At 43.8% G+C, this 57,671-nt stretch carries 45 protein-coding genes and 3 tRNA genes (1 of these 48 running past the window's edge); 22 read left to right on the forward strand and 26 right to left on the reverse strand.

The annotated features are described in order from the left end of the window. Positions 1-48: 48 nt before the first annotated feature. On the forward strand, positions 49-1,023 hold the full coding sequence (locus Q5866_RS01330; RefSeq protein WP_227215263.1) for a DUF362 domain-containing protein: 975 nt from the start codon (positions 49-51) through the stop codon (positions 1,021-1,023). Positions 1,024-1,116: 93 nt separating this feature from the next. On the opposite strand, the gene Q5866_RS01335 is transcribed toward Q5866_RS01330, so the two are convergent. Beyond that, positions 1,117-1,305, reverse strand: a complete 189-nt coding sequence (locus Q5866_RS01335) for a hypothetical protein (protein ID WP_099292082.1) — start codon at positions 1,303-1,305, stop codon at positions 1,117-1,119. A 218-nt stretch (positions 1,306-1,523) separates the two neighbouring features. Here Q5866_RS01335 and Q5866_RS01340 point away from each other — a divergent pair. Beyond that, positions 1,524-1,600: transfer RNA gene (locus tag Q5866_RS01340), tRNA-Arg, on the forward strand. Between the two features lie 250 nt (positions 1,601-1,850). Then, a complete protein-coding gene (gene tpx / locus Q5866_RS01345; protein ID WP_099292081.1) occupies positions 1,851-2,357 on the forward strand; it encodes a thiol peroxidase in 507 nt (168 codons plus the stop codon). 135 nt (positions 2,358-2,492) lie between these two features. Here tpx and Q5866_RS01350 read toward each other — a convergent pair whose 3' ends face one another. After that, the gene (locus Q5866_RS01350; protein WP_099292080.1) at positions 2,493-3,869 is read right to left on the reverse strand and encodes a tryptophanase; all 1,377 of its coding nucleotides are present in this window, start codon (positions 3,867-3,869) and stop codon (positions 2,493-2,495) included. A 257-nt stretch (positions 3,870-4,126) separates the two neighbouring features. Continuing rightward, positions 4,127-5,431, reverse strand: a complete 1,305-nt coding sequence (locus tag Q5866_RS01355; RefSeq protein WP_099292079.1) for a DEAD/DEAH box helicase — start codon at positions 5,429-5,431, stop codon at positions 4,127-4,129. Between the two features lie 236 nt (positions 5,432-5,667). Between Q5866_RS01355 and Q5866_RS01360 the strand changes: the two genes are divergently transcribed. Continuing rightward, positions 5,668-5,916 (forward strand): DNA-binding protein, encoded by a 249-nt coding sequence (locus Q5866_RS01360; RefSeq protein WP_099292078.1) that lies wholly within the window; start codon positions 5,668-5,670, stop codon positions 5,914-5,916. Positions 5,917-6,064: 148 nt separating this feature from the next. Next, positions 6,065-7,243, forward strand: coding sequence for a class I SAM-dependent rRNA methyltransferase (locus Q5866_RS01365; protein WP_292270446.1), 1,179 nt, complete (start codon positions 6,065-6,067; stop codon positions 7,241-7,243). An 81-nt stretch (positions 7,244-7,324) separates the two neighbouring features. Here the strand turns inward: Q5866_RS01365 and Q5866_RS01370 are convergent, their stop codons facing one another. After that, positions 7,325-8,164, reverse strand: a complete 840-nt coding sequence (locus Q5866_RS01370; RefSeq protein ID WP_303178285.1) for a PepSY-like domain-containing protein — start codon at positions 8,162-8,164, stop codon at positions 7,325-7,327. Positions 8,165-8,315: 151 nt separating this feature from the next. On the opposite strand from Q5866_RS01370, the gene Q5866_RS01375 reads away from it, so the two are divergent. Next, positions 8,316-9,518: an MFS transporter gene (locus tag Q5866_RS01375; protein WP_303178287.1), complete on the forward strand. Its 1,203-nt coding sequence runs from the start codon at positions 8,316-8,318 to the stop codon at positions 9,516-9,518. A 149-nt stretch (positions 9,519-9,667) separates the two neighbouring features. Here the strand turns inward: Q5866_RS01375 and Q5866_RS01380 are convergent, their stop codons facing one another. Both Q5866_RS01380 and Q5866_RS01385 read right to left on the reverse strand, forming a co-directional pair. Next, positions 9,668-10,276, reverse strand: coding sequence for a response regulator transcription factor (locus Q5866_RS01380; protein ID WP_303178289.1), 609 nt, complete (start codon positions 10,274-10,276; stop codon positions 9,668-9,670). Continuing rightward, entirely contained in the window at positions 10,263-10,967 is a 705-nt protein-coding gene (locus Q5866_RS01385; RefSeq protein ID WP_227215257.1) for a hemerythrin domain-containing protein, read from the reverse strand. Before Q5866_RS01385 ends, Q5866_RS01380 begins: the two co-directional genes overlap by 14 nt. A 298-nt stretch (positions 10,968-11,265) precedes the next feature. On the opposite strand from Q5866_RS01385, the gene Q5866_RS01390 reads away from it, so the two are divergent. The 6 genes from Q5866_RS01390 (at position 11,266) to Q5866_RS01415 (ending at position 20,468) form a co-directional block, all read left to right on the forward strand. Next, on the forward strand, positions 11,266-11,793 hold the full coding sequence (locus Q5866_RS01390; protein WP_099292073.1) for a sigma-70 family RNA polymerase sigma factor: 528 nt from the start codon (positions 11,266-11,268) through the stop codon (positions 11,791-11,793). Between the two features lie 73 nt (positions 11,794-11,866). After that, a complete protein-coding gene (locus Q5866_RS01395) occupies positions 11,867-12,919 on the forward strand; it encodes a FecR family protein (protein WP_099292072.1) in 1,053 nt (350 codons plus the stop codon). Positions 12,920-13,285: 366 nt separating this feature from the next. Beyond that, positions 13,286-16,642 carry a SusC/RagA family TonB-linked outer membrane protein gene (locus Q5866_RS01400; protein ID WP_303178292.1) on the forward strand — a complete coding sequence of 1,119 codons (3,357 nt, stop codon included), beginning with the start codon at positions 13,286-13,288 and terminating at the stop codon, positions 16,640-16,642. Between the two features lie 11 nt (positions 16,643-16,653). Then, a complete protein-coding gene (locus Q5866_RS01405; protein ID WP_186975089.1) occupies positions 16,654-18,123 on the forward strand; it encodes a RagB/SusD family nutrient uptake outer membrane protein in 1,470 nt (489 codons plus the stop codon). 19 nt (positions 18,124-18,142) lie between these two features. Next, positions 18,143-18,841, forward strand: coding sequence for a DUF4843 domain-containing protein (locus Q5866_RS01410; protein WP_303178295.1), 699 nt, complete (start codon positions 18,143-18,145; stop codon positions 18,839-18,841). A gap of 25 nt (positions 18,842-18,866) precedes the next feature. Further along, positions 18,867-20,468: a PKD-like family lipoprotein gene (locus Q5866_RS01415; RefSeq protein WP_303178297.1), complete on the forward strand. Its 1,602-nt coding sequence runs from the start codon at positions 18,867-18,869 to the stop codon at positions 20,466-20,468. Between the two features lie 80 nt (positions 20,469-20,548). On the opposite strand, the gene Q5866_RS01420 is transcribed toward Q5866_RS01415, so the two are convergent. The 6 genes from Q5866_RS01420 to Q5866_RS01445 all read right to left on the reverse strand — a co-directional run bounded on the left by Q5866_RS01420 (position 20,549) and on the right by Q5866_RS01445 (position 28,185). Continuing rightward, positions 20,549-22,615 (reverse strand): cation:proton antiporter, encoded by a 2,067-nt coding sequence (locus Q5866_RS01420; RefSeq protein ID WP_099294481.1) that lies wholly within the window; start codon positions 22,613-22,615, stop codon positions 20,549-20,551. A 15-nt stretch (positions 22,616-22,630) separates the two neighbouring features. Further along, complete coding sequence (locus Q5866_RS01425; protein WP_303178300.1) at positions 22,631-24,532, reverse strand: dihydrofolate reductase; 1,902 nt, start codon at positions 24,530-24,532, stop codon at positions 22,631-22,633. A 2-nt stretch (positions 24,533-24,534) separates the two neighbouring features. Further along, on the reverse strand, positions 24,535-25,383 hold the full coding sequence (locus Q5866_RS01430) for a hypothetical protein (RefSeq protein ID WP_303178302.1): 849 nt from the start codon (positions 25,381-25,383) through the stop codon (positions 24,535-24,537). A gap of 3 nt (positions 25,384-25,386) precedes the next feature. Continuing rightward, a complete protein-coding gene (locus Q5866_RS01435) occupies positions 25,387-26,061 on the reverse strand; it encodes an RNA methyltransferase (protein ID WP_099292065.1) in 675 nt (224 codons plus the stop codon). A 162-nt stretch (positions 26,062-26,223) separates the two neighbouring features. Further along, positions 26,224-26,493: an HU family DNA-binding protein gene (locus Q5866_RS01440; protein WP_303178304.1), complete on the reverse strand. Its 270-nt coding sequence runs from the start codon at positions 26,491-26,493 to the stop codon at positions 26,224-26,226. A gap of 147 nt (positions 26,494-26,640) precedes the next feature. Next, positions 26,641-28,185, reverse strand: a complete 1,545-nt coding sequence (locus Q5866_RS01445; protein WP_303178306.1) for an NAD(P)/FAD-dependent oxidoreductase — start codon at positions 28,183-28,185, stop codon at positions 26,641-26,643. A 175-nt stretch (positions 28,186-28,360) separates the two neighbouring features. Between Q5866_RS01445 and Q5866_RS01450 the strand changes: the two genes are divergently transcribed. Then, positions 28,361-29,116, forward strand: coding sequence for an SDR family NAD(P)-dependent oxidoreductase (locus tag Q5866_RS01450; protein WP_303178308.1), 756 nt, complete (start codon positions 28,361-28,363; stop codon positions 29,114-29,116). A gap of 150 nt (positions 29,117-29,266) precedes the next feature. Here the strand turns inward: Q5866_RS01450 and pbpC are convergent, their stop codons facing one another. The 11 genes from pbpC to Q5866_RS01505 all read right to left on the reverse strand — a co-directional run bounded on the left by pbpC (position 29,267) and on the right by Q5866_RS01505 (position 41,590). Then, complete coding sequence (gene pbpC / locus Q5866_RS01455; RefSeq protein WP_255302004.1) at positions 29,267-31,636, reverse strand: penicillin-binding protein 1C; 2,370 nt, start codon at positions 31,634-31,636, stop codon at positions 29,267-29,269. Between the two features lie 11 nt (positions 31,637-31,647). Next, positions 31,648-32,604: a methionyl-tRNA formyltransferase gene (fmt, locus tag Q5866_RS01460; protein WP_099292061.1), complete on the reverse strand. Its 957-nt coding sequence runs from the start codon at positions 32,602-32,604 to the stop codon at positions 31,648-31,650. Beyond that, a complete protein-coding gene (locus Q5866_RS01465) occupies positions 32,597-34,060 on the reverse strand; it encodes an LptF/LptG family permease (protein ID WP_099292060.1) in 1,464 nt (487 codons plus the stop codon). The genes fmt and Q5866_RS01465 overlap by 8 nt, the downstream gene beginning before the upstream one ends. A 212-nt stretch (positions 34,061-34,272) precedes the next feature. Then, positions 34,273-34,650 carry an START-like domain-containing protein gene (locus Q5866_RS01470; RefSeq protein WP_099292059.1) on the reverse strand — a complete coding sequence of 126 codons (378 nt, stop codon included), beginning with the start codon at positions 34,648-34,650 and terminating at the stop codon, positions 34,273-34,275. Between the two features lie 132 nt (positions 34,651-34,782). Beyond that, a complete protein-coding gene (locus Q5866_RS01475; protein ID WP_099292058.1) occupies positions 34,783-36,111 on the reverse strand; it encodes a YihY/virulence factor BrkB family protein in 1,329 nt (442 codons plus the stop codon). Between the two features lie 76 nt (positions 36,112-36,187). Further along, complete coding sequence (locus tag Q5866_RS01480; RefSeq protein WP_099294477.1) at positions 36,188-37,468, reverse strand: cysteate synthase; 1,281 nt, start codon at positions 37,466-37,468, stop codon at positions 36,188-36,190. A gap of 94 nt (positions 37,469-37,562) precedes the next feature. Beyond that, positions 37,563-38,657 carry a hypothetical protein gene (locus Q5866_RS01485; RefSeq protein WP_099292057.1) on the reverse strand — a complete coding sequence of 365 codons (1,095 nt, stop codon included), beginning with the start codon at positions 38,655-38,657 and terminating at the stop codon, positions 37,563-37,565. A gap of 137 nt (positions 38,658-38,794) precedes the next feature. Next, the gene (locus Q5866_RS01490; protein ID WP_303178314.1) at positions 38,795-39,796 is read right to left on the reverse strand and encodes a nitroreductase; all 1,002 of its coding nucleotides are present in this window, start codon (positions 39,794-39,796) and stop codon (positions 38,795-38,797) included. Further along, positions 39,750-40,373, reverse strand: a complete 624-nt coding sequence (locus tag Q5866_RS01495) for a TetR/AcrR family transcriptional regulator (protein ID WP_099292056.1) — start codon at positions 40,371-40,373, stop codon at positions 39,750-39,752. Before Q5866_RS01495 ends, Q5866_RS01490 begins: the two co-directional genes overlap by 47 nt. Before the next feature lie 303 nt (positions 40,374-40,676). Next, entirely contained in the window at positions 40,677-40,919 is a 243-nt protein-coding gene (locus tag Q5866_RS01500) for a helix-turn-helix domain-containing protein (RefSeq protein WP_099292055.1), read from the reverse strand. A gap of 598 nt (positions 40,920-41,517) precedes the next feature. Beyond that, a tRNA-Lys gene (locus tag Q5866_RS01505) sits at positions 41,518-41,590 on the reverse strand. A gap of 217 nt (positions 41,591-41,807) precedes the next feature. Here Q5866_RS01505 and Q5866_RS01510 point away from each other — a divergent pair. From Q5866_RS01510 to Q5866_RS01520, 3 genes are all read left to right on the forward strand, one after another. Next, entirely contained in the window at positions 41,808-43,220 is a 1,413-nt protein-coding gene (locus Q5866_RS01510; RefSeq protein ID WP_303178317.1) for a S41 family peptidase, read from the forward strand. A 91-nt stretch (positions 43,221-43,311) separates the two neighbouring features. Then, complete coding sequence (locus Q5866_RS01515) at positions 43,312-43,875, forward strand: helix-hairpin-helix domain-containing protein (protein WP_303178319.1); 564 nt, start codon at positions 43,312-43,314, stop codon at positions 43,873-43,875. Positions 43,876-43,943: 68 nt separating this feature from the next. Further along, a complete protein-coding gene (locus Q5866_RS01520) occupies positions 43,944-46,466 on the forward strand; it encodes an AsmA-like C-terminal region-containing protein (protein WP_303178321.1) in 2,523 nt (840 codons plus the stop codon). Between the two features lie 57 nt (positions 46,467-46,523). Here Q5866_RS01520 and Q5866_RS01525 read toward each other — a convergent pair whose 3' ends face one another. Both Q5866_RS01525 and Q5866_RS01530 read right to left on the reverse strand, forming a co-directional pair. Beyond that, positions 46,524-47,489, reverse strand: a complete 966-nt coding sequence (locus tag Q5866_RS01525) for a hypothetical protein (protein ID WP_303178323.1) — start codon at positions 47,487-47,489, stop codon at positions 46,524-46,526. Between the two features lie 684 nt (positions 47,490-48,173). Further along, positions 48,174-49,154 (reverse strand): alpha/beta hydrolase, encoded by a 981-nt coding sequence (locus Q5866_RS01530; RefSeq protein WP_303178325.1) that lies wholly within the window; start codon positions 49,152-49,154, stop codon positions 48,174-48,176. Between the two features lie 87 nt (positions 49,155-49,241). Here Q5866_RS01530 and Q5866_RS01535 point away from each other — a divergent pair, with 87 nt between their 5' ends. Next, the gene (locus Q5866_RS01535; RefSeq protein ID WP_303178327.1) at positions 49,242-50,132 is read left to right on the forward strand and encodes a DMT family transporter; all 891 of its coding nucleotides are present in this window, start codon (positions 49,242-49,244) and stop codon (positions 50,130-50,132) included. Between the two features lie 23 nt (positions 50,133-50,155). On the opposite strand, the gene Q5866_RS01540 is transcribed toward Q5866_RS01535, so the two are convergent. Beyond that, positions 50,156-50,228, reverse strand: a tRNA-Arg gene (locus tag Q5866_RS01540). A gap of 170 nt (positions 50,229-50,398) precedes the next feature. Here Q5866_RS01540 and Q5866_RS01545 point away from each other — a divergent pair. The 5 genes from Q5866_RS01545 to Q5866_RS01565 form a co-directional block, all read left to right on the forward strand. Beyond that, on the forward strand, positions 50,399-51,190 hold the full coding sequence (locus tag Q5866_RS01545; protein WP_303178329.1) for a M48 family metallopeptidase: 792 nt from the start codon (positions 50,399-50,401) through the stop codon (positions 51,188-51,190). Positions 51,191-51,510: 320 nt separating this feature from the next. Continuing rightward, positions 51,511-54,291: a TonB-dependent receptor gene (locus Q5866_RS01550; protein WP_303178331.1), complete on the forward strand. Its 2,781-nt coding sequence runs from the start codon at positions 51,511-51,513 to the stop codon at positions 54,289-54,291. Positions 54,292-54,311: 20 nt separating this feature from the next. Beyond that, positions 54,312-55,517, forward strand: a complete 1,206-nt coding sequence (locus Q5866_RS01555) for a DUF4876 domain-containing protein (RefSeq protein ID WP_303178333.1) — start codon at positions 54,312-54,314, stop codon at positions 55,515-55,517. A 21-nt stretch (positions 55,518-55,538) separates the two neighbouring features. Then, positions 55,539-57,068 carry a DUF6850 family outer membrane beta-barrel protein gene (locus Q5866_RS01560; RefSeq protein WP_303178335.1) on the forward strand — a complete coding sequence of 510 codons (1,530 nt, stop codon included), beginning with the start codon at positions 55,539-55,541 and terminating at the stop codon, positions 57,066-57,068. 14 nt (positions 57,069-57,082) lie between these two features. Next, positions 57,083-57,671, forward strand: partial view of an ABC transporter ATP-binding protein gene (locus Q5866_RS01565; RefSeq protein ID WP_303178337.1) — the 5' portion only. 296 nt of this gene lie beyond the right edge of the window; only the first 589 of its 885 coding nucleotides appear in the window; the start codon lies at positions 57,083-57,085; its stop codon lies off the right edge, out of view.

Raw genomic sequence — 57,671 nt, forward strand, 5'->3', positions numbered from 1 at the left:
TGAAATCAGCATTTTAATTGTTAAACATACACGTTAAAAAGTTTATATATGAAAACGAATCTGTTACCTATTTTAATTATGACACTCGTGTCACCACTTACAGCATTCAGCTATAATTCACCCTCGAAAGAGGAAAGCAAAAAAAGTCTTCCCAAAGTTTACATGGTCAAAGAAATCAGCCCGGAAAGCCTTCTCCGCATATACGAAGCACTTGGGCGAGAAGCCACGGGAAAAGTAGCCGTTAAGATTTCTACTGGAGAACCGGGTGGCAACAATTACTTGAAACCCGCGCTTATCGGCGATCTCGTGAAAAAAGTAAACGGTACCATTGTCGAGTGTAACACCGCTTACGGCGGCGGACGGGCAAACACGACCGCCCACCTGCAAGCAGCCAAAGACCACGGTTTCACAGCCATCGCCGAAATCGATATCATGGACGCGGAGGGAGAAACAGCACTCCCGGTCAAGGGTGGCAAGCACCTGAAAGAAGACTTCGTGGGTTCGCACTTTCTGAATTACGACTTCACGATTATCCTTTCGCACTTCAAGGGACACGCGATGGGTGGCTTCGGTGGCGCGATCAAAAATATGTCGATCGGCATCGCTTCCTCGGCAGGAAAAGCATGGATTCATAGCGCCGGAAAGACAAAAGACGACCCGTGGAGCAACCTGCCCGAACAAGACGATTTCTTGGAATCCATGGCTGAAGCCGCCAAAGCCATCGCCGACCATTGTGGCGAAAAGATTCTCTATATCAGCGTAGCCAATAACCTATCGGTCGACTGTGACTGCGCCTCTGCCCCCGAAGATCCAAAAATGGGCGACATCGGCATCCTCGCCTCCCTAGACCCCGTGGCTTTGGACAAAGCGTGTGTTGATCAAGTGTACTCTTCACCTGATCACGGACGTATCCACTTGATCGAACGGATGGAATCCCGCCACGGCATACACACGCTCGTCCACGCCGAGAAATTAGGCATGGGCAGCCAAAAGTATGAATTAATCCTACTGGACAAGGAATAACAAAGGAAGTATTAACCCTCCACCCTGTTTATAAAGGAAATTAAAAACCGCTTACCGGACTCTACCAAAATTAAGAGGCTGCCGAACAGCCTCTTATTTCTCCCGAATCTTCTTCAAAAACGTCATAAAACCATAAACCGTATCAAATATACATCTTTTCCTTCCCGCTACTTTTAACTCCGCTTCCAAAACCTTTTCCAACGCAGACAGCACGTTATCACAATCCGAAATACCAAATCCCGACACTTGGGATACTTTTTCCATCAATTCTATTCTGTTCATACTTCCATTATTTAATTATAAAACAAAAATATCCCCTATCTTAATACCATTTCAAATAATAAGACAAAACCACTGATTTACGAGACAAACCACCCCAATTACCAGACAATATCTATATCCTTCTGAAATTTCTGCAAATAATATAATAAAAAGTATCCCTCAAAGTTTGCATTTATAACGGAAAGCACTATATTTGCACCGTCAAAAAAATGACACCCGGTTCGGTAGCTCAGTTGGATAGAGCAACGGCCTTCTAAGCCGTAGGTCTTGGGTTCGAATCCCAACCGGATCACCACATTTAAAACAACTTACTTATTTACAGTAAGTTGTTTTTTTATTAAGAACATATTTAAAAACGTAACTCTTTACTCTATTTTTAGGTCAAGTTCCTATAGAGAAATATATTTTCATTCTTCATCTCTTTTCGCAAACTTTTTTAAGGAATAACCCGTAGAATAAATTGTAAAATTTCTTTTTGCGAAACAAGAATTAAAATTATACATTTGAAGATACATATTAAGTCAAACATTTAAATTTTAAACACTATGGCAAAAGTAACACTTGCTGGTAACAGTATAAACACGAAAGGTAACTTACCTTCAGTAGGTTCCGCAGCTCCGGATTTCTCGTTAGTAAAAACGGATTTGTCCGAATTGACATTAGCCGACCAAAAAGGAACACGTGTTGTCCTGAATATTTTCCCGAGTCTTGATACAAGCGTATGCGCTACATCCGTACGCACTTTCAATAAATTAGCCGCAGAGATGAAAAATACGGTGGTACTTGCTATATCAAAAGACCTCCCTTTCGCTCACGCGCGTTTCTGCACGACGGAAGGAATTGATAAAGTAATCCCTCTATCTGCATTCAGGGATCATAAATTCGGGGAGAAATACGGGGTGGAAATGATTGACGGCCCATTAGCAGGTCTATTGGCTCGCTCGGTTGTCGTTATTGACGAAAACGGGAAAATCGTTTATGAAGAACTCGTACCGGAAATCACACACGAACCTAACTATGACGCCGCATTGGCATGTTTGAAAAGTTTATAAGGTCCATAAAGTTATAAAGTTCATAAAGTACAAGTAAACACCCAAAGCTTCAACAAGCTAACTTTATGAACTTTAAATTCCGAAGGAATAACTTTACAAACCTTATAAACAAAAAGGGGCTTTCGCCCCTTTTTATTATTTAGCACGCTCTAATTGAACGGTAAAGTGACGCATTAACGGTGCTTCCCAAGTAATTTGGAAACCACGAGTAATCTGCTCACGACGATCAAATACATTTTTCAAGGCAACGGCTATCACGTCCATATGATTGTTCGTGTACACTCTTCTCGGGATAGCCAGACGCAAAAGATCCAAACCACCGAAACGGTTTTCACGAGTTACCGGATCTCGGTCAGCCAAGATATAACCGATTTCGCAACCGCGAATACCGGCCTCCAAGTACAATTCTACCGTCAACGTCTGAGCCGGGAATTCTTCTTTCGGTACATGAGTCAATACTTTCGGGGCATCGATAAACAAAGCGTGACCTCCGGCGGGACGTTGGTAAGGAATACCAAATTCATCCAGACGTTTTGCCAAGTATTCCACTTGTTTGATACGGGTTTCAAGATTATCGAACTCTGTATTTTCATCCAAACCGATAGCCAGAGCGTTCATATCGCGACCGTTCATACCACCATAAGTCAAGTACCCCTCGAACTGCACGCAGAAGCCCTTAGCTCCCTCGAACCAGTCTTGGTGGCGGGTAGCGATGAAACCTCCCATGTTCACGATAGCATCTTTCTTCGCGCTCATGGTCATACCGTCAGCGTTATCGAACATCTCTTTCACGATCTCTTTGATCGTCTTATTTTGATAACCCTCTTCACGAGTCTTGATAAAATAAGCGTTCTCAGCGAAACGAGCCGAATCGAACAACACGCGTTTGCCATATTTATCGGCGATAGCACGCACTTCCTTGATATTTTTCATGGAAACAGGCTGTCCTCCTGCCGTGTTGTTCGTAACCGTCACGATAATAAACGGAATCTTGTCAGCATGTTCTGCCAACACTTTCTCCAATTTCACCGGATCCAAGTTTCCTTTAAACGGAATCTCCAATTGGGTATCTTTTGCCTCGTCGATAGTCACGTCCCAAGCGATAGCCTTACGTCCCTCGATGTGCCCCTTCGTGGTATCGAAGTGAGAGTTACCGGGAACGATATCGCCTTCTTTTACTAAATAAGAGAAAAGCACGTTCTCGGCAGCGCGTCCTTGGTGAGTCGGGATAATATAATCGAATCCGGTCAAACGGGTAATCATATCCTTCAACTTGAAGAAAGAAGATGCCCCGGCATAACTTTCATCACCCAACATCATTCCTGCCCATTGGCGGTCACTCATGGAACCGGTTCCGGAGTCCGTAATCAAGTCTATATACACTTGCTCCGAACGTAATTGAAACACGTTGTAGTGAGCCTCTTTAATCCATTGTTCTCTCTCTTCACGAGTACTTTTACGGATGGGTTCAACCATCTTAATCTTCCAAGATTCTGCAAAAGGTAATTCCATAATCTTTAAACTTTAAATAGTTAATGATATAAATAATTATAATATGATTTTCCAATCAAACAACCTTAAAAGGTCATCATGTTAAATAAGGAAATAATAAATGTGAGGACACGAGAGACCCCACCTTCAACAAACAAAGGTGTCGCGCTTCTTAATATTTAAGAAAAGTTTACTTACTAATATGACGCTCTTATCTTTCATCGAAGCAAATTTGGGAAAAATAATAAAAAAGACCAAGGAAATCTTGGTCTTTTTTATTATTTCTTTTTTTTCTTCGCATTTCGCTTCCGCATCACGTTTCGTCGATTATCTTCCGCCGTGTAACTATTTTTGGCTTTCTTCTGGTGGAAAGCACCTCCCCCTTGTTGTCGTCCCTGCTGGTAAACGATATTACTTGTTTGCACCTGTTCCTCTTCCAGCAACAACTGGGATATTTCCAACTTCTCCGGCAAATCCAACACCTCCACGCTTTGATTAATCAACCGCTCGATATCCGTGAAGCGGTCTTCCTCTATCTCGGACACGAAACTGATTGCCACTCCCTCTTTTCCCGCACGAGCCGTACGCCCGATACGATGCACGTATTCCTCCGCCAAAGAAGGAATATCAAAGTTTATTACATGAGTCACATCCTGCACGTCAATACCGCGTGCCGCCACGTCTGAAGCCACGAGGATACGAGTTTCCCCTTCTTTAAAAGCACGTAAAGCGTTCAACCGGGTATTCTGTGCCTTGTTCGAGTGTATCACGCTCAACTCTCCTTTCCAATGATCCGCCAAGCGTTCCACGATCCGGTCGGCATTCTTCTTTGTCTCGGTAAATATCATCACTTTCTTGTATCTCTCCTTATCCGCGAGCAATACTTTCAACAAATTGATTTTCGTCGTGATATTCGGCACGTCATACCGGAATTGCTCCACGTGTTCCACCGGGGTTGCTTGACGTGCAACTTCCACCCGCACCGGTTCTTTCAAGAAATCACGGGATAGACTTTCTACCGCTTCCGAGAATGTAGCCGAAAACAACATCGTTTGATGCTTCTCCGGTAATACTTCGAATATACCCTTTAATTGCGGCAGGAACCCCAAATCCATTAACCGGTCGGCCTCATCCACCACGACCGTTTTAATCATTTTCGTCCGGATGATACCATTATAATATATATCCATAAAACGACCGGGTGTGGCGACCAATAAATCTACCCCCTCGAACACCTTATCTTGTTGAGTCCTTATATTCGTACCACCATACACGCCCACGCAACGGATATCCATATATTCCGTCAACAATTCAACACTCTCGCACACTTGCACGACCAACTCCCGCGTAGGCACAACCACCAACGCTCTCGGCACCAACCCTTGCGCATAATGCAATTTCATCAACATCGGGATCAGATAAGCCAGCGTCTTTCCCGTACCCGTCTGTGCTATACCGATAAGGTCTTTCCCGGAACGACTGACAGAAAAAACCTCTTCCTGAATAGGGGTCGGGTTCTCGAAACCAGCCTCTTCCAACGCCATTAAAATCTGCTTATTTATATTCAAATCCTGAAATCCCATAGGTATCATGTTTTAAGTCTATTTATCCGCGAAGGTACAAAAAAGTAGGCACTCGGCAGAAATAAATTTATTTATAAAATAAATTGCATCTAAATATCAAAAATATCACACTCATATTCAAAACGATACGACAAGACATACCCGTTACAAAAAACGCCATAATCAATCCTATATTTGTTTTTTTCAAAATAATGTTCTAAATTTATTGCAGGTAAAACCTCTAAAATTACTACGCTATGACTTATACTATTACTTTTAACGAGTTAAGGAAGATCAAAGACATGTTACCCCACGGAAGTATGCAAACTATTGCAGACGATTTGGGCATCAGTACTGACACAGTGCGTAACTACTTCGGAGCCGATAATTATGACAACGGAGGTTCTAGTGCCGGAATTCACGTGGAGCAAGGACCGGACGGGGGAATTGTAGTCTTAGATGACACTACCATTCTGGACAAGGCCAAGGAACTCCTGAACGTGTAGAAAAAAATTAGAGCCGGGAACTGTCGAAAAAACGTTCCCGGTATTTTTTTACCGCTTTTTTATCTACTTTTGCAACGGCAAGTTCACGGTATAAACTTGTAACCTGCCAACTTGTAACCTGTAACGTCGCACGGCGACATAATATATTATGAGCAAAATAGTACTAAAAGCCGGTAAAGAGAGATCCTTGTACAGACTTCACCCGTGGGTATTCTCGGGTGCCATCGCCAAAAAAGACAATGACATCCAAGAGGGAGATGTCGTGAAAGTATATGACCACGACAATGAATTTCTTGCCGTCGGGCACTACCAGATCGGGAGTATTGCCGTGCGTGTGCTCAGTTTCAAAGAAGAAACGATTGATTATCCTTTTTGGGTAGAACGCATCCGTCAAGCACACCACACCCGCGTTGCCATCGGTCTGGCAACGGCATCGAATAATAACGTTTTTCGTTTGGTACATGGTGAAGGAGATGATCTTTCCGGGCTTATCGTGGACTATTATGCCGGGGTAGCCGTGGTACAATTCCACACCGTGGGCATGTACAAGGCAAGAGAAGAGATCACGAAAGCCCTTCTCGAAGTCATGGGCGACAAAATCACCGCCATATACGACAAATCGGAAGGAACTCTCCCCTACAAGGCAGGACTGAACCCGGAAAACGGCTACTTGTACGGGCACACCGATAACTTTATCGCCACCGAAAACGGACTGAAATTCAACGTGGACTGGCTCGAAGGCCAAAAAACGGGTTTCTTTATTGACCAACGGGAAAACCGAAGCCTTTTGGAACAATACTCTCAAGGAAAAAACGTACTCAACATGTTCTGTTACACGGGTGGCTTCTCTTTCTATGCCATGCGAGGCGGAGCAAAACTCGTGCATTCGGTTGACGCCTCGGCAAGAGCTATTGAACTGACCAACCAAAACGTGGAACTGAACTTTCCCGGTGATTCCCGCCACGAGGCATTCGTGGAAGACGCTTTCAAATTCTTGAATCAATCCCACGACAAATACGACCTCATTATCCTCGATCCCCCGGCATTCGCCAAACACCAAAACGTACTTGACAATGCCATACAGGGTTACAAAAAACTCAACCGCAAAGGTATCGAAGTCGTGAAACCGGGTGGTATCATCTTCACCTTCTCGTGTTCTCAAGTGATGACGAAAGACTTGTTCCGCCAAACTGTGTTCACTGCGGCGGCAAACACCGGACGCAAAGTCAAAATATTACATCAATTGACACAACCAGCCGATCACCCGATCAGCATTTATCACCCGGAAGGGGAGTATTTGAAAGGATTGGTGTTATACGTGGAATAGCATTTAATGAAAAGAGTATCCGAAAAGTTATTTTTGGATACTCTTTATCAATCTAAAACAGTTCACTAGAAAACAAATATCTTAATCTAATCGAATACTACCATCGGGATAAATCTCCACGGATATATCCATTGAATGTTCTTTCTTTAGCAGGAAATGATACACGTTATCACCGGAAGCATACTGGATAAAATGTATGTTGTCTATCGAAAAAGTATTATACGCTTCACCTTTCAGCACATCCAATACCACTTGCGGCACATTTGCCTCCAGTACAGGCCATGAAGTTTTGATCCAGCTATTATCGCGAGCGAACAGAACTTCTTTTACTTGATTTTCATCAAGGATATCCACTTCCAAGATTCCGTCTTGCCAACGTTCATCATGGACAACCAATGCTTTCGGATAATTTTGCGTGATAAAACTACTGACTGTTGCCGGTAAATCTACCGCGTTTTCCTCCGCTTGTTTTATCAATTCACCCTCTTCATCAAAATAAAGATACATCTCTTGATTAGCATTTTCTATCTCCAGACGATACACGGGAGATGTATTCACCCGCTCCACGTACTCCACATCCTCAACTTTCCAAGAGCCGTATATACTTCCGGTAAATCCGGTTTTTACCTTTTCCGGCAGATTAGCGTACAGCATATCTTTCTCCGTCATCACCCATTCGCCGTCTTTACCGAACCAAGCCTCACATTCCTGCCCCGCCTCACGGAATTCAGCTTTCTCATACACACCGTTTTTCTCCCATGTCACGGCTGTCGCGTTCGGGAACTTCGCCGTAAAAGCTTCCACGACACTCTTTCCCGGCTTGTAATTCTTATCATCATCATCATCATCGTCATCATGACAAGCGGCAAAAACAAATAACGAGGCAATCCATAGGGTTACCATCAAAATCTTTCCTCTCATAATCTTTCCTATTTATCTGTTTAACATTATGTTCCTACTATCCCTTCTAACGAAAAACAGGAGCAGAAGGTTTCTATCGAAAAAAAACAAAATAACAGGACAATCTGTTCGCGGATTGCTTACTTTTGCACCGGAATTTAAGGACTATGAAATGGATAATTGTCAAGAAATAAGCACATCCGGGAAAAGCACGAAAGACAATATCATCTCGATATGTGTCTTCTTGTCGGGATTCTCTTGTTTTGCACAGTTGTATTATTTTCAACCGTTATTGCCCGATCTTGCACACGAGTTCAACCTATCGGCAAGTTATAGCAGTCTGGCTATTTCGTTTTCAACCTTAGGTATGGTCATCGGACTATTTACCGCCATGTTCGTGGCGGACAGTATCCCAAGAAAAAATTTAATCAGTGCGGCACTATTGTCCTCTTCTGTCGCCTCGGTAATCTGTTCGTATTCAAATTCCTTTTTCTTGCTCGTGACGCTCAGTGCCTTAAAAGGCTTTTTGCTATCGGGAGCGACATCCGTATCGCTGGCATACATATCGGAAGAAGTATTACCCAAGAACAAAGGTAAAATTACCGGGTTATACATCGCCGGAAACGCACTCGGGGGAATGGGCGGACGCGTGATTTCCTCATATCTCAGCACGGAATTCTCGTGGCGGACAGCATCCGCTTCTATCGGAGTGTTATGTGCCGTCTTCGCGATCTTATTCTTGATTTTCAGTCCCCGTTCCATTAATTTCAAGCCGAAGAAAGAGAACTTCAAATCACTCATCATTTCCAATTTGCATTTGCTCACTTCAGCCAAATTACTCCCGTTCTATCTGATTGGATCACTTATGCTGGGAATATTCGTGAGCCTGTACAATTATCTAGGTTTCTACCTCGTGAAAGAGCCTTTCAATTTTCCGGATTACTTGATTCACTACATTTACTTCATGTATATTTTCGGGGTATTCGGTTCTATCGCTACCGCAAAACTCACCGCACGATACAACCATTTCAAGATACAGAAAACCATCGTATTATCGTCCGTGGCGGCACTCCTGTTGTTGTACGTGAACAATTTCTGGATCGTCACTCTGGGGCTAGCCATTTTCACGTTCAATTTCTTCGTGGTGCATGTCATCTGTAACCGTGTCGTGAGCGACTACAATCTACAAAAACGCTCTGTCACCATATCCATATACCTTCTCTTCTATTACATGGGTTCCAGCGTATGGGGATCAGCCACCGGCGTCGTCCTCGACAACTTCGGCTGGCAATGGTTTATCGCCACGCTCATAGCCCTAACGTTCATCTTATACGCCATCGCTTACAGGGGTGCACGGTTGATGCAGGAAAATTAAAAAGCTCCCGTCTGTACGACGAGAGCTTTTTGGCAAAATTTTTTCAATGGCTTACGTTGAAAAGAAAAATCATATTATTAACATTACAAAGATCTCGATTTTACTCTTTCCCCACAATCCCCTACATTAGGTATATTTTCGACAAAAAATCATTCCACCTCATTAATATCAATGAGATTATTCAAAATAGCATACACCGTAAGTCCCGATACGGACTTAATCCCGGTTTTCCGGATGATATTTTTCCGGTGCGTGATGACCGTGTGCACGGATATATGATGCTGGTCGGCAATCTCCTTATTGATTTTCCCTTTTGCCAATGACACCAATATTTCTTTCTCCCGCTCGGAAAGTTCATTTTTATCTGCCGCGTCAGACGGAGCATTCAGCGCATCCAGCGATTGCAACAACTTTTGTGCTATCTTCTCCGAATCATCCGAGATGTCGATCACCGTGTGATATTGTTTCAACACTTCCGGTTCTATATATTGATATACCAAAGCTACTAAAGCCGCATTTCTCATTCCCTCGAACAACTCTTCCAAGTGTTGTCGCCTTTTCGGCTCCACGGTCGAAGGATTAATAATAATAATATCCGGTTCGAGATGATTTATCTTCTCCACGCAATGATAGCAATCGGCAAGTAAGGCAACAACCTCAAAATCATGCCTAATCTCTATTAACTTCCGCAAACCGGTCGATATGATCATTGACGGCTCAATAATAACAATCCGATAACATTTATTATTGCTTGCCATACTGTTGTTCTAATTTCTTGACTAACGGGATTAGAATTTTATCCTCGATTAAAGAATGTTTGCTTAAATCCTCTTCTAATGAAAATATACCGAACAGCACCCGGATACGCATTTCCGACAGCGCATCTCCTTGTAAATACTTCATTATAATATTTTTCAAGTCATTCAGTTTATCATCTATATTACTGTGATTCTCCTTGAATTCCTCGATCTCGTAATTTCCCGAACGACTCCCGTGCACGATACCGGAAATATAGGGGAAAACCGTGTCCTCCTCGTAGGCGAAATGTCGGATAACCTCATTCTTATACTCGTTGAAAAAAAGATGAAGTATCTTTTTATGATGTTCCTCGCAATTCTCGGAAATCTCCTTCAACTGTTCCTCTATCACGAACATCCGGCTATTGAGATAATAATCATGAGAATTTTTCAAGTAAGCAATCAACTGGTCTACATCCGGCCCGATACGCTCGATTTCCTTATCCGTGGGCAAATACGCTTCATTGCTGTACACGTTACAGATCATCAGAAACAGAGGGCAAGATACATGATTCGCCTCACAACACTCCTTTACGGTCTTGTCCCCGAATCCCAGATTCAACCCGAAACGATGCAAAAGCAACAAGAGCGAATAATCGGCATGAATAACATCTGCCAGTTTCATATCAGCAGAAAATAAACGTGAATTCATAGTAGTATTTTTATCACAAATATTGGAAATATTCGACTCTCCACCAAGTTTATTCATCAGTTTATAGAATTATTTATAATATTTCACGACATCAAAAGTACAAAAGTATCCGAAGCAATAACATCCTCAAAATCGGGTAAAAGCACGGGCACCCATCCCCATAAATGGGGATTATATCCCTGTAAATCGAATTATCCTTCGTATTTCACACAAGATCGCCAATATATAGTAAATGAAATTTATTGTTCATTAAAGAAGAAATTATAATTTTGTCAGGAATATATCACATAAAAAACAAATGGAAAAGGATCAAGTCATATTACTGGAACAACTTTTCAATCGTTATTTTAGTCATCTGGTTCTTTATTCCAGAAAGCTGATCGGAGCACAAGAACCGGCGGAAGACATTGTTCAAGATGTATTCCTGCACTTGTTCGAAAGTAAACGCCTAAAGTTCGCGACTCCTTCATTTCTATTTACTTGTGTGAAAAACGCTTCTTTAAATTACATAAACTTCTCGAAAAAGAGAATGGTTCCCCTCTCTCCCGCTCAAGAATTTATCCCGGATAAAGATGTACAGGAAGAAATCGCCCACATGCAACAACTGGAACGACTGGATACTGCCATTGAATCTTTACCTGCCAAATGCAAAGAGATATTCAAGCGGGTATATTTACAAGGTCAACGCTATGAAGATGTCGCCACACAGTTGGAAATCTCTTATCACACCGTGAAGGCGCACATGACAACCGCCTTTAAACATTTACGAAAACACCTTTTAGTATTACTTTTCCTTCTTCGAAATGTTAAATTCAAGAGAAAGTGAAAAAAAAGTTGGAAAAATGACTAGGTAGATTCTGCGTCATATTTGTTATTATTATAAACAATATCACAGAACCATGCCAAACGAGCAAGAAAATATAGACGAACAAATCATCCGGGATTGGGTTGAAATGAAAAAACTACAACATCCCGGATATTGGACGCAGATGAAGGATAAACTTCAAATTGCCATCCGCCGAAAGTATAAAATACGAATAGTAAAATATGCTGCCATATTCATGTTACCTGTTTTAGCATGCGGACTTTATCTCTTGCTGGATAATCCTCATCACACTCCCCCGCGGACAGAACAAACTTTGGCAAAAATATTACCGGGTGATAAAAAAGCTATTCTATATACATCAGATGGTAGTTCACTCGTCCTTTCCGAGGATACACTCTCGTTGACAGAGATCAACGGAACCCGGATACTATCCGCGAAAGACGAAGGAATTGTCTATACCCCGCAAACAACGAGTAACACGATAGAAATCTATAACACGCTTGTAGTTCCTCTTAAAGGAGAATATAACATCACTCTCTGCGACGGAACCCAAGTATGGCTAAACTCATCTTCCTCATTGAAGTATCCCGTTATCTTTTCAGATTCCGTTCGGGAAGTACACTTGGAAGGCGAGGCTTTCTTTATCGTGACCGAGAATAAAGAAAAACCGTTTATCGTGACAACAAAAGATTACTCCGTCAAAGTACTGGGAACAGCTTTTAACGTGATGGACTACAATGATGACAATTATTCTCACACGACACTGGCAAAAGGAAAAATCGAAATATTACACGGGGACAAACGCCAAATATTAATCCCGGGCGAGCAGGCAGTTCTGAAAGACGGGAAAATATCCATAAAGAAAGTAGACCCGCACTATTACACCACGTGGATGAACGACCGTTTCTACTTTGACAGCGAATGTCTGGAAAACATCATGAAAAAATTATCCAGATGGTACGATGTACAAGTAACATTCAAGGATGAAGCGGCAAAACAATATCATTTCGAGGGAAGCGTACCTAAATACAGCAGCATCAAAGAAATTTGTAATATTATAGAATTAACGACACACGTGAGGTTTGAACTGGAAAAGAATAATATAATTGTTAAACTAAAGGAATAGAGGATGTAAATGTCATTTCTGTATCTTGATATCAATCTGAAATGACACGATAAACGAATCATTAAAAAACTTAATACTGAACTGAAAAGTATCGGTAAACGGGAGAATTATACAATGAAGTATCACTATCTAAAACGAGAATTTATGTCATTAATCCAACGTTTATTAATCGTAAAAAAGGAGAGAAAAAAACTTTTTTATAGGGATTGCAGTAAAATGCTAATCACCTGATATATAGATGATAGTTTGTTATTTGTGCGGCGTTTTGAAACGTGCACTTAAACAAGTAATAAACGTTCGTTTATTGAGCATGACTTTTATGGTAATTAATACTTAAGATAATTAACATAAACCATAACACAACTTATGAAAAAAAATATCAATAACCTACTAAACCGGTATCTGTTAATTACATTTACCCTATGTTTTGCCTCCCTCTCGTTTGCAGGGAACGGAACTCAAATTCAGGACAAAATCATCAGTGTCGATTTCAAAAATGAAACTTTGGCAAATGTCCTCAAAGAACTAAAAAACAAAACAGGTTACGAATTCCTGTATAACTTGGAAATAGTTAATAAAGCTCCGCTCGTCACCGTGAAAGCAGAAAAGAAACCTTTCACGCAAGTTTTAACCCTCTGCCTTGAAAATACAGATTTCACGTATCAGATTATCGACGATACGGTCGTTATAAAATTAAAGGAAGAAAATGATAATACACCACAGAATAAAGAAATCAGCGGTGTCGTACTTGACGAGAACAACTCCCCTTTACCCGGAACAACGATCATGATAAAGGGAACACAAGTAGGTTCCGCCACGGATAAAGACGGCAAATTCAAACTGACACTTCCGAATATCAAGAACATCACACTGGTGGTTAGTTTTCTTGGTTTTGAAACACAAGAAATCGAGCTATCAAACCAGAAAGAGATCAAGATCATTCTCCGGGAGAAAAAAGAAAGTCTGGAAGATGTCGTGGTTACCGGTTACGCTAACGTAAAAAAATCCAGCTTCACGGGATCAGCCATCCGGGTAGAGAAAAAAGAATTGTTAAAGGTTGCTTCACGAAATGTCATATCGGCATTACAAGTTTTCGATCCCTCTTTGCGCATCATGAAAAATAACGACATGGGGTCCGACCCGAATACTGTTCCCGAATTTTACATCCGCGGACGTTCCGGCGTGGGCGTTATGGAACTCGACAAAAATTCCGTATCCAAAACGGCCTTACAGAACAACCCCAACTCCCCCCTGTTTATCATGGACGGGTATGAGGTAAAAATAGATAAAGTGTACGATTTCGACCCGAACCGGATAGCGAACATCACGATTCTGAAAGATGCTGCCGCAACAGCCTTGTATGGTTCCCGTGCCGCCAACGGTGTGATTGTGATTGAAACCGTGGCTCCACAACCCGGCAAACTCCGTGTTTCTTACGACTTCATGGGAGAATTAACTGTACCGGATATCTCTGACTACAACTTGATGAACGCAAGTGAGAAGTTGGAGGCTGAACGCTTGGCAGGCTTCTTTGACTCTGAAGCTCCCGTAGAATACCAAAGCCTGCAACAAGAATATATCGAGAAAAGAAACAACATCATGGCAGGCGTGAACACCGATTGGATTTCCTTGCCCTTGAGAAATCCCTTTAATCACAAACACAGCCTGTTTGTCGAGGGTGGTTCCAACGATTTTCGATTCGGCATCACCATGCGTTATGACGTACAAAACGGAGTAATGAAAGAGTCTGGGAGAACTCGTATCGGCTCTTCTTTTATGCTGGATTACCGGGTAAAGAACTTACAATTGCGCAACGAAGTCAGTTATGATGTTACCAAAGGTACAAACTCACCTTATGGGGATTTCAGCGAATATACCCGCCGCCTACCTTACGTGTCTTACAAAGATATTGACGGAAACTACGTGAACGACTTGAAATGGCATATTAACGATACCCGTTTAAATCCTTATTACGAGGCAAAACTAATGAAGAATTTCAGTCACAATAATTACAGTTCACTGACGGATAATCTGGGTGTGAACTGGTATATCATGGACGGATTCCAAATGAAAGCCCAATTCTCAATCACGAAAACAAACGAGTGGTCTTCCGTTTTCGTCGATCCGGAATCTGCCACGTTCAAGAATAGTACCGAGGACTTAAGCGTACAAAAAGGGACATTGGACAAGAGCAATTCCGAAACAATAAACTGGAACTTTAAAGCATTCGCCAATTACGTGAAGACGTTAGGCAATCACAACATCAACTTCTCGGTCGGAGTCGAATTAAACGAGAACAAATACAGCTACGAGAGCACCACTTTCCGTGGGTTCCCTTCCGGAGAGCTAAGTTCCCCCATGTACGCTGAAAAATCGGATGCTCCCACATTCTCCGATAATCACACCCGTCTATCCAGCGTGTACGCCGCTTTAAATTATTCTTTTCAAGATATTTATCTACTAGATGCCTCCTACCGCATGGACGGTTCTTCCGAATTCGGGGTAGATAACAAAACAGCTTCATTCTACGCTATCGGTGCGGGAGTCAATTTCCATAAATACGATTTTATGCAGAAATTGGATAAAATCAGCCAGCTAAGATTAACCGGTACTTACGGACAAACCGGTAAAGTAAACTTCCCCGCTTACGCCGCAAAACACACGTATAAAATCTCTGACAAGTATTACGGCACGGGCAACGGACTGACGCTATTCTACATGGGTAATGATAAATTAACATGGGAAAAGACAAACGAATTAAACCTCCGTCTGGTTCTGGGATTATTTAACGACAACATCACATTGGAAGCCGATTGGTATAACAAATTGACTAAAGATTTGATCACGGACGTGACTATTCCGGTATCCACGGGATTCGAATCTTACAAGGATAATCTTGGAGAAGTACGAAACCGGGGATATGAAATAATCCTGCGTGCCAACGTGTACAAAACGCAAAACTGGGATGTTATCCTGTACGGGAACATGGCACATAACAAGAACCGGATCATGAAAATCTCCGAGTCGTTAAAGGCATACAACACCCGTGTTGACGAGGAATTCGCCAAATTTGAAAATGATAAAAAGAACTTAACCTATGCCAAACCGCTTATAAAATACGAGGAAGGCAGTTCATTAACAGCTATTTGGGGTATGAAATCCTTGGGTATCAACCCCAGCGACGGAAAGGAGATATTTGTAAACCGGGACGGAACAATTTCTTACGATTATGTTTCCTCCCAACAACAGATTCTCGGAGACAAGGAACCGGATGCACAAGGTAGTTTCGGGGTAAACCTGCGTTACAGGAATTTCTCGTTGTTCGCTTCCTTTATGTATGAATTCGGCGCACAAGTATACAACACGACTCTCGTGGAAAAAGTGGAGTGCGTTGACCTGCGTTACCAGAATGCGGATAAACGCGTACTGACACAACGCTGGGAATCAGCCGGACAACGTACCACACTAAAAGACATCAAGGATAGAAGCGAAACTACACGCCCGACGTCCAGATTCGTACAAGACTACAACGCGATAGATTTCACCTCATTGAGTTTAAGTTATGATTTTAATCGTGAATTAATCCATCGTTTCGGTTTGAGTATGCTCCGCCTGCAATTCCAAATGGGTGATGTCGCTCACATCTCGAATGTGAAACAAGAAAGAGGACTATCCTACCCTTTCAGCCGTACATTTAATTTCTCTTTAAATGCAACTTTCTAAATCATGATGCTATGAACAAAATAAAATACTATATCATTCTGGCAACCATCACTTTGTTTACCTTGAACGGTTGTGGAAACTGGTTAGACGTTTCTCCTGAAAATCAGGTAACGGACGAGAAATTATTTGATGATTATTCAGGCTTTCGTAATGCATTGAACGGAATATATCAGGAACTTTCTCAACAAGGTCTATACGGGCGGGAACTATCGTGGGGATTGATAAGCGTACTCGCACAGGATTACAATGCCGACAGGTTGAATAAAGCTTACCCGGAAGTCGCAACTTACAACTACGATCTGGCAGATACCAAAAAAATGATTGACAATCTATGGATACAGATGTATAATGCCATCGCGAACTGTAACAAATTAATTGAAGAGATTCAAAAAAAGGACGGAACATTCTTCCCGTTGGGAAAAGCAGAAAAAGACTTAATCGAGGGAGAAGCCCTTGCCTTGCGCGCATTCATTCACTTCGATTTATTACGTTTATTCGCCCCGTCCCCAAAAGTGAACGCAACCGGTACGTATTTACCTTATTTCACGACTTACCCGTCAAAATATGAACCGAAACAAAAAACATCCGATTTCTTGCAACTCGTGATCGGTGATCTGTCGAAAGCCAAAGATCTGGTAGCCCACTTTGATTCTACCCATGTAACAGAAACCGGTTTGTATTCCGCAACATGGAGATACACCCCGCAAAGTATAAATTTAGGTCGTTTCTTCAATTCCCGCGGTATCCGACTAAATTACATAGCCATTCACGGTTTGCTCGCCCGGGTATACATGTATGCCGGAGATGAAACGAATGCCGAAAAAGAAGCTCGTTTCGTTCTGGAACATTTTGTAGCATCAGAAGGTGGTGAAGACGCGTTACGTTTTGCCTCAACAAGTGAATTAACTTCCGGTAAAGGATTGCATACCAAGTATAAATCGGAAATTATGTTTGCCTTGTATGATGACAAATTAACGGACTTATACGACGAATTTAAAACCACGAACAACACACGTTTCGCACTAAAAGCATGGACGGACTTCTTCACGGAAGACGGGGACGATTCGAGAAAGAATCTGGGTGAATATAATTATGAAACAGGATTGTACAACTTATTAAAGTGGCAATCTTTCGACACGGAAGTTCCCGATGTCACACCGAATTTTAACCTGATTCCGGTATTGCGTCTGTCTGAAATGTATTATATCATCAGCGAATGTCGCTATAATACCAGCGATGCGACGAACGCCCAAGTATACTTGCAAAAAGTCAGAGACGCGTACCAAGCTGACAACCGGACAGTTGACATGAATCGTTACCAGAAGGAATTAACGCTGGAAATGAAAAAGGAATATTTGACGGAAGGTCAACTGTTTTTCTTTTACAAACGCTTGAACATAGCCATCGAGAATGGCGGAGAAACCGTAAACGTGGGAAACAAATTTGTACTTCCCATCCCGGAAAAAGAAGATGTATTCTAAACGATAAAGGAGAACAACTATGAAAAAAATATTACTATTCGGTTTATTAGCAGGGTTATTGAACGCTTGCAGCAAAGAAAATATCCCTTTATATGACTCACAACATTACGTGCAATTCGTGAATGATTACACGGACTCAATGGAGATATCGTTCTTCTTCTACGGTTCGGCACAACAAATAGAAATACCGTTACCCGTAAAACTCGTGGGTATGCCCTTAACCGAGGCAAAAGAAATAGTATTAAAAGCAAACAGCCAATACACGACGGCTTCATCCTCTCAATTCGCACTGCCAGACAAAGCTTTGTTTAAAGCCGGCCAAACAATGGACACGCTTTACATCACGTTAAAACAGGAAGGCTTGAATCAAAAAGTTCGACTGGTTGTCGATATCGCTGACGGTACGGAAATACTTAGCGGGCAGAGCCTTTATTCCCGACAAATTATATGGTTCAGCACGGAGATATCCCGTCCGGGATGGTGGGACAGTGACGTGGAAGATGTTTTCTTGGGAAAATATTCCATACCTAAATTCCAGAAATTAATTGACGTCACGGGAACCGGTGACTGGGAAAACAAAAACTATGACGAGCGTAGAGCCCTTGCCTTGCAATTCAAACGGGAATTATTACGGTTACGTTATGCCGGAACGCCTTATCCGGACGAAGAATTGGGATTAGACGATATGTCCACGGATATCCCCGTGTTAGGTTATTAATCATCACATGAAAAGAAAGAATATTATGAGAAAATTAATGATATTATTTTTGGCATGGTTCATCTGCAGATTAAGCGCATGCGTGGACGACGACGGGAATTACAATTATTTGCCTCAAGATTTAGTGACAATAGAATTACCGGGAAGCTCAAACTCCGGCTCCTCCTGTATCGAGGGAACGGAATTTGTTCTCGAACCCAAAATTACTTGGAAGAATCCGGAAGATGAAGCCCACTTCACTTACACGTGGCTTGTTGACAAGGACACCATTTCACATGACAAGGTGTTGAAATATGTTTTCCCGGAGATCAAAGACTTTTACGTGTCATTATACCTGACAGACGAGAGGACAAATATTTCCTATAAAAACAGCAGAATGTTTATCCTCCGCGTGGAAACTCGTTATAAAACCGGATTCATGGTACTTTATAAAGAAAGTAGCGGAACGTCCCGTCTTGGATTCATAAAAGTACCCGGTAACGGTGAAACACCGGATGGATTTGAATACTGGAACGAAAAAGAATTGTACAAACAATTTCACGAGGGAGAAGACCTAGGAAGCAACCCGGTGAGATTAATTCAACATTTCTCTTCAAGTTACAGTGCGGATGATCAGGTTCTCGTTATTCAACGCGGTGGACAAGGTCCTTTAGAACTGGATGGAGTAACCCTAAAGAAAGTTATACTGACAGAACATGAATTTGTAAATGAAAAAGTTCCCGAGATATTCGAACCCGTGGATGTTTGCTACAACGAGAGAATAAACCTGTTGTTAAACAGCGACGGGAGCCTGTACAATCGCATGATTACCGTTTCGAATGCTTTTCAATCCAATGCTTATAGCAATATACCTATGAATATAGACGTGGATAACGGTGTTAGCGGTGGTAATATCACACTATTGGTACAACCGGCAAATTCCTCGATGACAAACACGATTTTAGCGTATGACGCCACACCGGAACACAAACGTTTCATTCTGGTTTCCATGGCAGGAAACAACCGTGCGGGAATGGCTGTCGTATCCTCAAGTACGGGGGAATGGCCGGAAAACTATGTACCACTGGACAATCTGGGTGATTACAATTTGATATACGCCTGTCCTTGTAAAGACGACTTGATGACCAGTTGGAACGACTCCTATTTTTACTTCATCTTAAAAGATGCAAACGGGAAACACTGGATACAATCTTGCTACATGCCGTCTTCATCTATCGGGAAATTACAAATTAACCCCGTTAGTGACATATTGAAAGAATTACCTAAAGGAGATCAGATTACCGCTAAAACAAAATTCTTATGCCACCGCTCCGGTGATTATCTGTTCTTCACAGGGGGCATAAATAACGATATACTCTATTGTTATCAAGTGAACACGAACAAAACAACCGTATTCTTCAACGCAGGAGCCACGATCACGGCTTTAAGTTTCAATGAAGGATACACGATGTTCGGTTATACCGGAATTGCTATCGGAACCACAAATGGGAAAGTTCATTTTGTCGATGCTTCCAGAAATTCCATTATATCAGAGGGCAACCCGACTATATACAAGGAATTTGAAGGATATGGCGAAGTTGTCGATATTATCTACAAACACACGTCGGCCATGATGCAATACAATTAATTCACCTAAACATAAACACAACGAAGGGGTGACTATCATTTAGAAAGTCACCCCCATTTCTATTTATCTTGTAAATAGCACTAAACAAGATACCTGTTATCCGTTTCTCCCGCCTGAATGGGGTACACCAGCACAAAGCCGTTCATCTGGAAATACTTGCTCAAGTAATTCGGGATACGATTCATACTCGCGTGGTAAGAAATCCGATCTCTCCGGCTCATGATCACCCACAACATATCATTCTCTCTCGTTTCACGGAAAATAATCAAGAAATCGTCCCAATCGTCGAAAACGGTAAATTCCGCTTCAATCGGACGCTTTTTATAGATATCCTTCAAATATCCCAAAGTCGTTTCCGTCCCGTAAAATATAGCCTTACCTCCCGTGTTCTGGATAATATTCCAGACCTTGTTTACCCACATGGAAAAACCGACCTCTTTCTCCGCCTGTTCCGGGACAACAATCAAATGCCGTTTCACCGTGGCAATAGGCTGCATCGGACGATACACCAAAGTATTCACGTTACTCTGCCCTAATATTCCCTCGGTCATATTACCCAAAAATGAAGAAGTCGCTCTTTTTCCTTGGTGCAATCCCAACACGAGATCCGTGATCCCTTGTTCCTTTATCACGCTGATAATAGCGTTTACCACGTTCAAATCGTAGCGTAACAAATCATTTAACCTGTTGTCCGTCGCGGATGCCGTCGTCACTGCCATATTCAGCACTTTCTTTGCCTGTTTGAAAGCAGCCTCATCCGACACTTTATTATTAATGACGTTCAAAGCAAATAACCCGTCCTTATTCTTTTTCGATTTAATCGCCGTACTCAAATTTACCAGTTCCGTCACATTTCTTTCGTATGACACGGGTATCAAAATACGCTCTTTATGTTCCTCCATCTCCCCGTTGTCCTCCGGTTCCTCTGCCATCGCTATATTGTGCGCCCCCTTTTGTGCGGCAAAAGAAGCCATCGTACAAGTAACCAAAATCATCAGAATCGTACCGTTCAACACGCTTTCGTTCAACAGCCGAATCGGCTCTCCCGCAGGTGTTTCTCCCAAGATCACGTTATATCCCACCATAACGGCAGCCAAAGTTGCCGCTGCCTGCGCATTACTCAACCCGAAAATCACCCGGCGTTGATCCAGTGACAAGCGAAAAGTCTTTTGTGTCAACCATGCAGCCGCGTATTTAGCAACCGTGGCAACCACAATCATAACGACTCCAACCTTTATTGTTTCTATATTCGTGAAGAAAGCCCGGTAATCAATCAACATCCCCACCCCCAACAGGAAAAAAGGAATAAAAATAGCATTCCCGACGAACTCCACCCGGTTCATCAAAGGAGAAGTCGAGGGTATCAACCGATTGAGAGCCATTCCGGCAAGGAACGCCCCGATAATGGATTCCAGTCCTGCCAGCTCCGCCAGATAAGCACCGAGGAATACCATAACCAACACAAATATATACTGTGAAATATTATCGTCACATCGTTTGAAAAACCAACGTCCAACCAAAGGAAACACGATCATCACGAAAGCGAAGAAAATAATAATTGCCGCCCCCAGCCGATACCAGAACCAATCATCCATATCCCCCACCGCCATCTCGACAATAACCGTCAACACCAACAGCGACAAGGTATCCGTGATCATGGTTCCCCCCACGGTAATCCCCACGGACTTATCTTTCGTGATACCTAATTTGCTGATAATCGGGTAAGCGATCAACGTGTGCGACGCAAACATACTCGCCAGCAAAACGGATGTCAACATCGAAAAATTCAACACGTAAAGTCCCACCAATGTCCCCAATGCCATGGGAATTAAAAAGGTGTACATACCGAAAGTCAGACTCTTCCATTTGTTCTTCTTGAAATCGCCCAAATCAATCTCCAGTCCCGCCAGAAACATAATATACAGCAATCCGGCAGTCCCGGAAAGAATGATACTACTATCTCTCAATACCAGATTGAACCCGTTAGGACCAATCACGGCTCCCGCGATAATCAATCCCAACAAATGGGGAATCCTCAATTTATTCAGCAACAACGGGGCTGCCAATATAATAATCAGAATCAACAAAAACTTCAATACCGGATCGGTCAACGGTAAAGTAATATTAGCAAGTATTATTGGTATCATATACATTCTTTATAATCATATATTCCCGTATTCCAGCATCTGTGCCAAGAAATCCGTCGGATACGTTATTTCCACATCCGTGATGTTTCCTTCTTTTTCTACTAATTTATATTCAGGATTCACGAAACCGGCATACGGGGCAACATTCAACTTCCGGTAACGTTCCAAAACTTCTTGATGCAAAACGGGATCAATCCGCACACCATACCCCTCGATCAAATTCCGGGCTCCCTCGAAATCCCCTTCCGACTTCACCCGCTGAATCTCTGCCAGTAACTTACCGAATAGTTGACGTAACGCATCATAATCCCGAATGGTGAAATAAGTCTTACCGTCACGTACCACCCGTTCAATCACGTTTGACGCTTTCCCTTTTTCATACACCCAAGACGCTATCAATTGACGGTTGCGCATGTGCGACTCTTCCAGATTATTTCCTAACTTCACTCGTGTAAGTTGCACCATCAAACCATTGCGTATATAATTGCAATACTCGCTTTTAGCCACATCCAAAGACGGGATAACCCCCAGTTCGACCAACTTCGGGTCCATGACATAATAGAGCGCGAACAAATCAGCCCTCGTTTCTTCTATCGTGGAATAATAATTCTTCAAAGCCTCTTGTCCCACCCCGGGCAACATTTTGCCGGAACCATGTCCTAGACATTCATGCAAATCCGTGTGCACGTTTCCACCCAGATAACCGTATTTCCGCACCAACTCCTTCTCCTCTTCCGAATAGGCGAACTCGTCCAGCACGCCGGAAGTCAACGAGGTTTGATTGTACGCGTACGTGATATTATCCAAAGTCACGGATTTACTCCCGTAACGCTCCCGTATCCACTCGGCATTCGGGAGATTGATCCCGATAGGAGTTGCTGGATGACAATCCCCGCCCAACATGGCAGCCTGTACCACACGGGCAATAATCCCCACGACCTCGCTCTTTTTAAAACGTTCGTCTATCGGGGCATTCCGTTCGAACCACAAGGCATTATCCGCCAACTTACGAGTGCGTTTGCAAGCCTCTTCATCCATAATCTGTACCACAGACTCCCAACTTGCCTTGTACGCCAGAGGATCACCGTACACCTCGATAAAACCGTTTATAAAATCAACGGGGGCAGCACTTTCTTTCACCCACTCGATCGAATACCGGTCAAAAAGTGCAAGGTCGCCCGTCCGATAATATTGTACCAACAAATCTATAATTTCCTTCTGATGCTCGTTACAAGCGTATTCAGCCGCTTTCTCCAAGTTTTCCACAACACGGGTAAGTTCTTTACTATACTTTCCCCCGACATACCACACCTCTTCCCGTAACCGCCCCTGTTCGTCACGCACAAGCGTGGAATTTAATCCCCAAGAAATCAATTCATTCTGTTTCTTTTTCTCCCGATAAAATTCCTCTACCTCCTTTTGCGTCACTCCCTCGTAATAATTATTCGCGGAAGCCTGCACGAGATCTTTTCCATCGTCAAGCACCACCCGTTTAGCCATATAGTCCGGATCAAAAATCACTCTCTCCAATTCCCCGTACATTTCCTCTTCCCCAACCGCCAACAGAAGCGATTTAAAGTATTCCGGGGTAAACTCCGGGATAAATTTCTCCATCGAATAATGATGATAAATCCCGTTAGCAAAAAACACTTTCTTGGCATACACCAAAAAATGCTGAAATTCCTGTGCTTCCCGATCTCCTTTATAATCCCGCAGGATTTTTTCCAACACCTTCCGCAAGCGAAGATTATACCTGTTATTCTGGTCCCAGAGGATGTCCCTTCCCGCCAATGCCGCACGACTCAGGTAATAAACAAACAATTTCTCCTTCAACGTCAAACTGTCGAACACGGGAACATCATAACGCAATATCTTTATATCATCAAATTGCTCCAAAAAATACTTCTTCTCATCCATTTCTACTCTGTTTTAGATTCTTCATGCCCGGCAACTTTAAACGAATCATATATTCGCCGGACAACACCCCGGGCAATATCGTCACCTTTTTTATTACTTGAAACCAACTGGTAAAGTTTCAGTCCGTCGGCATAAATCGTGATATTAAATTCATATTCCGTACCCCCTTTCACGAATGTTCCCTGCATGACAATACCAATCATGTTCCCCATCTGTGCGTACGCCTTATCATTCTTAAAATCAAACACTCCACGCTGCTTCTTTAATTCATTCAAAGCACCTTCGGCAGCTCCTTCCAAATCAGCTTTTCCGACTTCTGGGACATATTCCGAAAATATAAACGCCAAATCCATCCCATAACCCGAATACGAATACACATCCATCTCTTTGATTAAGGCTTGTACTTCCTCTGGCAACTGGTTACGGAGCATTGCACCGGCTGATTTCATTGCTTTCGGGGTTGTCAGTGAAACCCCACTGGCATAACTTCCCGTGTACCATTGTTGTTCCAACACCGGAACATCCGAATCCCCGAATTGTGCCTTATATGTTTTGATAAACTCACCTACCAGCAAACCGATAAACAATACCATCAGCAAAGCCCCTATTGCCCCGGCTATAATCCCCTTCTTGTTTTTCTTTCCCGCGGGTTTTGACAAATCGCCTTTCTTCACCTGCTCTTCCGTCAAACATACCTCCCGTTGAAAATCCTCAAACGTTTTTTCCGGGTGACGGACTTTCCAATCTTTAAAGTTATCCTCCAGTTTCCGGTTACACAAGCCGCAAACCACCATGTATTCCGATTTCACCTCGTTAAGATGATTGCAATGTTTACATTTCAAATAGTACATAACTTACTGATTCTGATTAAACCGTTCTAATATCTGTTTTGATGCTTTAACGGAGCGTTTATACCAAGTGAACAACACCCGTTCCCGCTCCTCTTCCGACAGATGCCAGTCGATATCCGTCTGTCGCAACCGTTGCACGACACTATACATCAATAAAGCCGCGCATACACTTACATTATAACTTTCCGTGAAACCGTACATGGGCACTTTCACAAATTCATCCGCTCTCGCCAATACCTCGTCCGACAATCCGGTCAACTCCGTTCCCATGAAAAAAGCCATTTTCCCCGCTTGCAAATCCAACTGATCTATGTATGTATCCCGCTCGTGCGGAGTCGTTGCAATAATCCGATACCCTTGCGCACGCAGCGTTTCGATTGCCTCTATCGTGTTATTCTCTTTCTGCCTGTGCCGATGTATCGTCAACCAATCGGAAGCCCCCATGGAAATTTCCGAATTATCGTGAAAACTATTCTCCCCCTCGATAATATGCACGTTCTGAATCCCGAAACAATCACAAGAACGCAAGACTGCACTGCAATTGTGTTCTTGGTATAAATCCTCCAGCACCATCGTGACATAACTCGTCCGCTCGTTCACCAATCTTGTAAATAAATCATTTTTATAGTCCGTCACGAACTCGCTCAAATACTCTACTTGTTCTCTAATCGAATGCATATAAACAGTTTATAAAGTTACAAAGCTCATAAAGTTTATAAGGTAAAAGTACAAAATTTCATGAATAATACGAACTTTATGAACCTTAAGAACTTCATAAACTTTACAAACACAAAAAAAAGGGTGTCTTTCAACACCCTCTTTTTATCTTCAAAATGGTAATTATAGTTGGCCTTCCAATTCAGCACCAGGTCTAAATTTTACCACCTTCTTTGCCGGAATCTCAATTGTTTTTCCCGTTTGCGGGTTTCTTCCGCTTCTTGCACTTCTTTCTGAGATAGAGAAAGAACCGAAACCTACTAATGCTACTTTATCTCCACTTTTCAAAGATTCACCAACAGTAGCGACAAAAGCCTCTAATGCTTTTTTAGAATCTGCTTTACTCAAACCAGCTTTTTCAGCAATTGCGTCAATTAATTGAGCTTTATTCATAATCAATAGTTTTAGGATTAGAACTAATAAATTTTCTTATATGTCGACAAATGTAGGTATTTTCTCGATTAAAGCAAATTTTTTCCTGAAAAAACAAATCAAATTAACACTCGTATAGCCACTAAGTCGCAAAATCACCCTTTTCTTTTAACAAATGACCTCGGCACACCCTTCCCCGTCCATCGCGGCGGAAACAATCCCTCCGGCATATCCCGCTCCCTCACCACACGGATACAATCCCTTTATTTGGGGATGCTCCATACCTTCCGCCTCCCGCGGAATCCTTAAAGGTGAAGACGTCCGACTCTCCACGCCTAACAGAACAGCCTCTTCCGTGATAAAACCTCTCGCCTTCTTCCCGAATTGCTCCAATCCCGTACAAAGTCGACGGTACACCACTTCCGGCAACCACTCCCCGAACAACGTGGCACGTACTCCCGGTTTATAAGATGTCCTAGGCAAATTCTCGCTCAAATGCCCCCGCAGAAAATGAGTTAATCGTTGTGCCGGAGCGTATAAATTTCGTCCACCTTCTTCCCATGCCATTCGTTCCAAATCCTCTTGGAACTCCATTCCGGCAAACAAACCGTTATAATTCATCCCGACCAATTCCGCCTCCCCGATAGAGGTCACCATGGCGGAATTTGCCCATGCCGTGTTCCGTCCCGAAGCCGACATACCATTTACCACCTGTTGACCGGGTCCCGTGCAAGCGGGTACAACCACACCTCCCGGACACATGCAAAAGGAATAAACACCCCGACCGTCCACGTTTGTCACGAAACTATACTCCGCGGCAGGCAAGAAATCCCCTCTCCCTCGCGGATTATGATATTGAATCCGGTCAATCAAAGCCTGCGGGTGTTCCAGCCGTAATCCTACTGCAAACTCTTTCGGCTGCATCAACACGTCACGGGCATGCAGCATCCGATACACGTCACGGGCAGAATGTCCCGTCGCCAAAATCACATGCTCCGCCCGAATCTCTTGATTACCAACGACAACACCCCTCACCCGATTTTCCTCTATAATAATATCCGTCACCCGGCTGTTAAACCGTACTTCTCCCCCGTATTGCTCTATCGTTTTACGGATATTGACAATCACCTGCGGCAACTTGTCCGTACCGATGTGCGGGTGCGCGTCTATCAATATACTCTCGGAAGCCCCATGATATACCAGAATTTCCAGAATACGATTTACATTTCCCCGCTTTTTGGAACGTGTAAACAATTTCCCGTCCGAAAAAGTCCCGGCTCCGCCTTCGCCGAAACCGTAATTCGAATCCTCATCGGCAAGCCCGGTTTTATACAGACTGTTCAAATCTAACTTCCGATCTTCCACACGTTTACCTCTCTCCAGCACTATCGGTCGTTTCCCCCGCTCAATCAGCCTCAACGCCGCAAACAATCCCGCCGGACCTGCCCCCACGACTACCACCGTTTCCGCTTGTGATACATCTTTGTACAACGGAACAAATTCCCTCTCTTTCTGTTCTATCCGGTCTATATGCACTCCCACTTTCAACTGTATCACAACTTGACGTTGCCGTGCATCAATAGACTTACGAAGAATCTCTATATGTTTGATTCTCTCGCTATCCACGTGCAATCTTTTCGCTAACAAATCATCGACGATTTCTTTATCATGCGCCTCTTCCGGTGTTATTCTTAATTCTATCTCTTTATACATAGTCTTATGTGGCTTCGCCACGTTGCAGGTTACAAGTTACAGGTTACAAGTTGTAAGTTACAAAATCCAAAAGTAAGAAAAATTTCAAGCCCTACCCATTTTTCACATTTCCAAATTTCCAAATTCATCAATTAACACCTACCTTCGCACAACAGATTTTTAAATAAATGTACTTATGAGCAAGATAGCATTAATCACAGGAGCAACTTCCGGTATCGGAAAAGCAACAGCCATTAAATTAGCTGAAATCGGGTATGACATCATCATCACCGGACGTCGGGGTGACCGTTTAACCGCTTTTGAAAACGAATTAAAAGCTAAAGGAACCCGTGTACTGGCACTTCAATTTGACGTCCGCAATCAACAAGAAGTTCACGATGCCATTTCCGGTCTGCCGGATACGTGGAAAAATATAGATGTACTCTTGAACAATGCCGGACTTGCCGTGGGTACTTCTCCTATTCAAGACGGTATTCTGGATGATTGGGAACGCATGATCGACACGAACGTGAAAGGCTTACTCTACATCACACACGAAGTCGCTCCCTTGATGATTAAAAATAATAAAGGACACATCGTAAATATAGCCTCTGTCGCTGGTAAAGAAGTATATCCCGGCGGAAATGTTTATTGCGCCACCAAACACGCAGTGGACGCCCTTTCCAAAGCCATGCGGATTGACATGCTGAAACACAACATCAAAGTAACCAACATCGCCCCCGGCATGGTAGAAACCGAATTCTCCGTTGTTCGTTACAAGGGTGACCAACAAGCTGCCGATAATGTTTACAAAGGGCTCATCCCGCTCACGGGAGAAGACATCGCCGACACCATCGTCTTTGCCGTCACCCGTCCCGCGCATATTTGCCTGAACGACATCCAAATCATGCCTACCGCCCAAGCAAGTTCCAGAGATGTGAATAGACAATAATGGAGTCGAAAGTTCATAAGGTTTATAAAGTTCATAAGGTTCATTGACCCTGCGGGCGCTTTGTTGATGACAGCAAAGCTGTCAATGAATGCTGTCCAAAGGACACCCGTAACTTTATGAACCTTATAAACTTTATGAACTTTACAAACCTTACTTTTCTCCATCCACCACCACAAAACTCTGTCGTAGCGTATTCCCCTTGGCATCCACTAAATGCAGAACATGCCGTCCCGGCGCAACATTCACCTCTAATTGGTGATGATAACGGGTTGTTCCCAAAAATTGATTGTCAATATGCCAATAAACCACTGTCGACGGCTCCCGGTGAGCCATTTCAAATACAACCCCTCTCACGATACCCCCTAAATCTTTAGGAATAAACACTCTTAATCCCCGTTGAGGATAAATCATTTCCATCACGTCATCCTGTCCCCGTTGGCAATCCGCACGATAAGGCGGCAATTTCTTGTAATCCGCATGCGTGCGGGCATAATACCACTCCTGCACGGGCGATAACACGAACCAAGGCTCTATCTTCATCCGATTGACGGACTCGCATTCCGAATCGACGCGATACTTCCCCGCCAAATCCAAATTTACCAAACGATGATAAGGACAAACGGCTGTCTTCTCTCCCGCACGGGCTATCCACACGGTATCCGTTTCCGGGCAGATATCGGAAGCCCGATAGCCACTCTTCCGGCACACGGTCATTTCCACCATTTCTTCCCTCGGCATATAAAAACGTTCATCCGTTCGCAACAGGGATGCCACTTCAAACAATATCGGTGCGGCAGCTCTCACCCCGATCAGTCCGGGACGCCCTTCGCCGTCCGCGTTACCAACCCACACCCCGACCACGTACTCCGGGTTCACCCCGACCGCCCAAGCATCCCGAAAACCGAAACTCGTTCCCGTCTTCCAAGACAAATTCATTGAAGATGCAAAATTCTTCCACCCCGACTCTAAATCCGGTCGTTCCACGTCCTGTAACGCCTTGAGAGTAAGCCAAACCGCCGAAGCCGTTACCACATTTTGCCTAATAACCGTACTATCTGTCACCTCGTCCCCCCATACCCGCAAACGCCTAAATTCGTGGTCAAAACCAGCCCCGTCACATTCCGAATAATGCCTCAGAATAGAAGCCATCCCCCCGTACATATTACACAAATCCCACAACTTACATTCCGCCCCGCCCAAAATAAGGCTCAACCCGTAATTCTCGGCCTTACGATCCAAGGTGGTTATTCCCATCTTTTTCAAATCATCATAAAAATGCTCCACCCCGTACTCCCGCAGCAAACGAACGAACGGAATATTCAAAGACATGGACAATGCTTTCCCCGCGGGTACAATCCCTTGAAAATCTTTATTAAAATTAGAGGGGGTATAACTCCCAAAACGGGAAGGCACATCCGACACGATTGTCCCCGGCAGGATGTAACCGGATTGCTGCATCAAAGCATACAACGCCGGTTTCAAAATACTACCGGAACTTCGGTTAGAAGTAATAATATCCACTTGATTGCCCCCGTTTTCCCTCACTTTCGGACTATTCCCCACGTATGCCCGCACTTCCCCGGTCGGGATATGTGCCACCAACACGGCAGCGTTATAAATATGATTATGCCTCAATACCTCTATATGCCTCGCCACGATCTCGTTCACCCTAGCCTGCAATCGCGAGTCTATAAAAGTAGAACTGATCTGTCCTCTCCTTTGCCCGTAAGCCTTCGCCAACAAATGCGGGGTTATACACTCCGGGCTGTACACCTGGTCGGGCAAAGGTTCCGCTATGGCAACCGTCAGATCATCTTCACCGAAATACCCCGTTTCGTGAAGCTCCCGCAATAACTTATCCCTTTTCGCCTTCAGTTCCGGCATATTCTTCCCCGGATACATTAACGCGGGAGCATTCGGCAATACCGCCAAAAGAGCCGCTTCCGCCCAACTCAATTCATCCGGTTGACGATTGAAATACTTGAGTGCCGCCGTCTGTATCCCCACGATATTCCCCCCGAAAGGGGCATAATCGGCGTACATATTCAAAATCTCCCATTTATTGTAACTTTGTTCCAACCGAAGCGCGAGGAACATTTCCAGAATCTTCTCCGGAATCGTTCTAGGCGGGTTCTCTCTGGAAAGGCGTACCACCTGCATCGTCAAAGTACTCCCCCCGCTTACCACCGAACCGCTTCGCACGTTCAGCCATAAGGCACGTGCCACCGCCAAAGGGTCAACCCCCTCGTGCGTAAAAAATCGTTTATCCTCAAAACAAAGTAAGGCTGCCACGTACTTTCCCGACAGACGCCCCCGACCGGATACCCGAAACTGCCCGTCCCCGGCAACAGTCATTCCCATGATCTCACCCTCACGGTCAAGAATCACGGTTGAATAAGGAACCCGAAATAAAGGGGCGGGCAAGAAATACCACCATCCCAAGACAAAAGCGAGTAACACGCTCCCCCCGATGCACCTTCGGAGCATCGGTCTTCGCATCTTATCCCGCCCGATATGCATACGCGATTATATTACAAGGTATACTCTCCGATATGGAAGCCTCGCAAAAACTCTTCCGTTCCCATCCGCTTCTTACCGGATAACTGCAATTCTTTCACCCGGATAATTCCCCCGTTCACGAGGATATCCAAACTCTTTTTCCCGTCAGACACCAATACAACTTCCTTACCATGCTTTTCCGGAATCCGTTCGGCTACAAATATCTTCAACGAGATACATTCTCCCGTAGTCTTGTGTTTCAATTCCGTCCACGCGGTCGGGAACGGCGACAACCCGCGGATATGGTTATATATCGTATCCAGCTCCCGCTGCCAATCTATCTTCATATCCTCCTTAAAAATCTTGGGAGCATGTTTCGGCTCACGTCCCGACAACAACCCAATCTGATCCTGCAAAGGATACTCCCCCTCTGCCATAGCCTCCACGGTCTTTACCAACAAATCCGCCCCGACAGTCATCAATTGATCATGCAACTCTCCGGCAGTCATGGTATCGCTGATATCCACCCGCTGTTGAAAAATCAGATTTCCCGTATCTATCTCGTGTTTCAAAAGAAAAGTAGTCACCCCGCTATATTTCTCCCCGTTTATCACCGCCCAATTGATCGGTGCAGCCCCACGGTAATCAGGTAACAAAGAAGCATGTAAATTAACCGTACCCAAGGGCGGCATATTCCAAACCACTTCCGGCAACATCTTGAACGCCACCACCAACTGCAAATCCGCTTCAAATGCTTTTAACTCCGCCAGAAATCGCTCGTCACGGAAACGTTCCGGTTGCAACACGGGCAATCCCCGCTCCACGGCAAATTTCTTCACCGCGGACTCCTGCAACTTTTGCCCTCTCCCCGCAGGCTTATCCGGATTCGTCACGACAGCCACGATATTTTGTCCTGCCTCCAATAACTTCTGCAAAGGATACACCGCAAAATCCGGCGTTCCCATGTACACGATTCTCAATTTACGCATCCTTTTTCTTTTTTTTAAAGAATCCGACAATCTTCTTGATAAAATTCATGTAAGACTCACTGCTCATTATAGCCGAATCGGTCATCGCCGTGTAGGTCAATATAGCCCCCAACGGCAAAAGAATCACGGAAGAAATCCACATTCCCTGCCACGGCTCCAATGCTCCCTCGCGTGCCGCACGCTCTCCCATCATCCATATAATGTAATACATGATAAACAAGAATATCGACACAACCACGGGTGCCCCCAAACCTCCTTTTCGGATAATACCTCCCAAAGGCGCACCGATAAAGAAGAAGATAAAACAAGCGAACGAAAGCGTGAACTTCCGGTGCCACTCGATATTGTACCTGCGGATACTCGCCTCATCCCTAGAATTTACCTGCAAATCCCATCTATGCTTTTCCTGCGCACTCTTGGCAAACTTCAAAGCTGCATCCACGGCACTCTTCTGCTCCTGTATGTCAAAATTCTGATACAAACTATCCAAATCCCTCACTTCCCCTCTCGTTTCCTCCACGAACACACTATCCCGTTGTGGATTCCGTTCTTTCTTTATCAGATAATTATCACTCAACATACCTTTGATTGTTCCTTTTTTCTGTCCGCTCAATCGTTTCTGCAAAGAATCAACGGCATTCTCCAACTGAACAATATTCAACATCCCGTAACTATCCTTGAACAAATCATCATCCGAACGTTGCAATTGATTATCAGCCAACGGGATCACGAAAAACTGTTTATCGAATTTCACCCTCCGGAAAGGATATGTATCCTTATTCCCCGACTTTCCGCCCTCATCCGTGTAAGTAAAACCGTTATACAACTGCACTTCCATAAACAGTCCGGACTTATCGGCTTCCATTATCCCGGAATCGGCTATCGTCGTTTCAAAGTTTCCCCTTCTGGTGTTTTTCGGGTGACTGTAAATCAGCATGTCATACATCATCCCCGTCTTCTTGTCTATCTTATCCACCTTAATACTATACCCCTCGATATCATTAATAAACACCCCTTCCTTCAACGACAATTCCGGTTTCTGTTTCTTGATATCATAAAGCAAGGTACTGGCTTTCAAATTCGCGTAAGGAAGTACGTTATTGGAAAAGAAGAAAGCCGCAATCGTGAACAGGATAATTAAAAAAATCAACGGTTGCATGATTCGGTATAAAGAAATACCCGCCGCCTTCAATGCCGTCAACTCGTAATTCTCTCCCAGACTCCCGAAAGTCATGATAGAGGCCAAAAGCACCGCCAGAGGCAATCCCATCGGAACCAAGGTCAAAGCCACATAAGACAACAAATGTATAATCACGTCACCATCCAATCCTTTCCCCACGAGATCGTCAATGTATCGCCACAAAAATTGCATAATCAAGACGAACATACTAATAAAAAACGTCGCCACGAAAGGACCTACAAAGCTTTTCAGCATATACAGGTGTAGTTTCTTCATCTTTAGCACCTTATATTATTTTTTCTATTTTTATATCTAACTCTTCACGAATGAATTTACAAAGATAGGAAAAAGTTTATAAGGTTTATAAAGTTCGTAAAGTTTATAAGGTCAATAATTCAATTGACAGCTTTACTGTCATAAACAAAGCACCCGCAGGGTCTATGAACTTTATAAACCTTATAAACTTTCAACCCGATGTGCGAAGCACGTCATCCCCCCACCGTCCGATGAAGCATCTCGACTTGTTTATTCCACAACTCGATTTCGTCCGCTTCCTCGTCATCATCTACAAAGTCCGTGATAATCAGAGCAACCTCTTCCGTTAAAGGTTCCACGTGCAGAGAAAATTCGAAAAACTCCTCTTCATCGTCCGCGTCCAGCCACTTGAAACGCACGAATGAATTCTTCTTCATATCCACAAGCTCGGCTTGCTCATCAACACCATCCCACACGAATGTGAAGATATTTCCGGCATGTTTCACATCATCGGAAAACCACTCCGCTAACCCCGGTGCGGTACTTAGACGAGAGAACAATATACTTACCGATGATGAGAAAATGTACTCTAAATCGATTCTTTTCCTCATACTTCATTCTATTTGTTCGACAATATATGAAAGTTTTACGGAATATGCAAAAAAATGCTACGTTCCGCCCGTCTTTTTTATCAAGAATCATAGATTGTCCCTACAAATCTGCATGTTACAACTATTTTATTTTCACACCAGAGAATCCCCGGCAAATCCCTTTTGAATAGCTTCCGAAAATTGTTTTTTCCATGCCTCGTTCCTACTCTCGTGGACACGCGAAAAACGAATAATGATATCCCCGACAGACATCGAGTGCAGGTCAAAAGCCGGGTAATAAAAATAATCTTCCTCTTCTTTCGCCTCCACCAACAAATGCAAATCCACCAATTCTTGAAGCACCAGACGCAACTTTCCCGTGTTAATTTTCAATTCCTTGTTAATCATCCCCAGACTGGGACCGCCGTCACCGTTAATATACACCCGTGCCACGTACTTCATGATTTTTAAAGCACATTCCAGCGTTTCCATCCACGCCTCGTCACCCAGCAACTCATTCCTGTACATGAAATGGCGATTGCGAAAAATATAGCACAACTCCGTCCCCCACAACACGACACTCCAACTTAACTGCAACCACACCAACAACAACGGCAACGCTGCCAAACTACCATAAATCGCGTTATAAGAACTCACCCCTATCTGGAAACGGATATAAAACCATTGTATCACTTGATACACTGTCCCCGCAATCATCGCCGCCACAAAAGCATGCTTGAACTTGACCGGGGTAGCCGGCATAAACATATACAGGAAAATAAACAACATCCACACCAACAGATAAGGCAACAACTTGATAAACATTGTCAACACGGAACTGATCAAAGGAAAATTATCCTGCCAATAAGAAGAGGTCAGGAAAACATTCACACTACTGATCAAGATCATCAGAATAGGAGCAATAAAAATAATCGAGAAATAATCCGTGAACATCCGCCTTAAATTGCGTCCCTTACGTACTCCCCAGATCCGGTTCATTGTCAACTCCGTACTATTCAGCACCCGGATAACCGCCCAAAGCAAAATGACAATTCCCACACCGGTCACCACTCCGCCTTTCGCGTTCTGTATAGCCCCGTTCACGTATCCCAACAACTGTTGCGCGAACTCCTGATTATCCCCCAAACGTTTCAAAAACTCATCTTCAAGCGATTTATTCGCCCCGAAACCGGTTGCGATAGCGAACGCCAACGCCATCAAAGGTATAAATGCCAACACGGAATAAAACGTAAGAGCCGAAGCCGAAATCGTACACGCATCCTTTACAAAACGATTGAGCGAAACGACAAGGATAGACAAGGATTTTTGTAAAAACTCCGTGATAATAAAACGGTTCCCGTAATCCCGGCGCAATACCATATAATGATAATCCAAATCCAATAAACAATCCGTACGGCGGGCAAACTCTTGCCGATACCGCCGGAATAAGTCCATAACCTTATGTTCCTTGAATACATTCATAATCTCACATTCAAACCCCAAAGATACAAAAAAGGCTTGTTTAACACAAGCCTTTTAGTTTATAAGGTTCTAACCCCTACCGTCCGATCAACTCCCGAACTTGTTTCTTTACCATTTCCGGGTCGGGATTCACGGGGAATACCAAATGGGGCTTCTGTTGCACGGGCTTGAATTCCTTCCTGTAACGCCCGATACCACCACCCGTGATATTCAGCATAATCACGGCATCTTCCTCAACCCGCTGTTCCTTTACCGCTTGCATCAAAGTAGCCGTAGCTACCCCGGCGGCAGGTTCTATATCAATACCTTCCAGTTTCTCGAACAACTCCTGCGCCTTCATGGCTTCCTCGTTCGTTGCCAACATCACGTCCCCCCCCGTCGCTTTCAACGCATCGTAAAGTCCTCCGGTCAAAGAATAAGGCGGTTTACGGTTTGACAACACCTTGGCACACATCTCCTTCACTTCCTCGCGCGCCGTATTCTCGTCCAGTTCCACCAATGCTCTGGAATTTGCTTTCCACGAATCATATATCAACGTGAAAGGAATATTCTGAGAAACAATTAATTTCATCAAATTCGAGCCGTAGCGTCCGTCTGCGATAAAACGCTTGTTAGCTTCCCACGCGGCAATAGCACCCGTTCCGCTTCCCACGGCTTGGAAATAGTAATCCGGGATACGACCAATCTCCTGCACAGCCGACAACACCGTCGTTCCCATCCCGTCACGACGGGCCACGTTCTTGGCTCCTCCCTCCGGAAAAAAATACTCCATCTCACAAATAATATTGGAAAGATGTATCGCATCAAAATAATCACACCCGGCTCCCGCGCAAACCAACTTCACGCAATCATTCCAAGGCTCATCAGCCCAGATTGCATTTAAATTATCTTCCGGTATACACAACAACAACGGAATCCCATTCTCAGAGCATACTCTACCGAAAGCCCTCGCCGTGTTTCCGGCAGAAGCAACTACCATGATCTTATCGCTGTTCCTGTTAATACGGGCACACACGGCATACGCCTCGCATTCCTTAAACGAACCCGTCTTCATCAAAGCACCCCGCTCCGGCCAATAACCGTTGAACGTGATGTACAAATTCGACAATCCCAAATATTCCGCCAGCCCCTCGCTCTTGTAAGTCACGGGCGCACCCGAACCTTCCAGCGTCCGGCAAATCGGTAACCAATTAGCATACTTGTATATACCGGGCAAATCATTTCTCACTTCAAATTGACGATTCGCGTAATTAGCAAAAATCAACGCCGCACCATCTTTATGGGGGCAGTCCAACTCCCATTGCCCGTCCTCGAAAGATGTTCCACAGCACGATGATTCTAAATGATAACGTGTCATATCTTCACTCCTTGAATTGTACATTTCTTCAGTACAAAAGTAAAGCATTCCGAACACCCGCGATAGGGTATAAATACCACTTTTTATTTTAGATTTAAGATTTTAAATTCTCCACGTATTCCGGCACCGTCAACCGAAATATATCCCGCTCCGTCACGCGGCTGCCGAAAAAATTCTTGTACCGTTCGGCTTCCGCCTCCACGCTGGAACTATGGGGATAAAGCACCACTTGAATTTCAGCATCCGGGCGAATCATCCGGGCTAACAACTGCCGGATCTCGAAATCGGCAGAAGGCAACGAGTAGCCGATAAACACGATACGCTTCGCCTCCGACAGTTCTATCGCCGCATTCTGCCATACCAGCTTGATTTGTATATTACTCAAATTCTTCAAATAGGTCGGCAACAAAAGATTACTCTGCAATTTAATCGAACTGATATCCGGCATCCCGTAATTCTTCCGGCAATGCCGGCAATACGCCGCCTTCATAATAGCAATCTCCTCCCCGAAACGCACGTACATACGCTGGCACAAAGGACATTGGAACCAATTCATAGAACCATGCAACTTCAATAACTTGATATTATACCCGCCGTATCCCACGGCAAGCAATCCCGGTTTAATCGTGTCGTCGTTCGCGTCCCACGAACTCACGTAACAACAGTAATCCACCACGCTCAACTTCTCCGGGCGCGTATTCTCGATCGCCCGCTTCAAAGCATGATCGAACAACACGTCCCAATTCGTGGTAATCACCGACACCCGGTCTTCCCCGTCCTCCATGCGACGTCGGGCAATCCCGTTGATATACTCCGCAAACTCGTCGACATAATCACTGCACGCTTCGTTTTTCTTGAAACTATAATTTACCGCGGCACCCATCAGCGCGTTAAACTCCTCCCGCAACTCCACAAGCGCCCGGGAACTGTAACGCCCGATAGAAAGTCCGTCCCAGATACAGCGGTCGATAGGCGTGAACACGTCCTCCAGTTGCACCTTACAATAATGATCCTTGTAAATATGTAACTCCTCCTTCAAAAAACCGATAAAACTATCTCTCGCCCGAATCAACCGTTCATCATCCCGCGTAAAATTCTCGTCGAGAATAGTATCAATGATCTCACTCTGAACCAGACCACCTGCCTCTTTCGAAAACCCCGAACCCAAAAAATAAACCGTTTTATTCATATGATCGCATTCTAGTTAGCCTACACAAAAATAACATTTATTCCGTGTATCTTTATGACATTCCGGTTAAATTCACAACTCAAAACTCTATTCCCACCTTCAAGGATATCCCGTCATGATAAAACCTCTCTTTAAATTCAGCCGTGACATACCAACAACTCCCCCACGTTCTTGCGCGGAGAATAAGGCACGGGCTTCGCGTACCCTATCCTGAGAATCAGCGTCGGATACTCCCTGTTTATCGGAAGCAAATCCCGCATTTCCGCGGCTAAAGCATACACTTCACACGGCTGGTTCAGATACGCACAAGCGACACCCGCTTCTGTCGTTTTCAGCAAAAAACGCTGTAACGTTCGTCCCAAACCTATCCACTCCATGAACGTGTTGCTCCGGGTAGTAAACAGAATCAAATGAGAGGACGATTTTATTTTCTCCCCGTCTGTCTTATTCTGCACCGCCGCCTTCAAAAAACAACGGACTATCGGCTTCGCCATCATCCTTGGCAGAGGCGGATTACCGAAGACCTTGTAACTCAATCCGTCGTTAGTCCCGTTAATCTGTTTCGCGTTAAAACGCATCCAAGAAAGCAACTCTCTTTTAAACGCCTTGTCATTCATCTGTACCTCATTACCTTTAATAATATACCCTGTCAAGCTATCGGCAAATGCAGAACCGACAGGCGTCGAATACAACCGGATATTATCCTCCACGGGAAGCGATTCAAACAATCCAAGCACCTCTCCCGACAACTTTCTGCCGTCATAAATACTCCGATTCGTTTGCCGTTTCTCTATCTGATAGAATAAATAATCCTTGGCGACATCTTCATCCTTCACGCACCGGATTTCTATTCCTTCCGGGTTACATCCGACGACACAAGCCTTGTAACCGAAATGACGGGCAGAGATTAGCAGATTTTCCAACGCGCATCCCAAACTGATAAACAATTCCCTGTTATCAGCATCGACCACAGGCAGGGCAACTTCAAACTTCGGCAAAATAACCATTCCGTCACCCGCGAGCGCAAACCTCCAAGGCTGTGTATTATGTCCCGACGGAGCCTTGGAAGCATATTCAATCATGCTCAGAAAATCAGCGTTCATCACCACCATTTTCAAAATACTTATCCACGAGTGCATCTATTCCTTGACCGATTTGCTCCCAACCGGAATCCTGATTAATGGCAATCCCGTTAAACACCGGGCAGAACTCCTCCAACATCACCAAGTAAGTAATGGAAGCCGTCAGCATCGACGCCATCACCTCTATTTCCTTACGCGGGTAATCGGTCAGTTCACACACCTTCTCTATCAAGTTCACCCCGATCTTTTCCCGCTGTTCCCTCAACTTCACGATCATATCATTACCCGAAGAGAGTTCCCAACGGTAAAGCCTCTTCAACGTGGGATTACTCCGCAATTGTTCGATTTGTCCCCGGAACATTTTTTTCAAGAATCCCGGCAATTGCTCCCGGTCAAGAACCTCGACAGGAAAATTTATCCAAAAATCATGCTGCCGTATATAGGCAGCCATAAGTCCGTCCACCGAACCGAAATAACGATATATCAATATCTTGGAAACACCGGATTGAGCGGCAACGGCATTAACGCCTATCTTCTCGAACCCGTTCTCGATAACCATCTTTTCAATCGTATCAAGCAAACGTCGTTCCGTCGCCTCCCGATCCCTCTCTCCAAAACTATTTTTTTCTTTCATACATCAATATGTTACCATTCGGAAACAAAAATATGTTACTTATCGGAAACATACAAGCATATCGACAAATATTTTATTCGATCCCCCTAGATTCCCAAGGTAATCCCACCATACTCCTACCTCTACGGGGTTACAAGCTCCTTCTAAAACCCTTACAGCACTATTAACAAAAGGCGAAATAACGGAGTTCAATCCGGTTTGGAAGTAAGTTGAGGTAGTATTACCATAGGATTACCTTGGAATCACGCTAGGATATACCATTATAGATAGTCACCTAACTCGATCACCTGAACCTAAAAACATCTATTCGTTTGAAAATTCGGATATTGGAATATCCTTCAAGAAATCGCTCACTGAAATTTCAAAATAATCACAAATCGCTTTTAAGGTAGACACGGTAATATTAAATTTTGCAAGTTCTATCCGCCCGATATTAATATCTGTCGCAATTAAAAAGTCTGCCTGAGAGATACCATGCATCTCCCTCAGTTTCTTAACCCTTCGGGCTATCTCCTTCAACAATATATCATCCCTACGCTGTTTCATGCCCTAAAGAAAAGAACGTTTAAATAAAATTTCCCTTACGAATATGTCTTCGTTTACGAAATAAAATATATCTTTGTAGCACAGTTTTCGTTAAATACCACACATCGAAAATAAATTTTCTTCTAAAAGCATTTAACGGGACTGTTTAAAACCGTGATTTAAAGGGAAAGCCGCAGTGATGTACCTTTCAACCAACCTTTATCTCGCAATAACGGGAACCTTGGGGGTGTTTCTTCTGACAAGTTGGCACCCTCATTTTTTTTATATACAATATCAAAGAATCCTCTTCCTACCCTTAGTCCCCCCTTTCTCCCGACTAAGAACACAGCAACATCGTAGCAAGATGCCTACTGGTACATACTTTTACGACCATGCTGTGACTCTACTGTAATCATGAAGCCAATAAGGTGGAGAGAAGAGATAGACAAACAATAAAGAAAGGATTGGATTATCGATAAGCATCCTAAAAGAAGGGCAATACACACTTTTTGATACACTATCCTATCGTTCGATCGAGCCAAAGTATTCTCGTGTTACCATTGTGATACCAAATATAAAAAAAAAGGCTCTCTAAACGATTGTTTTAGAAAGCCTTCCGTGATCCAACTGGGACTCGAACCCAGGACCCCAACATTAAAAGTGTTGTGCTCTACCAGCTGAGCTATTGAATCCTTCAATTGTATTTCTCAATTGCGGATGCAAAGGTATACCTTTTTAGTTTTCTCACAAATTTATTTTCCATTATTTTCTCAGTTTTTTATCTAAACAGAGGTAAAGGATTCATTTTAATTTATTTAGAGCGGAAATAATTTTATTTTATAATTTATCCTTGGAAGTCTCGTTAATTTTCACGAAATTTAAAAACTCATAACTTAAAACTATACCTATATGAACGGCGTAAGAAAAATCACGTATTTATTCGTGTTATTATCAGTATTTATCGCTTGTCAAGATGATGATGATAATGACAAACTCACGAAAGAAGAAGAACTAACTCTACGGGCTAATCAATTCATTCACGACAACATGTCGATGTTTTACCTTTGGAACAAAGAAATGCCTGCCATTGATCCTCAAAAAGAAAAAGATCCGATTGAATATTTCGAGAAATTACTGTCATCGAAAGACTCTGCCTCCATTATCACGGACGACGCGCAAGGGCTCATGGAATCCCTTACCAACACGGGGGAAACATTCGGTTATGACTTAGCTTACTATGGTGTTGGCAAAGACAATTATGTAGCCATTGTCAAATACGTGTATCCCAATTCACCTGCCGACGGAAAATTAAAAAGAGGCGATATCATACTCAAAATCAATTACACGTATATCACCAAAGATAATATTGACAAACTAACTCAAAACGGAACAATTCAACTCACCAAGGGTAAAATCATAAACGGCAATGAACTAACTGATGAAGGTACCCCACCCGTTACGCTAACTTCAAAAAAAATGGAAACAGATCCTGTACTCATTCGCAAGGTTATCGAAAAAGGAAACCACAAGATCGGCTACCTCATGTACACGGACTTCGCCTCTTCTTTTAACAATAGTCTGGAAGACGCTTTTAATTACTTCAAAACAGAAGGTATCACGGATCTCGTTCTTGACCTCCGGTATAACCACGGGGGTGACGATGCAGCATCTGCCCTGATGTGCAGTGCTATCGCTCCGCCGGATAAAGCGATTGAAGGAGAACTTTTATCATATGAAAAATGGAACTCCGAATGTCAAAAAGCCTTTGAAAGTGATTCCCGATTCGATACACAACTCCACCGTTATTTCAAAAAAGTAGATTGTAATTTGAATTTACCCAACAAACGGGTTTATATACTCACTACCAGAGAAACCATCTCGGCATCCGAATACACGGCGATCTGCCTGAAACCCTTTATGGAAGTCATCCGAATCGGACAAAAAACATATGGCAAGTTTACCACAATGGCATTAATGCAACCCACGAAAGAAGACACTAACGGCAAAATTGTGGCAGATGAAGAACTCTCGAATTGGCTAATGGCACCAATCGTTTCAAGATACACGAATGTCGACGGGTATCCCTCGGACGCGGTGAAAGGATTAGAACCCAACTATGAAGTGGAAGACCAACTCTTACCCCCGGCCTCTACACTAGGTGCAGAAAATGAACCCTTGTTGGCAAAAGCGATAGCCATAATCACGGGAGAAAACAAGTTAAGCCCGAGAAGTGCCTTGCAATCGACACCGGATTTCAAACAAATACACAGAACGTTTAATGACATCAGAAGCAATCGTATCATTATAACGAACACGAAATAACACTTTTCGAACGTGGTGAAAGATCTCCGGGAAACCATTACCGACAAGAGATCTCTCACCTCGCTCGAGAGAATAGCAACCCTCACGAACTATGCCCTTAAGGAAATCGGAAAAAAGAGGAATTATATTCTTGGGTATCATGATACTTGCCCTTTTCGTCCTGCCCCAAGCAAGCCGGAAACCGGAGTGCGGGTTATTCCTGCTCGCGAGTCCGGAAACACCCGACACGACAACAGCCTCCATCCCGTCCGTCAAAAAACATCTCCCCTCCCCGATTGAATTAAACACGGCGGACAGTTCCATGCTGGTAAAAATAAAGGGAATCGGTCCCTACTATGCCGCAAAAATCATTCGCTACCGGGAGCAACTCGGGGGCTTCCGTTCCGTCACACAACTCAAAGAAATCAAATTCCAATACCTCGATATAGATACCCTCCTCTCCCACTTTACGGCAAACCCAGACCAGATCAAGCAAAGAAACCTTGACACAATGGACTTCAAAACCGTACTGAAACATCCCTACCTCGCCTACGAAGACGTGCAACTCATTTTCAATGCCAAACGGAAATTCGGTAAAATCAACTTCTCGATTTTAAACTCGGAAAAAATTTTACCGTTATATAAACTGCAAAAAATAAAACCTTACTTCAAATAATTTGTATAACTTTGTAACAATGGCTTGAATTTGCCTTTGCAATAACACACACGTAATATATATAAGACATGAAAAAAGTATTTATCACATTAGCAATCATCATCGTGCTGATTATTGTCGCTCTTATGGTTATCCCAGTCTTTTTCAAAAGCGACATACTTCGATTGATCGAGGAAAAATCCTCTAAATATATTCAAGCGGAACTGGCCATCGGCGACGTTGGCTTAAGTATGTTCAAGAATTTCCCGAATCTTAGCGTTACTTTAGACGACGTGATGATTTCCAAGGAAGAAAATAACACCCGCGATACGTTGATCAACATCCCGTATTTCGAGGCATCGGTGAACTTAAAGTCCCTTATTTCAGGGAATGAAATTATTATTAATAACGTTTTGCTCAAAGACTGTTTCTTCAGTCCAAAAGTTAATGCCGAAGGAAAAGCCAATTGGGATATCATGGTACCTTCCGACACAACAAACGTGGAAACGCGAGAACCGGAAGCGACAAAAGAAGAACCGGCTTCCGACTCTGAAACCGCTATCGCTTTCAACAATATCGAGGTCAGAAATCTGGTATTGGATTATAAAGATTATCAAGCCTCAACGTTCGCTCACGTGGACGCGGTGAATTTGAACCTGAAAGGGAACTTCTCGGAAACGAACACCATTCTCAACGTGCTGCTTTCCCTAAAAAACATTTCTTTACGCCAAGGCAACAGCGTGTGGGTAAACAACACGGATTTCAACTGGCAGGCGGACATCGCCGCGAATCTAAAAGAGATGCAATTCAACATTCAGAAGAATGACATGGCGCTCAACGATTTAAAACTTGACCTGATCGGCAGCTTCGGTATCATGGAAAACGAAAAATACTCCATGGACTTGAAACTGAACGCTCCCGACACGAAATTCGAAAGTTTACTCGCTTTAATACCCAAAGATTTTCAAAAAGAACTCGAGGGAGTAAAAACTTCCGGTGAATTCCAACTGAGCATGGAAGCCAAAGGAGAATATTACGAGAATCATCTTCCGGCTATCAACCTGCATTTCAATATCTTGAACGCGAGCCTAAAATACCCGGAATTACCGGAATCGGTAGAAAAAATAAACCTGAAACTGAACGTGACCAACCCGGGCGGGACGGTAGCACAGACCGTGGCAAACTTAAGTACGCTCACGTTCACCGTTGCCAACAACCCGTTTAACATGAATGTATTGGTTTCTAACTTGGACGATCCGACATTCAAAGGGGGCATGAAAGGAGTTATCAACTTCGAGAGCTTGAAAAAAGCACTTCCTCTTAAAGACATCACTCTTAGCGGAATATTGACGACCGACCTTTCTTTCGACGGGAAATACCAGTATATAGAAAAAGAACAATACGAGAAATTTACCGCTAACGGTAAAATAGCGTTGAAAAACGTACTGTTCAAGAGCGCTGATTTCCCGGAAGGCATCTCTGTCCCGTCGGGAGAAATAACGATCACACCCGCACGTCTTAACTTGCAGAATCTACTGGTCAAAATCAAATCTTCGGATTTCGGGTTACAAGGATACGTGGCAAACTATCTGCCCTACGTGTTTAAAGACCAGACATTAAAAGGTAACTTCACGCTGACATCCAACACAATCAACGTGAATGAATTTATGACAAGCACGACATCCGGTTCGACATCTGATGCCGAAGCCGCCCCGGTAAAAGACACGACGGCAGTTCAATCTTCTGATGCCGAAGCCCCGGAAAGTATCGCCATTCCCAAGAATATCCAATTGGCTTTCAACACGAACATCAAACAAGTCCTGTACGACAGTCTGGTTATCAAAACCATCAAGGGAAGCATCGAAACAAACGGCGGTATCGCCACGCTAAAGAACTTGAGCATGGATATGCTGGAAGGCAATCTGCTCATGAACGGTTCGTACAACACCGCGAATCCGGCGAAACCATCCGTTGATCTCAACCTGCGGATATCGGATATTGATATTAATTCCGCTTACCACGCTTTCTCGTTTGTCAAAGAAAGTATCCCGATCGCCATGAATTGTAGCGGTAAAATCTCGGCAGCCATGAAATTCAGTTCGGAACTGGACAAAGAAATGAGCCCGATCATGACCACGGCAAACGGTGGCGGCAATTTGTCCACAACCGGATTCTTGATCAAGGATAACCCGGCCATGCTGCAACTCGCCAGCTTGCTGAAAAACGACGAATTAAGCCGCCTCAGTATAGCGAACTTGAAAGTTGATTTCAAGATCAACAACGGAAACATCACGGTTGAACCTTTCACGACAAATATAGCGGGTAACCCGACCACGTTCCAAGGAACACAAACGGTTGACGGCAAAATGGATTACATGATGTCAATGAACATCGCCCGCAAATATTTCGGGAAAGACATTGACAACGTACTCAAAGCCATTCCCGGCGCCGACAATATCAAATCTCTCGACGTGGACGTGAAGATAGGCGGAACCTTATCCAAACCCACGGTGACACCAGACTTGAGCAAGGCGTTGAAATCCATTCAAAAAGAAGCCGGCAAAGAACTCAAAAACAATATCCTGAAAGGATTAGACAAACTATTCAAATAAATAATGCAATTTCCGATTAGGTGGGTTGATACTCACCTAATCGGAAATCATAAACCATCAAAGGCTTCCCACCAACCTCCGTTGTTCCTCGAAAAACATCACCCGTTGTTTCTCTCCGCTAACGGTTATCAGCGTGGAAGAACGTTTCAACGACTGCAACCAACAACGCAATCGCTCGTAAGTATACGAATCCCGTGAAGTGACCATATTCAAGGTAAAAGCCTTCAACATGCTCAGATGAAAATCACGAGAACCGAAATAACAATAATTCGTGTCGAGATTAATATTGGACAGATAAATAAGCATCTCGTTCCCCGTATCCGTAAAACGTCCCTTCGCCGCGAAATGCTCCATATCATCCAACAAATGCATCAAATCCTCCTTCAAAGCAACAACATCTTCCGGGGTAATCAAATTGATACTGGCGAAAAACTTGATATCCGTTACGAGGTAATGGAACACAAGATGATCAAAAATAAAATAACTTGATTTAAGCTGTCGGGTAACCCGCAAGTACTCCTGTTGCATATTTGCCAACTGTGGCGTGATTTTCACTTCACTGTAATGCTTTAATGAATCGACATGGCTATACTGGTACAACCACTTGAAAAGATAAAAGCGTGTAATGTTGGAATAGTAATAACAAAAAGACCTCGGCAGAATATTGGTCGACTGTCCGGCTTCCCAATCCTCCCCGTCCTTTACCATGGCAAGCAAATTGATAAACTCTCTCATCATCTTATAATCCGACTCTAACGGATTCGCGTACTCCACCAATTTCAATTGAAAAGGTCTGCTCTTCCCGGTATCCGCTTGTGCCAGATTATCGAGCGAGATACCCAGTTCTTTCGAAACAGTCATTACCTCGATAAAAGTAAAAGGAACTTCGCCCCGCAACCTTCGATATACAGCCTCGCGTTCGATATACAGCATATCTACCAAGGTGTTTGTCAGCTCGGCTCCTCTCGGAATTCTCTTTCGCAATTCCGAGAGGAAACCATCATACAGTGTAACTTCTTTCATGTTCATGTGCGATAATTTATTTAACAACCCTCTACAAAAGTAGAGGATTTTCAAGCGAAACCTCTGAAACAAAATAACGATATTATGACTAATTTCGACACAGTACCCTGTTTTTTCCTCTTGAAATAAACATCCAACATTAGCCCCATTCACCCGCTTCTTAAAAATGAAAATCTGACAGGGATGTCCTTTCCTTCTGTCAATCATTCAAGCGAGAAAAAGAACTTCTACAGTTCACGTAAAAACGCTCCCGCGAGTACTTGATTTACGTCTACAAAAACAAAACAATCTTTCATAACTTTACATCAGTTCAAAAAAGATAAATATCAAATAAAAACCTTTGCCATGAAAGCTAACCCTCGAAACACGAATGACCATCACGAATTTAAATATATTATTACTGTATTCGGTTCATTCTTTTTTTCAAATTTGTTTAACACGGGGACAATAAGTCCCCGTGCTTTACACCCTTGGAGTACTTTTACCAACGTAAACGATACAAACTATTCAGATTGTTCACCTCAATGTGTACACGAAGATCTCCAATCGTAGGCAAGAGGACACCTCGTTCCGAACGCGGACTAACGGAACGGGTTTCAAAAGAACCTCTCGGGGTCCACGCTTCCTTTCGATGATGACCCAAATACTCCATTAACCACGCGTGGACCCCAACCTTACGAATAATTACCCTAAACTCTCCCACCAACGAAAGATTTCCCGGTACACGTTTTCCCGTACCTCTTTCCCGGAAAGCACCAAATCGTGCAAACCGCCGGGAATAGCGACAATATCGACATCGCCCCGGATATTTCGGGCAATCCGTTTGATATCCTCCACGTTCAGAATAGAATCACAGGTCTGAATCTGTTCCTTGTCTTTAATATCCGTAACCGACTTTTCAGAATGTAGTATTAAAAAGGGAGCATTTACTGAAAACGGCTTCATCAACTCCCGTTGCGCTTTATATATCGCCCGCACCCATCCCAAATTAACACGGGGTGCAACATGCGGTTTCCATGTCAAATCATAATCCCACTCCCCCAGACACGCCTGATGAAGATACTTCCCGTACTCCTCCGTGAATCCGCCCGCGACCTTTATTTCCGGCATATATTTACCCACCCAAGCGACCAACGGCAATAACTTTCGCACCACCCGACTCTGGTTAAATTCGAAAAACGGGCTATTCAGCACGAGAGCGTCAAAAAACGGATTGTCCCGCTTTTCCTTGGCAAAGAGCGTGATGATCAACCCACCCGTGGAATGTCCCATTAACACGGTTTTCCGGATCCCCTCCTCACGAATAATCCTCAACGCCTCCTCTATCTCTTCAAAATAGGTTCTCAAATCCCGGATATCATTGAATTTCTGGTGAGGCAGCCACGAACGACCGTATTTTCTCAAATCCAAAGCATAGAAATGAATCCCCCGTTCATTAAACCGGAATGCCATCTCTTTTTGGAAAAAGTAATCATTAAAACCATGGATGTAGAGTACCGCCAACCCCTTGTCCGTTATTGCCAAACGACGTACCAAAACGCTCACAGCCTTTCCCTCGTAATCATCCCGCAACGAAATACTCCGTTGTTCAAACCCGTCTTTCAAAATATCTTCCGTGTAAGAAGTCGTCATGGCATTCATCGTATTATGGATTACATCTTCCAAATGTATAATTATTTACCGTAATTCATCCTTCTTTTAGAGATTAAATTATAATTTCGCTCCGGACGAAAATCATACAAATAACATAAAATGAAAGAAGCCTTTATCAAACTACACGTATCTATCATTCTTGCCGGGGCAACGGGAATATTCGGGAAACTGATAACGCTGAACGAAGGATTGCTGGTTTGGTATCGCATGATGTTCGCCACTCTTTTATTCTCGATCATATTGTATTTCAAGAAAGAATTACACAAGATCGCTCTCGGGGATACGCTCAAAATAGGTGGTGTCGGGTTACTCCTTGGATTTCATTGGGTTTTCTTCTACGGAAGTATCAAGGCATCCAATGTATCGATCGGGGTGGTATGCTTCTCGCTGACAGGATTCTTCACGGCATTTTTGGAACCCCTAATTTATCGGCGCAGAATATCTATCAGAGAAATACTGTTCAGCTTGTTGACGTTGTTCGGCATTATTCTAATCTTCCATTTCGACACCCGTTATCGTCTCGGGATCTGTCTGGGTGCCATATCTTCCGCCCTCGCCGCCCTTTTCACGATCACGAATAAAAAAATCGGCAGCAAGCACGTGACAAGCACGTTGCTATTGTATGAAATGGCAGGCGGATTTATCGGACTCTCCTGTTTATTACCTCTTTACTTGAGCTACTTTCCCGTACCAACGATACTCCCCGATTTATCGGATTTCATCAACCTGCTGTTATTGGCGTCAATCTGTACGATCGGGTTGTATATTCTCCAGATTCAAGTACTAAAAACAATCTCGGCATTCACCGTCAACCTAAGCTACAATTTGGAACCCGTGTACAGCATCTTACTGGCCATGTTACTCTTCAACGAGGCGAAAGAACTGAACATCTCTTTTTATATCGGACTCAGCATCATCATACTCTCGGTTATCCTGCAAACGGGAAGTGTCTTTATCAAAGATTCCATCACGAAAAGAAAAACCGTCTGAATGTTGACATTCAGACGGTTTCGTGAACTCGGCGGGAGTCGAACCCACAACCTCTTGGGCCGTAACCAAGTGCTCTATCCATTAAGCTACGAGTCCTTTTTCTTGAGCGATGCAAAGGTAATATAATTTCTTTTACACGAATCATACGGGGGAAAATATTTTTCAAATAATCTGCAACTATTGCCTTATCTACGGGAAATATATATTTTTGCCCACCAAAATAGAGATACGTAACAAAACATACATAATAACATAAACAATTAAAAATGAAGAATTTATTTATACTTATCTTTTTAGTCGCCGGAGTGACGACATTGCAGGCGCAAATCAAAATCGGTAAAATGAAGATTGACACGAAGAAAGCCATTCAAGCCGGAAAGGACGCGGCAGGAGCAATCACTCTTTCTGATGAGGATATAGCAAACATGAGCAAAGAGTACATGCAATGGATGGATACTCACAATAAACTAGCCGCACCGGATAGTGAATTAGGCAAACGATTAGCCAAGATCACGGCAAACTTTCCGGAAATAGAAGGTTTAAAGTTGAACTTCGGCGTATATGAAGTCGTGGATGTCAATGCGTTCGCTTGCGGGGACGGTAGCATCCGGGTATGCGCCGGATTAATGGAACTCATGACGGATGACGAAGTACTTGCCGTTATCGGACACGAGATCGGGCACGTGGTTCACCACGACTCCAAAAACGCCATGAAAAACGCTTATCTTCGTTCTGCCGCTAAAAACGCCGCGGGAGCCTTGAACGAGAATGTATCCAAATTAACAGACTCCCAACTAGGCGATTTGGCCGAAGCATTCATGGGTGCCCAATTCTCCCAAAAACAAGAAAATGCCGCGGATGATTACGCTTTTGATTTCTGTATCCGGCAAAATGTCGACCCGTATGCCATGTCAAAAGCTTTAAATAAGCTGGTTGAACTTTCAGCAGCCGGCGGAGAGAAGGCGAATCTCATTCAAAAGATGTTTTCTTCTCACCCCGGAAGTGCCGAAAGAGCTGCCCGTTTAAAAGAAAAAGCCGATAACCTGCAAAAGAAATAATCAAACGTTTTCTATACGGTAAGATGTAGCGGCAGAATAGGTAATTCCCAATCTGCCGCTACATCAATAAATGAAACTCACCTCTATTAGCTATTAATCGCTACGCCAATTCATTACAACACTCGTACAATTATCTTACAACAAGTCTGTTACAAGCCATAAAGACACACCACCACAAATAGGGATGCCGTTTTTTAAATATCCTCATTTATGGTGATGGATTCGTATTTTGTGATGCCGTAATTTTGTGACGTAAAAATATTCACAGGGAATCAACCGTGGCAACCAATAATACGCGAGTAACAAATTGTAATAAAGATATGATTATTATTAAATGTACATGGATAAAAAATAACAGATTATGTAGGCTATTTATTCTATTTTCATTTATCCTTTTCACCCTACCCGGTTTCGGGCAAAAAAACACGTGTCATTTACAAGGTACCGTACAAGACAAAGAATCAAAAGAAGTATTGGAATTTACCACCGTATCTCTAAAAAACGACACGATACAATTAAACACGGTCAGCGACAAAAACGGACGTTTCAGTTTCAGAAACATCAAACCGGGAACATACACCTTGAGCCTGTCGTTTATCGGGTATCTTCCCCTTCACCGGACAATCTCAATTCATCGGGACACAACTTTGTCTTTTCACATGCAAATCGACACGATCACGTTACAAGACATCATTGTCACGGCATCCGAATCACGAGGTTTAACCTCCTCTTCCAAAATAAACCGGGAAGCCATGAATCTGCTGCAACCGTCAAGTTTCACGGATATTCTCTCTCTGTTGCCGGGAGGGATGACCAAAGATCCGTCCCTCGGGAGTGTAAACAAAATACGATTGCGTGAAGTAGGGGTATCCAGTTCCGATTACGATGTAACTTCACTCGGGGTTTCTTTTCTAATTGACGGTATTCCGTTAAGCACGGACGCGAATATGCAGCAAATACCGGGAAGCTATCAAGGCGAGTACGACTACAACCGCAACAGTATCGGGAAAGGTGTCGATACGAGAACTCTGTCAACCGATTTCATACAGTCGGTAGAAGTCATCCGCGGTATCCCTTCCGTGGAATACGGGGAACTCACGAGCGGACTGGTAAAAATCACCCGTAAAGCGGGAGTCCACCCGTGGGAAATACGCCTAAAAGCTGATGCCGGGAGCAAACTCGTCTACGCCGGAAAAGGACTGGCAACCCGAAACGGCTGGACTATCAATTTCGGAATCGACTATATGGACTCTAAAATAGATCCCCGCAATAATCTCGAAACATTCAAGCGCCTCACGGGCTCCGTACGCATCGGGCGTACTTGGAATATATTGACGTGGAACCTGAACGCGGACTACGGAAGTTCGTTCGATAATGCCAAGAACGATCCGGAACTCTCGTACAAAAAAATAGATAAATACAAATCGACTTACAACCGCGTGGCTCTAGCCAATTCTCTATACTGGAATTTCACGAATAACCGATTGCTAAAAAGCCTCTCGCTATCCGCGGCAATAGATTACTCGAAAGACCAAATCAAACGTACGAAATACATTTCCCTTGACAAGGACACCCCTATTCCCGACAACACGGAAGAAGGGGAACACGACGGAATATTTCTTCCCTACCGCTACACGGCACACCTGAAAGTAGACGGTCAACCGTTGAACGCTTATAGCAAAGCGATGGGAGAACTGGGATTCAACATATCGGGAGTAGAAAACGCAATGAAAATAGGTGCCGAATGGAGGATGAATAAAAACTTGGGGAAAGGACAGGTATATGACTTGACCCGTCCTCTCTACCCCTCGATGAAAGCACGTCCCCGCCCGTATGACGACATCCCGGCAGAACACACGCTGGCATTCTTCATCGAAGACAGGATAACCGTGCCCGTGGGTACACACAATTTCCAAGCGGCAGGAGGTGTCCGTACCCTTACCCCATTGAACATTGATAAAGAATACAAGATTAACGGTAAAACTTATTTCGACCCGCGGGTAAATTTATTATGGAAATTCCCGACCACCTACTTGTTCAACAGAATCCTGAATATCCAACTTGCCGGGGGTATCGGCTGGAACACGAAAATGCCCGTCATGACACAACTCTACCCGGATACTCGATACGTGGATCTCACACAATTGAATTACTACCACACGAACGAAGAGTACCGCCGATTGAACATGATGACTTATAAAGTAGACATCACCAATTTTAAACTAGAACCTGCGCGCAATCGCAAATGGGAAGTTCGATTTGACTTCGATTACAGTCAAAACAACTTCTCCATGACCTACTTCAGAGAAAAAATGACATCTGGTTTCCGTACTTCTTCCTTCTGGCGTACTTTCGATTACAAAAAATACGATGCTTCCGCGCTTGATCCCGGTTCCATACAAACACCCCCGGATATCAACACGCTCCCTTACAGCACAGACACCGTGATTTACACCTTCGGTCAAACCACCAACGGCAGCATGATCATCAAGGAAGGAATTGAGTACCATTACACATCCAAACGTATCGAAAGCATTCGCACCAAGATCACGATAAACGGGGCATGGTTCAAATCGACCTATCACAACAGTCATCCCGTCTACCGGAATGAAAGTACGCTAATAAACGGGGCACAAATCAAATATGTCGCCCTGTACCCGGATGATGACGGGTACATCAAACAGCAATTCAACACGAACTTCGCGTTCGACACGTATATCCGTCCCTTGGGACTTAGCTTTGCAACATTCGTGCAGTGCTTGTGGATTTCCAGCCAGCAAAGCAAATGGAAAAGCGGAACGCCATTAAAATACGTGAGTATAGACGGGATAGAACACGATTTCACGGCAGATAATCTCTCTGACCCCGTGCTCCAGTACCTCGTGAAACAGTATAATAAAGAACTATTCATAAAAAGGACAGACCCCATTTCCATTAGCGTACATTTTAAAGCAACCAAAAAATTTATGCGGGATAAAATAAACTTGTCATTGTTCGTGAATAACATACTTGATTATAACCCGGATTACAAGGAAAACAATTTATCCGTCAGACATTACGTGACGCCCTATTTCGGCATGGAACTGAATTTGAATCTATAACCATTAAATAACACCATAAAATGAAACAGTATTTTATTATTTTCAGCTTAATTGTAACAAGCATCTTCAGCTTATCATCCTGTAACGATGATAACAATTCGATCCGGACAACGGTCTTTACCCTTACGACAGAAAACCCGAAAGACCTAACCGATCCGTCGGTTAGCAACCTGACGGCCAGCTTCAAGAACATCAACACGGGAAGAACGACCACGAGTAACGCTTTCTCCGGTAATCAGCTTGAAGTCGAATTAACCGAAGGAATATATCATATCACGATTGAAGGTAACGTGAAATACTCTTTCGAAGAGCAAGAAATGAATACCAAAATCAAAGGTTACAAAGAATCCGTGAACATCACCGGAGAAACTGCCTCATCCTCGTTGACCTTGTTCTTATCTCAAGAATTATCGGATTTCGTGATTGCCGAAATATTTTTTACCGGAACAACCACTCCTGAAGGCAAACAATATGACGGGGATAAGTTTATCAAAATCTACAACAACTCCGACACGGTCCTTTACGCTGACGGACTTTCCGTATTGGTGTCAGAATTCCTGACGGTTACCAAACAAGACTACACCCCGGACATCATGAGCAAAGCCATGGCGGTAAGTGCTATTATCACCATCCCCGGCGACGGCACGGTGTATCCCGTGCAACCCGGCGAATCGATCATCATCGCCGACAACGGCATCGACCATCGCGAAGCGAACTCGCAGTCGTTCGACTTGAGTAAGGCGGACTTCGAGATATTCTATGACGAAACAAACGATATTGACAACCCCGCTGTAACGAATATCAAGACACCCTACGATAGATTCCTTTTCCACAACCGGGGATCTAAAAGTATGGCCCTCGCCCGTATCCCGAATATAGAGGAGTACGTACTCGATTCTGTCAATATGTATCATTACGAGTACACCTTCGTCTTTGGCGAACACGTGATACCCATGGATGGAGATTGCCTCCAAGTGCCGAACGAGTACATCATCGATGCCGTGAACATGACCATCCCTGCCGAATTCCAATGGATCGTAACCTCTCCTTCCTTGGACATGGGCTGGACTCACTGCGGTGAAATTGACAAAGATCAGAACCGTTACAACAAAAGCGTACGCCGGAAAGTGCTGCCGACCACCGTCAACGGGATAGAGAAATTACAAGACACGAACAATTCGACCTTAGACTTCGAGGCGGATGCCGTTCCTTCATTAGCTAAATAACTATTATTAAACAAGTAAATCATGAGGTCTTTATTCATTCTGATTTTCAGTTTAACCGTTTTATTCTCAAGTAGTCGGGCACAGGATACCCTTTCGGTAAACACCCGCACGCGGGTATTTTTCTCCCCGGGAGAAAACTTCGTGTCACAAGCGTACCGCAACCCGGCATTACAATATTACGCTCATTCTTTTTCATTGACCGAATTACAAATTGGCTGGGAGCAAACGAGTGCCGACAAGGCACTCCTGCCCCAGTTAGGTTCAAAGACTCAGAATTTTAATTTTAACGTATCGTCATATATTTCATTACGGGCAAATAGCAAAACTTGGGGCAATGCATATTACAAAAACGGGAAACGGAACAACGTGCAATGGAACGAGACCTCTGATTTTTTAACCGTCTATCCTTACGTCATGGCGGACACGCTGGGCGGTAACCTGAAAACCGAAGAATACTACTTCGCCGGAGGGTACGCGCAAGCGGGCAAACGCTTCACGTGGGGTATATTCGCCAATTACAGGGCACTCATCGAGTATCGTAATCGGGATCCCCGTCCTAAAAACGTGGTTTCCGACCTCAAAGGCTCCGTGGGCATCTCCGCGAGAATAACACGGCGTTATGACGTCGGTCTTGCCATCCACGCGGGCAAATACAAGCAGACAAACGACGTTAAATACTACAATGAACTCGGTACACTTACCGAATACCATCTCTTTGGACTGGGAACGGACTCCCGCCGATTCTACGGTAAAAACTCCAGTGTTTACTATAACGGGCACCGGTACGGGGCAAGCGTCGAACTCTTTCCCTGCGCTAAAAAAGGACTTTCCGCGGCTGTCGAATACGAGCGATTCACTTTCGAGAAAATCATCTCCACCCTCAACAACCTGCCTCTGAACGAACTGAACCAAGACGAAATAAAAGCCGAGGTAGCGTACATGACACGTACCCCTCGCGAACAATGGGGACTAAAACTCAACGGCAGCTACCGGAACCGCAAGGGCACGGAGAACCTTTTCGGCGACCCCACCACGGGTGTTTACCCGCAAATCGGCAGCACGGAACAATTATCCGTCAAGAGAAACAACCTCTCACTCTCTTTCCTGTACGGCAGAGAATACAGGGAAAAGCAATTCTCGTGGAACATTCTGCCGCAAGCAGAGATGAACACGTTCAAGATGACTTACCTCGACCCTGCCCGACTCATGAAACTGAACGACCTGACCGGACGAATGAATGTATCACTCGCTAAAAGCATAAAGAAATCCACTTTCCGCCTCGATGCGGAAGGTGAATACCGCTACAACACGGACGCGGAATTACAATTAACAGATATAGACGAAACCACGCGACGCCTGCTGGAACCGGTAAACACGGTATACGCGAACCTCTCAACCGACAGCTGGGCTTCCGATATTTCACTTCGCTGGGATTACACGCTTTCCCGCGGGGACAAAGGCATTTTTATCAAAATCAACTGGCGGCATGATGCCTTCAAGGGCGACCTTCAACGGGAAACCTTACAGGCACATTGCGGCTTCACGTTTTAAACAACAACAACTACATGGAAAAAGTCATTGAATGTAAAAACATCACCCACTACTACGGCGAGAAACTCATTTACGAGAACTTGAGTTTCGACGTCGAGAAAGGAAAGGTGTTGGGATTACTCGGGAAAAACGGTACCGGGAAAACCACGATCATCAACATCCTCAACGGTTACCTACAACCCCGGTCGGGAGAGTGTTTTCTCCTCGGGGAAAACATGAACCACCTCACTCCCGCCACTAAAGCTAAAATCGGGTTATTGCTGGAAGGACACGTCCAACATTCTTATTTCACGATAGAACAGATTGAAAAATATTACAGCGCCTTCTTTCCCAACTGGAAAAAAGAGGCATTCTACGAACTCATGGAGAAACTGAACGTGGTTCCTCACCAGAAGATCAACCACATGTCATGCGGTCAGCGTTCGCAAGTGGCACTGGGACTTCTTTTCGCCCAAGACCCGGAACTGCTCATCCTCGATGACTTCTCCATGGGACTCGATCCCGGTTATCGCCGCCTCTTTGTCGAATACCTCAAAGACTTCGCCGCAAAAGGCGACAAGACCATCTTCCTCACGTCGCATATCATTCAAGACATGGAACTCC

The sequence above is a fragment of the uncultured Butyricimonas sp. genome, from assembly GCF_959596855.1.
Taxonomy (GTDB): domain Bacteria; phylum Bacteroidota; class Bacteroidia; order Bacteroidales; family Marinifilaceae; genus Butyricimonas; species Butyricimonas muris.

Coding starts and splice junctions, on each gene's coding strand:
- Q5866_RS01330 (WP_227215263.1), top strand. CDS start 49: ATGAAAACGAATCTGTTACCTATTTTAATTATGACACTCGTGTCACCA.
- Q5866_RS01335 (WP_099292082.1), bottom strand. CDS start 1,305: ATGAACAGAATAGAATTGATGGAAAAAGTATCCCAAGTGTCGGGATTT.
- tpx (WP_099292081.1), top strand. CDS start 1,851: ATGGCAAAAGTAACACTTGCTGGTAACAGTATAAACACGAAAGGTAAC.
- Q5866_RS01350 (WP_099292080.1), bottom strand. CDS start 3,869: ATGGAATTACCTTTTGCAGAATCTTGGAAGATTAAGATGGTTGAACCC.
- Q5866_RS01355 (WP_099292079.1), bottom strand. CDS start 5,431: ATGGGATTTCAGGATTTGAATATAAATAAGCAGATTTTAATGGCGTTG.
- Q5866_RS01360 (WP_099292078.1), top strand. CDS start 5,668: ATGACTTATACTATTACTTTTAACGAGTTAAGGAAGATCAAAGACATG.
- Q5866_RS01365 (WP_292270446.1), top strand. CDS start 6,065: ATGAGCAAAATAGTACTAAAAGCCGGTAAAGAGAGATCCTTGTACAGA.
- Q5866_RS01370 (WP_303178285.1), bottom strand. CDS start 8,164: ATGAGAGGAAAGATTTTGATGGTAACCCTATGGATTGCCTCGTTATTT.
- Q5866_RS01375 (WP_303178287.1), top strand. CDS start 8,316: ATGGATAATTGTCAAGAAATAAGCACATCCGGGAAAAGCACGAAAGAC.
- Q5866_RS01380 (WP_303178289.1), bottom strand. CDS start 10,276: ATGGCAAGCAATAATAAATGTTATCGGATTGTTATTATTGAGCCGTCA.
- Q5866_RS01385 (WP_227215257.1), bottom strand. CDS start 10,967: ATGAATTCACGTTTATTTTCTGCTGATATGAAACTGGCAGATGTTATT.
- Q5866_RS01390 (WP_099292073.1), top strand. CDS start 11,266: ATGGAAAAGGATCAAGTCATATTACTGGAACAACTTTTCAATCGTTAT.
- Q5866_RS01395 (WP_099292072.1), top strand. CDS start 11,867: ATGCCAAACGAGCAAGAAAATATAGACGAACAAATCATCCGGGATTGG.
- Q5866_RS01400 (WP_303178292.1), top strand. CDS start 13,286: ATGAAAAAAAATATCAATAACCTACTAAACCGGTATCTGTTAATTACA.
- Q5866_RS01405 (WP_186975089.1), top strand. CDS start 16,654: ATGAACAAAATAAAATACTATATCATTCTGGCAACCATCACTTTGTTT.
- Q5866_RS01410 (WP_303178295.1), top strand. CDS start 18,143: ATGAAAAAAATATTACTATTCGGTTTATTAGCAGGGTTATTGAACGCT.
- Q5866_RS01415 (WP_303178297.1), top strand. CDS start 18,867: ATGAGAAAATTAATGATATTATTTTTGGCATGGTTCATCTGCAGATTA.
- Q5866_RS01420 (WP_099294481.1), bottom strand. CDS start 22,615: ATGATACCAATAATACTTGCTAATATTACTTTACCGTTGACCGATCCG.
- Q5866_RS01425 (WP_303178300.1), bottom strand. CDS start 24,532: ATGGATGAGAAGAAGTATTTTTTGGAGCAATTTGATGATATAAAGATA.
- Q5866_RS01430 (WP_303178302.1), bottom strand. CDS start 25,383: ATGTACTATTTGAAATGTAAACATTGCAATCATCTTAACGAGGTGAAA.
- Q5866_RS01435 (WP_099292065.1), bottom strand. CDS start 26,061: ATGCATTCGATTAGAGAACAAGTAGAGTATTTGAGCGAGTTCGTGACG.
- Q5866_RS01440 (WP_303178304.1), bottom strand. CDS start 26,493: ATGAATAAAGCTCAATTAATTGACGCAATTGCTGAAAAAGCTGGTTTG.
- Q5866_RS01445 (WP_303178306.1), bottom strand. CDS start 28,185: ATGTATAAAGAGATAGAATTAAGAATAACACCGGAAGAGGCGCATGAT.
- Q5866_RS01450 (WP_303178308.1), top strand. CDS start 28,361: ATGAGCAAGATAGCATTAATCACAGGAGCAACTTCCGGTATCGGAAAA.
- pbpC (WP_255302004.1), bottom strand. CDS start 31,636: ATGCATATCGGGCGGGATAAGATGCGAAGACCGATGCTCCGAAGGTGC.
- fmt (WP_099292061.1), bottom strand. CDS start 32,604: ATGCGTAAATTGAGAATCGTGTACATGGGAACGCCGGATTTTGCGGTG.
- Q5866_RS01465 (WP_099292060.1), bottom strand. CDS start 34,060: ATGAAGAAACTACACCTGTATATGCTGAAAAGCTTTGTAGGTCCTTTC.
- Q5866_RS01470 (WP_099292059.1), bottom strand. CDS start 34,650: ATGAGGAAAAGAATCGATTTAGAGTACATTTTCTCATCATCGGTAAGT.
- Q5866_RS01475 (WP_099292058.1), bottom strand. CDS start 36,111: ATGAATGTATTCAAGGAACATAAGGTTATGGACTTATTCCGGCGGTAT.
- Q5866_RS01480 (WP_099294477.1), bottom strand. CDS start 37,468: ATGACACGTTATCATTTAGAATCATCGTGCTGTGGAACATCTTTCGAG.
- Q5866_RS01485 (WP_099292057.1), bottom strand. CDS start 38,657: ATGAATAAAACGGTTTATTTTTTGGGTTCGGGGTTTTCGAAAGAGGCA.
- Q5866_RS01490 (WP_303178314.1), bottom strand. CDS start 39,796: ATGCACTCGTGGATAAGTATTTTGAAAATGGTGGTGATGAACGCTGAT.
- Q5866_RS01495 (WP_099292056.1), bottom strand. CDS start 40,373: ATGAAAGAAAAAAATAGTTTTGGAGAGAGGGATCGGGAGGCGACGGAA.
- Q5866_RS01500 (WP_099292055.1), bottom strand. CDS start 40,919: ATGAAACAGCGTAGGGATGATATATTGTTGAAGGAGATAGCCCGAAGG.
- Q5866_RS01510 (WP_303178317.1), top strand. CDS start 41,808: ATGAACGGCGTAAGAAAAATCACGTATTTATTCGTGTTATTATCAGTA.
- Q5866_RS01515 (WP_303178319.1), top strand. CDS start 43,312: ATGCCCTTAAGGAAATCGGAAAAAAGAGGAATTATATTCTTGGGTATC.
- Q5866_RS01520 (WP_303178321.1), top strand. CDS start 43,944: ATGAAAAAAGTATTTATCACATTAGCAATCATCATCGTGCTGATTATT.
- Q5866_RS01525 (WP_303178323.1), bottom strand. CDS start 47,489: ATGAAAGAAGTTACACTGTATGATGGTTTCCTCTCGGAATTGCGAAAG.
- Q5866_RS01535 (WP_303178327.1), top strand. CDS start 49,242: ATGAAAGAAGCCTTTATCAAACTACACGTATCTATCATTCTTGCCGGG.
- Q5866_RS01545 (WP_303178329.1), top strand. CDS start 50,399: ATGAAGAATTTATTTATACTTATCTTTTTAGTCGCCGGAGTGACGACA.
- Q5866_RS01550 (WP_303178331.1), top strand. CDS start 51,511: ATGATTATTATTAAATGTACATGGATAAAAAATAACAGATTATGTAGG.
- Q5866_RS01555 (WP_303178333.1), top strand. CDS start 54,312: ATGAAACAGTATTTTATTATTTTCAGCTTAATTGTAACAAGCATCTTC.
- Q5866_RS01560 (WP_303178335.1), top strand. CDS start 55,539: ATGAGGTCTTTATTCATTCTGATTTTCAGTTTAACCGTTTTATTCTCA.